48 protein-coding genes and 1 pseudogene are annotated in these 57,671 nt (G+C 69.7%); 26 read left to right on the forward strand and 23 right to left on the reverse strand.

The window, feature by feature from the left end; translation table 11 throughout:
* Positions 1-327 precede the first annotated feature (327 nt).
* Positions 328-654 (forward strand): hypothetical protein, encoded by a 327-nt coding sequence (locus tag QSK17_RS30550; protein WP_285708990.1) that lies wholly within the window; start codon positions 328-330, stop codon positions 652-654.
* A 157-nt stretch (positions 655-811) separates the two neighbouring features.
* Here the strand turns inward: QSK17_RS30550 and QSK17_RS30555 are convergent, their stop codons facing one another.
* Positions 812-1,738, reverse strand: coding sequence for a hypothetical protein (locus QSK17_RS30555; protein WP_285708992.1), 927 nt, complete (start codon positions 1,736-1,738; stop codon positions 812-814).
* Between the two features lie 299 nt (positions 1,739-2,037).
* Positions 2,038-2,808, reverse strand: a complete 771-nt coding sequence (locus QSK17_RS30560) for an aldo/keto reductase (protein WP_352231866.1) — start codon at positions 2,806-2,808, stop codon at positions 2,038-2,040.
* A 45-nt stretch (positions 2,809-2,853) separates the two neighbouring features.
* On the opposite strand from QSK17_RS30560, the gene QSK17_RS30565 reads away from it, so the two are divergent.
* Positions 2,854-4,233: a molybdopterin-dependent oxidoreductase gene (locus QSK17_RS30565; protein ID WP_285708994.1), complete on the forward strand. Its 1,380-nt coding sequence runs from the start codon at positions 2,854-2,856 to the stop codon at positions 4,231-4,233.
* Between the two features lie 61 nt (positions 4,234-4,294).
* Here the strand turns inward: QSK17_RS30565 and QSK17_RS30570 are convergent, their stop codons facing one another.
* From QSK17_RS30570 to QSK17_RS30580, 4 genes are all read right to left on the reverse strand, one after another.
* Positions 4,295-4,510 (reverse strand): hypothetical protein, encoded by a 216-nt coding sequence (locus QSK17_RS30570; protein ID WP_285708995.1) that lies wholly within the window; start codon positions 4,508-4,510, stop codon positions 4,295-4,297.
* Positions 4,511-4,525: 15 nt separating this feature from the next.
* The gene (locus QSK17_RS36300) at positions 4,526-4,810 is read right to left on the reverse strand and encodes a response regulator transcription factor (RefSeq protein WP_352231867.1); all 285 of its coding nucleotides are present in this window, start codon (positions 4,808-4,810) and stop codon (positions 4,526-4,528) included.
* Between the two features lie 83 nt (positions 4,811-4,893).
* The gene (locus tag QSK17_RS36305; RefSeq protein ID WP_352231868.1) at positions 4,894-5,130 is read right to left on the reverse strand and encodes a response regulator; all 237 of its coding nucleotides are present in this window, start codon (positions 5,128-5,130) and stop codon (positions 4,894-4,896) included.
* A 71-nt stretch (positions 5,131-5,201) separates the two neighbouring features.
* On the reverse strand, positions 5,202-6,353 hold the full coding sequence (locus QSK17_RS30580) for an RNA-guided endonuclease InsQ/TnpB family protein (RefSeq protein WP_285708996.1): 1,152 nt from the start codon (positions 6,351-6,353) through the stop codon (positions 5,202-5,204).
* Positions 6,354-6,446: 93 nt separating this feature from the next.
* Here QSK17_RS30580 and QSK17_RS30585 point away from each other — a divergent pair.
* Positions 6,447-6,545 (forward strand): annotated as a pseudogene (locus QSK17_RS30585) (transposase); the annotation flags it as partial.
* A gap of 586 nt (positions 6,546-7,131) precedes the next feature.
* Here the strand turns inward: QSK17_RS30585 and QSK17_RS30590 are convergent.
* Entirely contained in the window at positions 7,132-8,688 is a 1,557-nt protein-coding gene (locus QSK17_RS30590; protein ID WP_285708997.1) for a hypothetical protein, read from the reverse strand.
* Between the two features lie 480 nt (positions 8,689-9,168).
* Between QSK17_RS30590 and QSK17_RS30595 the strand changes: the two genes are divergently transcribed.
* The gene (locus QSK17_RS30595; protein WP_285708998.1) at positions 9,169-10,014 is read left to right on the forward strand and encodes a class I SAM-dependent methyltransferase; all 846 of its coding nucleotides are present in this window, start codon (positions 9,169-9,171) and stop codon (positions 10,012-10,014) included.
* 257 nt (positions 10,015-10,271) lie between these two features.
* Here QSK17_RS30595 and QSK17_RS30600 read toward each other — a convergent pair whose 3' ends face one another.
* Both QSK17_RS30600 and QSK17_RS30605 read right to left on the reverse strand, forming a co-directional pair.
* Positions 10,272-12,203 carry an N-acetylmuramoyl-L-alanine amidase gene (locus QSK17_RS30600; protein WP_285708999.1) on the reverse strand — a complete coding sequence of 644 codons (1,932 nt, stop codon included), beginning with the start codon at positions 12,201-12,203 and terminating at the stop codon, positions 10,272-10,274.
* 589 nt (positions 12,204-12,792) lie between these two features.
* Positions 12,793-13,746 (reverse strand): rubrerythrin family protein, encoded by a 954-nt coding sequence (locus QSK17_RS30605; protein ID WP_285709000.1) that lies wholly within the window; start codon positions 13,744-13,746, stop codon positions 12,793-12,795.
* 231 nt (positions 13,747-13,977) lie between these two features.
* Here QSK17_RS30605 and QSK17_RS30610 point away from each other — a divergent pair, with 231 nt between their 5' ends.
* The 3 genes from QSK17_RS30610 (at position 13,978) to QSK17_RS30620 (ending at position 17,131) form a co-directional block, all read left to right on the forward strand.
* Entirely contained in the window at positions 13,978-15,096 is a 1,119-nt protein-coding gene (locus tag QSK17_RS30610) for a PP2C family protein-serine/threonine phosphatase (protein WP_285709001.1), read from the forward strand.
* Positions 15,097-15,321: 225 nt separating this feature from the next.
* Positions 15,322-16,029, forward strand: a complete 708-nt coding sequence (locus tag QSK17_RS30615) for a type 1 glutamine amidotransferase (protein ID WP_285709082.1) — start codon at positions 15,322-15,324, stop codon at positions 16,027-16,029.
* A gap of 385 nt (positions 16,030-16,414) precedes the next feature.
* On the forward strand, positions 16,415-17,131 hold the full coding sequence (locus tag QSK17_RS30620; protein ID WP_285709002.1) for a hypothetical protein: 717 nt from the start codon (positions 16,415-16,417) through the stop codon (positions 17,129-17,131).
* A gap of 18 nt (positions 17,132-17,149) precedes the next feature.
* Here the strand turns inward: QSK17_RS30620 and dnaE are convergent, their stop codons facing one another.
* Entirely contained in the window at positions 17,150-20,737 is a 3,588-nt protein-coding gene (dnaE, locus tag QSK17_RS30625; protein ID WP_285709004.1) for a DNA polymerase III subunit alpha, read from the reverse strand.
* A gap of 287 nt (positions 20,738-21,024) precedes the next feature.
* Between dnaE and QSK17_RS30630 the strand changes: the two genes are divergently transcribed.
* The gene (locus QSK17_RS30630; RefSeq protein WP_285709005.1) at positions 21,025-21,825 is read left to right on the forward strand and encodes an SDR family NAD(P)-dependent oxidoreductase; all 801 of its coding nucleotides are present in this window, start codon (positions 21,025-21,027) and stop codon (positions 21,823-21,825) included.
* A 57-nt stretch (positions 21,826-21,882) separates the two neighbouring features.
* Here the strand turns inward: QSK17_RS30630 and QSK17_RS30635 are convergent, their stop codons facing one another.
* The gene (locus QSK17_RS30635) at positions 21,883-22,872 is read right to left on the reverse strand and encodes a helix-turn-helix transcriptional regulator (RefSeq protein WP_285709006.1); all 990 of its coding nucleotides are present in this window, start codon (positions 22,870-22,872) and stop codon (positions 21,883-21,885) included.
* A 119-nt stretch (positions 22,873-22,991) separates the two neighbouring features.
* On the opposite strand from QSK17_RS30635, the gene QSK17_RS30640 reads away from it, so the two are divergent.
* The gene (locus tag QSK17_RS30640) at positions 22,992-24,122 is read left to right on the forward strand and encodes a WD40/YVTN/BNR-like repeat-containing protein (protein ID WP_285709007.1); all 1,131 of its coding nucleotides are present in this window, start codon (positions 22,992-22,994) and stop codon (positions 24,120-24,122) included.
* A 254-nt stretch (positions 24,123-24,376) separates the two neighbouring features.
* Here QSK17_RS30640 and QSK17_RS30645 read toward each other — a convergent pair whose 3' ends face one another.
* The 5 genes from QSK17_RS30645 to QSK17_RS30665 are packed head-to-tail and all read right to left on the reverse strand — an operon-like array spanning position 24,377 to position 30,930.
* Complete coding sequence (locus QSK17_RS30645; protein WP_285709008.1) at positions 24,377-26,995, reverse strand: family 78 glycoside hydrolase catalytic domain; 2,619 nt, start codon at positions 26,993-26,995, stop codon at positions 24,377-24,379.
* Complete coding sequence (locus QSK17_RS30650; protein WP_285709009.1) at positions 26,992-27,981, reverse strand: serine hydrolase domain-containing protein; 990 nt, start codon at positions 27,979-27,981, stop codon at positions 26,992-26,994. The genes QSK17_RS30645 and QSK17_RS30650 overlap by 4 nt, the downstream gene beginning before the upstream one ends.
* Positions 27,978-28,796, reverse strand: a complete 819-nt coding sequence (locus QSK17_RS30655) for a carbohydrate ABC transporter permease (RefSeq protein WP_285709010.1) — start codon at positions 28,794-28,796, stop codon at positions 27,978-27,980. Before QSK17_RS30655 ends, QSK17_RS30650 begins: the two co-directional genes overlap by 4 nt.
* Positions 28,793-29,647 carry a carbohydrate ABC transporter permease gene (locus tag QSK17_RS30660; RefSeq protein WP_285709011.1) on the reverse strand — a complete coding sequence of 285 codons (855 nt, stop codon included), beginning with the start codon at positions 29,645-29,647 and terminating at the stop codon, positions 28,793-28,795. Before QSK17_RS30660 ends, QSK17_RS30655 begins: the two co-directional genes overlap by 4 nt.
* Complete coding sequence (locus QSK17_RS30665) at positions 29,641-30,930, reverse strand: ABC transporter substrate-binding protein (RefSeq protein WP_285709012.1); 1,290 nt, start codon at positions 30,928-30,930, stop codon at positions 29,641-29,643. Before QSK17_RS30665 ends, QSK17_RS30660 begins: the two co-directional genes overlap by 7 nt.
* A gap of 168 nt (positions 30,931-31,098) precedes the next feature.
* Between QSK17_RS30665 and QSK17_RS30670 the strand changes: the two genes are divergently transcribed.
* The 3 genes from QSK17_RS30670 (at position 31,099) to QSK17_RS30680 (ending at position 35,665) form a co-directional block, all read left to right on the forward strand.
* A complete protein-coding gene (locus QSK17_RS30670; protein WP_285709013.1) occupies positions 31,099-32,109 on the forward strand; it encodes a LacI family DNA-binding transcriptional regulator in 1,011 nt (336 codons plus the stop codon).
* A gap of 68 nt (positions 32,110-32,177) precedes the next feature.
* Complete coding sequence (locus QSK17_RS30675; RefSeq protein WP_285709015.1) at positions 32,178-33,758, forward strand: zinc-binding metallopeptidase family protein; 1,581 nt, start codon at positions 32,178-32,180, stop codon at positions 33,756-33,758.
* A gap of 20 nt (positions 33,759-33,778) precedes the next feature.
* Positions 33,779-35,665, forward strand: coding sequence for a hypothetical protein (locus QSK17_RS30680; RefSeq protein WP_285709016.1), 1,887 nt, complete (start codon positions 33,779-33,781; stop codon positions 35,663-35,665).
* Here QSK17_RS30680 and QSK17_RS30685 read toward each other — a convergent pair.
* On the reverse strand, positions 35,635-36,321 hold the full coding sequence (locus tag QSK17_RS30685) for a TetR/AcrR family transcriptional regulator (protein WP_285709017.1): 687 nt from the start codon (positions 36,319-36,321) through the stop codon (positions 35,635-35,637). The two genes, QSK17_RS30680 and QSK17_RS30685, sit on opposite strands and share 31 nt — an antisense overlap.
* A 66-nt stretch (positions 36,322-36,387) precedes the next feature.
* On the opposite strand from QSK17_RS30685, the gene QSK17_RS30690 reads away from it, so the two are divergent.
* Genes QSK17_RS30690 through QSK17_RS30715 form a run of 6 tightly spaced genes read left to right on the forward strand, consistent with a single transcriptional unit; the run spans position 36,388 to position 42,867 of the window.
* On the forward strand, positions 36,388-37,245 hold the full coding sequence (locus tag QSK17_RS30690; protein ID WP_285709019.1) for a poly(ethylene terephthalate) hydrolase family protein: 858 nt from the start codon (positions 36,388-36,390) through the stop codon (positions 37,243-37,245).
* A 10-nt stretch (positions 37,246-37,255) separates the two neighbouring features.
* On the forward strand, positions 37,256-38,509 hold the full coding sequence (locus QSK17_RS30695; RefSeq protein ID WP_285709021.1) for an ABC transporter substrate-binding protein: 1,254 nt from the start codon (positions 37,256-37,258) through the stop codon (positions 38,507-38,509).
* Entirely contained in the window at positions 38,506-39,387 is an 882-nt protein-coding gene (locus QSK17_RS30700) for a carbohydrate ABC transporter permease (RefSeq protein WP_285709023.1), read from the forward strand. Before QSK17_RS30695 ends, QSK17_RS30700 begins: the two co-directional genes overlap by 4 nt.
* Complete coding sequence (locus tag QSK17_RS30705) at positions 39,384-40,193, forward strand: carbohydrate ABC transporter permease (protein WP_285709025.1); 810 nt, start codon at positions 39,384-39,386, stop codon at positions 40,191-40,193. Before QSK17_RS30700 ends, QSK17_RS30705 begins: the two co-directional genes overlap by 4 nt.
* 8 nt (positions 40,194-40,201) lie before the next feature.
* Complete coding sequence (locus QSK17_RS30710; RefSeq protein ID WP_285709027.1) at positions 40,202-41,512, forward strand: M28 family metallopeptidase; 1,311 nt, start codon at positions 40,202-40,204, stop codon at positions 41,510-41,512.
* On the forward strand, positions 41,509-42,867 hold the full coding sequence (locus QSK17_RS30715; protein ID WP_285709028.1) for a carboxylesterase/lipase family protein: 1,359 nt from the start codon (positions 41,509-41,511) through the stop codon (positions 42,865-42,867). The genes QSK17_RS30710 and QSK17_RS30715 overlap by 4 nt, the downstream gene beginning before the upstream one ends.
* A gap of 30 nt (positions 42,868-42,897) precedes the next feature.
* Here QSK17_RS30715 and QSK17_RS30720 read toward each other — a convergent pair whose 3' ends face one another.
* Positions 42,898-44,325, reverse strand: a complete 1,428-nt coding sequence (locus QSK17_RS30720) for a rhamnulokinase (protein ID WP_285709029.1) — start codon at positions 44,323-44,325, stop codon at positions 42,898-42,900.
* 14 nt (positions 44,326-44,339) lie between these two features.
* Entirely contained in the window at positions 44,340-45,347 is a 1,008-nt protein-coding gene (locus tag QSK17_RS30725; protein ID WP_502889326.1) for a LacI family DNA-binding transcriptional regulator, read from the reverse strand.
* 227 nt (positions 45,348-45,574) lie between these two features.
* Here QSK17_RS30725 and QSK17_RS30730 point away from each other — a divergent pair, with 227 nt between their 5' ends.
* The 3 genes from QSK17_RS30730 to QSK17_RS30740 are packed head-to-tail and all read left to right on the forward strand — an operon-like array spanning position 45,575 to position 49,016.
* Positions 45,575-45,727, forward strand: a complete 153-nt coding sequence (locus tag QSK17_RS30730) for a hypothetical protein (RefSeq protein ID WP_285709032.1) — start codon at positions 45,575-45,577, stop codon at positions 45,725-45,727.
* Positions 45,728-45,739: 12 nt separating this feature from the next.
* Positions 45,740-46,897 carry an L-rhamnose isomerase gene (gene rhaI / locus QSK17_RS30735; RefSeq protein WP_285709034.1) on the forward strand — a complete coding sequence of 386 codons (1,158 nt, stop codon included), beginning with the start codon at positions 45,740-45,742 and terminating at the stop codon, positions 46,895-46,897.
* Positions 46,898-46,937: 40 nt separating this feature from the next.
* Complete coding sequence (locus QSK17_RS30740) at positions 46,938-49,016, forward strand: bifunctional aldolase/short-chain dehydrogenase (RefSeq protein WP_285709035.1); 2,079 nt, start codon at positions 46,938-46,940, stop codon at positions 49,014-49,016.
* Between the two features lie 232 nt (positions 49,017-49,248).
* Here QSK17_RS30740 and QSK17_RS30745 read toward each other — a convergent pair whose 3' ends face one another.
* The gene (locus QSK17_RS30745) at positions 49,249-51,570 is read right to left on the reverse strand and encodes a thiamine pyrophosphate-binding protein (protein WP_285709037.1); all 2,322 of its coding nucleotides are present in this window, start codon (positions 51,568-51,570) and stop codon (positions 49,249-49,251) included.
* A gap of 135 nt (positions 51,571-51,705) precedes the next feature.
* Between QSK17_RS30745 and QSK17_RS30750 the strand changes: the two genes are divergently transcribed.
* Entirely contained in the window at positions 51,706-52,206 is a 501-nt protein-coding gene (locus QSK17_RS30750; RefSeq protein ID WP_285709038.1) for an Lrp/AsnC family transcriptional regulator, read from the forward strand.
* A gap of 72 nt (positions 52,207-52,278) precedes the next feature.
* Here QSK17_RS30750 and QSK17_RS30755 read toward each other — a convergent pair whose 3' ends face one another.
* Positions 52,279-52,437, reverse strand: a complete 159-nt coding sequence (locus tag QSK17_RS30755; RefSeq protein ID WP_285709039.1) for a hypothetical protein — start codon at positions 52,435-52,437, stop codon at positions 52,279-52,281.
* A 269-nt stretch (positions 52,438-52,706) separates the two neighbouring features.
* Between QSK17_RS30755 and QSK17_RS30760 the strand changes: the two genes are divergently transcribed.
* Positions 52,707-52,937, forward strand: a complete 231-nt coding sequence (locus QSK17_RS30760) for a type II toxin-antitoxin system RelE/ParE family toxin (RefSeq protein WP_285709040.1) — start codon at positions 52,707-52,709, stop codon at positions 52,935-52,937.
* A 5-nt stretch (positions 52,938-52,942) separates the two neighbouring features.
* Positions 52,943-53,242 (forward strand): helix-turn-helix domain-containing protein, encoded by a 300-nt coding sequence (locus QSK17_RS30765; protein WP_285709041.1) that lies wholly within the window; start codon positions 52,943-52,945, stop codon positions 53,240-53,242.
* Between the two features lie 94 nt (positions 53,243-53,336).
* On the opposite strand, the gene QSK17_RS30770 is transcribed toward QSK17_RS30765, so the two are convergent.
* Positions 53,337-55,160, reverse strand: a complete 1,824-nt coding sequence (locus QSK17_RS30770) for a glycoside hydrolase family 15 protein (protein ID WP_285709042.1) — start codon at positions 55,158-55,160, stop codon at positions 53,337-53,339.
* Between the two features lie 144 nt (positions 55,161-55,304).
* On the opposite strand from QSK17_RS30770, the gene QSK17_RS30775 reads away from it, so the two are divergent.
* On the forward strand, positions 55,305-56,105 hold the full coding sequence (locus tag QSK17_RS30775; protein WP_285709043.1) for an AAA family ATPase: 801 nt from the start codon (positions 55,305-55,307) through the stop codon (positions 56,103-56,105).
* 36 nt (positions 56,106-56,141) lie between these two features.
* Here QSK17_RS30775 and QSK17_RS30780 read toward each other — a convergent pair whose 3' ends face one another.
* Positions 56,142-57,068, reverse strand: coding sequence for an SDR family oxidoreductase (locus QSK17_RS30780; RefSeq protein ID WP_352231870.1), 927 nt, complete (start codon positions 57,066-57,068; stop codon positions 56,142-56,144).
* On the opposite strand from QSK17_RS30780, the gene QSK17_RS30785 reads away from it, so the two are divergent.
* Entirely contained in the window at positions 57,067-57,660 is a 594-nt protein-coding gene (locus QSK17_RS30785) for a TetR/AcrR family transcriptional regulator (RefSeq protein WP_285709054.1), read from the forward strand. The genes QSK17_RS30780 and QSK17_RS30785 overlap by 2 nt on opposite strands.
* Positions 57,661-57,671: the final 11 nt, after the last annotated feature.

Below are 57,671 nucleotides of genomic sequence, written 5' to 3' on the forward strand. Positions count from 1 at the left end.
GCGAGTCCTTCCGCATGCGACAAGCCCGCACCCGAGGCCCAGGACGCCTCACCAAGAAGTAGTCAACTAAGACGACACGGGGACATCGACTTGGCCACCAGCGGCGACACGCACTTGGCCGTTGACAATTGTGGTGCCTGACGCAGCCCACTACATGCACGACAGCCATCCTGAAGCCGTCACGATGGCCATCCTCAACGTTGTCGATCTGGCGCGCCACGGGTAAGCCCCGGGAGATGTCCGTCAGCGGCAGCTGTTGAACGCCCCGGCGGCGCGGGCTTCTGGGATCCACCGGGACAGGATGTGCAGACGTCATAGTCCGGATACATGAGTGAGCTGGCCGACCCCAGCTGTGACGAGCATGGCCAGGCCACCGCCGAGGAGCACCCGCAGCGCGGGCTGCTCGCCCAGGTGCCCGGCATCCGCAGCCTCGGCAGTGTGACCGATCCGCTCGGCCGACGGGGAGAAGCAGTCGCCCTGCCCGACGGAGCACCGGGCGGCTCCGTAACGGAACGGCACCTCGTCGTGGACACCGCCACAGGCCATTTGCTCGCGACGGAAACGGTCCTGGTCCGACCCGGGCCCGTGGGACCAGTGTCCGATTCGCGCGCACCCGTGACCGCACCCGCGGGCACGATCCTGACCGGGCGTTGAAGCAGGCGGTATGGACGCCTAAGGCGCCCTGAGTCGCCTCTTCACCTCTCGCATCGAGCCAGCAGAACCGCACCGTCCGCGGTCCGGACGCATTCCAAGAGCCGGTATGTGGCGGCCGTACCGACTGAGCGGACGGCCGCCACATACGGACCGAGGGTCAGAGGCAGAGGGTGACGCAGACGTTCGTTCCGAGACCCAGTCCAAGACTGGTGCTGACATCTGCCGTGAGAAGCGTCCCGAGGTTGGCACTGACGTCTGCCGCGGCAGCGACGGCCGCAGGGCCTTCATCAACGAGAGGTGCGTACACCCAGGCGGTGTTCACGTTCGCGTCGAGGGAAGCGCCGCCGGAAAGCCCCGCGGTCGCTGCGACGGAAAGCCCCGAGTTCGCCGCGATGGAAAACCCGGCGAGGCCGAGCCAGCAAGCGCATGTCGCGGTAGCCGCCTGGACATCCGTGGTGACGGTTTCCGCAGTGGTTTCCGTAGTGGTTTCGGTGGTGACGGTTTCCGTGGTGACGGTATCCGTATTGTCCGTGGTGCCCGTATCGGTGGTGACTACCGGGGTGACCGTGGGATCAGGGGTGACCGTGGTGGCCGGTGGGATTTGAGACGTCGGCGTCGGCGTCGGTGCCGCCGGTGTCGGTGTCGGTGTCGGTGCCGCCGGTGTCGGTGTCGCCGTTGTCGCTGGCGGCGTGGACGGCGTGGACGGCGTGGGCCGCGTGGGCCGCGTGGGCGGCACGGAGGGCAGGGGCAGTGTCGGCCGGACCGGCTGCGTCTGGACCCGCGGCCTGTGCACCGTCACGACGATGTTCCGCACCTTCTGGTTCTGCCCCTGGTGCTCGTGCTGATGCCCTCGCTGGTGCTCGTGGTTCCGGTTCCTGTTCCGGTTCCTGTTCCGGTTATGGTTCCGGTTCCTGTTCCTGCTGTTGCCCGAAGGGCCGGTGAATCCACCATGGTGGCCGCTGACCGCAGGGATGGGGACGCCGTCCGCGGACGCGGGGGTGGCGATGCCACTCACGGCCACGGCACCTCCCGCCACCACAGTGCTGATCACGAGTACTCTGGCCAGCTTGCTGGACTTGAGCAACTTGGTTCTCCTTGGAAAGGTCTCGAGTCCCGGCGTAACGATTCTCGAATCGGTAGAAAATACTCAACCTTGAAAACCGCTTGAGAATAGCTCCGGATGTCGCTTTGCCTCTCCCTTTCGACGGGAAGCCAAACGGAGATTAGCAGATCTTGCTGTTTTGTTTTTCGTTTGTTGACCGGCGTAGGGCACTTCGCGGGCCAGTTCTCCAAAGGTCGCCGATAAGTCGAAATATCACTGATATCGCTCTTATTTTGGAGTCAAACATCCCTGATCACGCAGGAGGCATTGGCTGGTGGCCATCACATGCCTTCTGGGGCGGGCCCTGTCACGGGGGCCGCGCCGGCCATCAGGCTCTCGTCGAGGTGCCTGGGGCTGCGGGCGCCGACGATGGCGACGTGGACGGCCGGGTGGGCCAGCACCCATGCCACGGCGAGCTGCCCGATCGTCGCGCCGCGCCGTTCGGCGAAGTCACGCAGTTCGTTGACCACCGCGAGGTTGCGGCCAAAGCCCAGGCCGGTGAAGTCGGGGCTGTGCGAGCGCCAGTCGTCGGAGGGAAACGTGGTGTGCTCGTCGAAGCCGCCGCCGAGCAGGCCGTGCGCCAGCGGTCCGTACGCCAGCACGCCCAGGTCGTGCTCCGCCGCGTACGGTAGGACGTCTGTCTCGGCGTCGCGGCGGAACAGGTGGTAGGGCGGCTGGATCGCCTCCACGCCGGGGAACTCGCGCAACTGGTCCACGTCGAAGTTGGACACCCCGACGTGTCCGATCAGCCCTTCGTCGACCATCTCCCGCAGCGCGGTGGCGCTCTCGGCGAACGGCGTATTCGGATCGGGCCAGTGCACCTGGTACAGGTCGACGTGGTCGGCGCCGAGCGCCTCCAGACTGGCCTCCACACCCTGTCGCAACCAGCCTGGGCTGGCATCCCGGACCATCGCGAGCGCGGGATGTCCTGGGGGCCCTCCACTCGGGTCCGTGCGAGGCGAGTCTCGCGTGCGGGCCGTGCTGTCGGATGGACCCTGACGATCCAGAAGGCGGGGCCTTGCTACCAAATCGAAGTTAGGGTGCCCAGGCATTCGGGCATCCAGGACAATAGCGGACAAAGCGTTGCCATCCCCCCGATGCTGCACTCGACAGTGGGGGCTCTCACGATGACGCACCGGCCAGATCCCAGCGAGTTCGACGATCGCCGCCAGGAGATCCCGCCGGAGGCGGAGTACTCGCGGCGGCGGTTCCTTGCGTACTCGGCGGCGGGCGCCGTGGTGCCGCTCCTGCCCGAGCAAGCGCCCGCAATTGCGGGCACGACAGCGGAGGCGGCGGCCGACGTGACGAACTTCGTCGTTCAGGCGACGCCGTCCTGGTACTTCGTCCACCGTGAGAACGGCTCGGAGGAGATGAAGTGGGGCCCGGTCGGGCGGGCGGTCCTCGACGGTCAGCCCGCTGGCTACGGCGAGTTAATCCCCAATGATCGGATGTACATCCACAACAGAGCCCGCCCACCACGAATCGATCGCCGGACATGGCGGCTGAAGCTCACCGGCGACGCGCTCACTCGCCCCCGGTCGTTCACCTACGACGAATTGCTGGCGATGCCGTCCGTGTCGCTGAAGCGCACGATCGACTGCGGCGCCAACTGCGCAGCTTTCTTCCCCAAGCTGCCGCCCGGCGGAGCCGACAATCGCTGGCTTCCGGTCGGCTTCACCCAGTGGCACTTCGGCGCGGTGGGAGCCGCCGAGTGGACGGGTGTGCGGGCCAAGGACGTGCTGGCGGCGGCCGGGGCCGAATCGCCGATGGACGTGAAGTTCACCGGCCTGGACGTCATCGTCAACCGAAGCTTCCCCGGCGGGAGGATCCACTACTCGCAGGTCGCCCCCGCCGACAAGGTGCTCAAAGACGACACCCTGCTGGTGTACGGCATGAATGGGCGGGACCTGCCGGTCGACCACGGGTACCCGTTCCGCCTGCTGCTGTCGGGGTGGGCCGCCGTCACCTACGTGAAGTGGCTCGGTGAGATCGAGGTGTCGAAGCACCGCATTCCGCCGACAGGACTCCAGACAAGGCATGTGCTTGTCGGTCCTGCCTATGCCAAGCCGGCCATCCTGAGCGTCGGCCCCGTCCGCAGCGCCATCGAGCACAACCCGGAGGTCACACTCGCTCCTGGTGACATCACGCTGCGCGGGCGGGCCTGGTCCGGGGCCGGGGCGATCGAGCGCGTCGATGTGTCCGTGGAGAAACTCGCCGCGCCCGGGCGATGGGTCACGGAGATGCCCTGGCGTACGGCGAGGCTGCTGAGCACGCCTGAACCCTTCATGTGGGTGCGTTTCGAGGTGCCCTGGCCAGGGGTCAAGCCCGGCCAGTACCGCGTGATGTCACGCGCGAAGGACAAGGCCGGCAACGTCCAGCCCCGCCCGGAGGATGTCGTGTGGAACCAACACGGGCTGGGCTACAACGGGCACTACCCGCTGGACCTGATCGTCGTTCCGCCCACAGACATGCCCTGACCTCGGGGGACTGACCCCGCCGAGGCGCCGGGAGCGGGCTCCCGACGCCCCTTCGTCAGTCTCAGCCGCAGTTGCCGAAGGTAGTGCGGCCGCCCTGGGCGATCTCACCCTGGACCCGGGTGTCGTAGATGAGGCCGCTGTACCTGACGCACTTGCCCGAGGCGGACGCCTTCACCGGGCCCGCGTAGTACTTGTAGGACTTGTCGTCGGTCACCGGCTTGCTGCCCTTCACCTCCAGGGTCGCGATGGTGCGGGTGGCGGTTCCGACGTACGACAACCTGCACATCCCTCTTCACAGCCAGCCGGCATCGGTGGCTATGCGGACGGCATCCACCCTGTTGCGCGCGTCCAGCTTGGTGACGGCCGAGGCCAGATAGTTGCGCACGGTGCCATACGACAGGCACAGCCCGGCGGCGATCTCCGCGGCGTCGCTGCCTGTGCCGAACTGCTTGAGGACCTCGGCCTCGCGACGGGACAGCGGGTTCTCCGCCACGTCCAGAGCCGCCAGTGCCAGGTGCGGATCGACCGCCCGGCCACCGGCGGCCACCGTGCGCACGGCGTCGATCAGTTCTTTCACCGGGGCATCTTTGGCAATGAACCCCGAAACTCGCGCGGACAGAGCGCGGCGCAGGTCTCCCGGTCTGCCCGATCCCGCCAGTATCAGCGTGCGACACTCCGGCAGACGCTCGTGCAGTTCGGCCGCCACGACGAGCCCGCCGCACTGGGAAGATCAACAGAGATCACTGCCACGTCCGGCCGGTACGCGAGCGCGGTTGACACGATGTCGACCCCCGACTCGGTGGCCGCCACCACGTCAAGGTCGTCCTCCAGCTTCAACACGGCGACCAGCGTGTCACGCAGGATGCGCATGTCTTCCGCCACCAGAATCCGGATCACAGACCCCTCGTCAGCTTCTCGGCCCTGAAGGGCCAAGCTTGCAGCTCCTCGCCGTACCTGGCGGGTACGGGTCAGGCCGCGTCGTCGGCAGCGTGACTCACTGCCCAACCCGCGACACCGCGCGAGGCGATGTTGCGGGCTGCGTTGACGTCGGCGTGCTCAGCGAAGCCGCACGACGTACAGGAGAAGGTTGCCTGGTCGGGCCGGTTGGCCTTGTCCACATGCCCGCAGGCCGAGCAGGTCTGGGAGGTGTAGGCCGGATCCACATGGATCACGCCGACCCCGTGCCGGGCCGCCTTGTAGACGATGAAGCTCCCCAACTGGTGGAAACTCCACGAGTGCAACATGACCCGCTGGGGCTTGCGGAGCCGTACCCGGTCACGGATCCCACCCAGATCTTCCAGAGCGATCCCGCGTCCGGTGCGTTCTGCCTCGGTCACGATGCGTTTGGCAATGCGGTGATTGGTATCGGCGGCGAACCGCGCCTCCTTGCGGCGACGCTTCTTCAGCAGCCGTTTGGCGGAGGCGGTGGCCTTGGCCTGCAACCGGCGGCGCAGCTCCCGATTGCGGTGGCGCACCGCGTTCAGGCCCTTACCGCAGTGGCGGGCGCCGTCACTGGTGGTGGCAATGTTGGCAATGCCCAGATCCACCCCTATGAACCCGTCCGGTTCGGTGACCGGAACATCAGGGATCTCACAGGTCGCGTACAGAAACCACCTGCCATCCCGGCAGACCAGGTCGGACTCGCCCTTCCGGTACAAGGCGAGCATCTTGAGCTGGTCGGCCGACCCGACGAACGCGACATTCTTCAACCGGCCGGCCGTGGTCCAGATCGACACCATGCGCGCGTCGATCTGCCAGGACAGGCAGCGGTCATCGAACGGCTGCGCGGCATCGGCGCGGAAGACGATCGGTTTACTCTCGGCCCGCGCGCGGCGCCGGGAGCCTTCCGGTCCCAGGTTCCCGGCCCGGATGTTGGCCTTCAGTGTGGTGTAGGCGTCGGCGACCTTCTTGATCACATGCTGGGCGGCCTGCGCCCCCAACCCGCGCGCTTTCACCTCGCGATAGGTGTGCTTGCGCAACGCGTACTCACGCCGGTCCCCGGTCGTGAACGCCGTCGCCGAGGCGAAGTTCGCGGCATCGTTGCAGGCACGCAAGGTCGCCTCCAGCGCCTCCGCCTGCTCGGGCGTCGGCCAGAGCCTCACCTGCACCACCAGCTTCACATCGAACACATTATCGGCTGGTTCATGTCGCCGTGATGAAAACCAAAACTGCGCAAGGGGTTTCCCGCTCATGTCCACAGGTACCTGTGAGGCGGCCATTTCTGGTCACCGTCGTACTTCGCGGCGTCCTGCGGCGGCGCCCCGATGTCGATCATCAAGGAGCACATCGAGAACCAGAAGCGCCCGGACTAGCGTCCGGGCGAGGCGAGGGATGCGATTCCTCCCGGGCGTGAACGCCCGGGGTTCCTCGCTAAATACCGCTGAACCAATCCACGCGATCGGTGTCAGACGTCATATGTCTTAATACGGTCCGAAAATATCTCAGGAGAAGATCGCTGATATTGGTAAGTGGCCCGTGGTTCGGGCCTTCTTGGCGCACAAGCGATGCGGACCCACCACGAGGTCCTTGCCCACCCCGGTGCCGCACGACAGCGATGAACAGGGCCCGAGCACGAAGAACTACGCGCGCCGCGCTCGTGGACGATCGCGTGGAACGGAGTCCACCCGGACGAGCCTTCGGAGTCCAGCGCGCTGCGGGAGATGTCACCGAGGGCTGAGTGACGGACGGCAGCCAGTCGGTGATGCGTGATAAGGCGAAGCCGAAACCAGCCGCGCGGCTGTTGTCCATGGCGTAGGAACGCTGGAACGAGAACGGTGAGACGTCGTCGCCGACCACATAGACGGCCCCGCCGAGCGGCAGGTATCGCGAAAACCGTGCCGTCCTCGTCGGTGTAGATCGTCACCTGACCAATTTCGGCAGGTTTCCCAGGTGCCCTGCTCACTTCCGGAGGAAGACGGTCCTGCTCGACCTGCCGGGATAGACGAGGACCAGATGTTCCTCGACCGGCAGCTTGGACGCGTACGTCGCGGCTTCCTCCTGGTTGCGCACATAGATACGGATGCGGTAACGGCCGGGGCCGGAGGCGGCGAGGTTGGGCAGAGGCTCACCTGTCTCCCACGACGTGAGCCCGAGCCTGCCGGACGGGGTGTCGACTCCGGTCTCGACGACCGTGTCCCAGCCCTTCAGCCGTACGCGGGGAGCATGGCGCAGCACCTTGACCGTCAGGCAGACGTGATAGTTCTCCACCGCCGTGGCGACCGAGGCCCTGTGGGCGGACAGGTCCCAGAGGATCGCGTCGAACGCCTTGTTCAGGGGGCGGGACGCCTCGTCCTCACCCTCGCTGTCACCGTCCTCGATGAAGTAGCCGCCGCCCTCGCCGACGAACAGGGCGGTGGTCGCCTGCCGCACGGCCCGCAGCCGCCGCGCCGGGTCCGCGCAGTGCGAGGTCATCTTCGCCTGATACAGCTCTTCCTTCCGCTGCGACTCGGCTTCTGAGAGCACCAGGTCCGGCCACGTACGCGCGACCGCGTCGGGGCAGAGGAAGACCAGCGCCCTCATGAGCGCGTAACTCCAGCCGTAGTCGGCGCCGACCTGGTCAAGCAGCGTGCGGACGCGGGGCTCGGTGGAGGGCCGTCCGGCCACGCCGCAGAGGGCCCGGCCGAACATGAGCAGTTCCCGGTCGGGGAGCGTCACGAGCCGCGAGGCGTAGCCGCCGACGTCCCTGGCGAGGCAGAGGAAGGCGAGCTCGCGGTTCCCAGGCGCGGTGTCGCCGTAGGAGCGGTGGATAACGGTCCAGGGACCGCAGTTCGCCTCTTCTGTGTACCCGTCTCCGTCCCCTGGCAAGGCGGAGTCCCAGGACAGGTCCGCATCGAGTTCCCCCATGTAATAGCCGCTGTCGAAGCCAATGGATCGCGCCGCGACATCAGCCCCGGTGAAGCGGTGGTCCGGTCCCTGGTCCACCCCGATCAGGCCGAGCAGGAGGCAGCACACCACGACGGCCCCTGCCGTACGGCGCAGCCGGATCCGGCGCGGAGAGGCGGGGCCGGCGGGCCGTACGGCGAGCAGGATGAAGATCGCGCAGGTCATCTGATAGGCGCCCATGCCGAGGTCCCAGCCTGCCGTCGGCTGCCAGGTCTCCCAGCATGCGGAGCCGACCGTGAAGAGGTCGTACGCGATGAGCGCCGGTTCGAGAAGGGCCGGGAGCAGTACGTACGCCGCGATGGCGCGGGCCGCGACACGGCTCGGCCGTCCTCCGCGAGTGACCAGCCAGAACGCGAAGGCGAGCGGGACGGCGACGAAGTCCCACCCCAGGAGCGTAGTCACGATCGACGACGAGTAGATCTCGGTCTGGAACTCGAAGGCCGGACAGGTGGGCGGGTTGACCAGCCCGAAACTGAAGGCCAGCACCGAGTCGGGGAGTACCCACAGCGCCAGGGGCAGCAGCGTCATCACGGTCGCGACCGCCCAGAGCCGGAACCCGCGTGACCGCCACATGTGAAGCCGACTCCTCACTGCCCAACAGACCAGAGGCACCCTATCCGCAAAAGATCAAAATGTACCGGCGAGCGACGACTGGCCTCCGGCGATCTCGTTCCCCTTGGCGTACGGCACGTACGACGGGCAAGCGGGCGCGACGAGCTGGCAGTCCGGGACCCGATGCGCGCCGCCTGCGGCACATGGTGTACCGCCCCAGGAGTGGCTGATTCGGCGAGCAACCGTTCAGGTGTTGCGGAATGGGGTGGCGGTGTTGCGGCGTCAGGTCGCCCGTCCGGAGCCGGATTGGGCCGATCGGGCGTTGCTGGCCGCGCCGGCCCGGTTGCCGCGACGGTGCTGCGCGCGCTGTGCCCTGCAGGCTTCGCGGGGGGAGGCGAAATCTGCGCGTTTCAGCCGACTCGAGAGCCTTAGGATGACCCGCCGAACGTCGGCGGACCCGGCTCTGCCGGAGACCTCGCCAACTCATGGAATGAGACTGATATGCCTGACGGATGGCAGTGGGACAGCTCGCTATTCCGGGGAAGCGCAGCCTACTACGAGCGCGGCCGGCTGCCGTACGCTTCGGGCTTCGCCGAAACACTGGCCAAGACCCTCAACCTGGACGGCCGGGGCCGATTCCTCGACGTCGGCTGCGGTCCGGGCACCGTGACGCTCGCCCTGGCTCGGTTCTTCACTGAGGTGGTCGGCATTGACCCGGACGAAGACATGCTGGCCGAGGCCGAGCGACAGGCCGAGCGTCGCGGAGTGACCAATGCGCATTGGGGGGCTGCCCGCGCTGAGGACCTGCCGGCCGGTCTGGGTGAGTTCCGGGTCGTACTGTTCGCCCAGTCGTTCCACTGGACGGACCGGGATCGTGTCGCCGCGACCGTGCTGGAGATGCTGGAACCGGGAGGCGCGTTCGTCCATATGAGCGACCTCAAGAACCCGCCCGCCGAACCGACACCGCTGCCGCATCCCGCTCCACCGGACGCGCAGATCCGCGAGCTGGTGCAACGGTACCTGGGCCCGGTACGCCGTGCTGGGCAGGGAACGCTCGTGAATGGCACGCCGAACCGGGAGGACCTCGTTCTGGCACGCGCCGGGTTCGAGAACTTCGAACGACATGTGGTGCCGGCCGGGCAGGTAGTCAACCGCACCGCGGACGACATCGTGGCGTGGGTGTTCTCCCACTCGTACTCCGCCCCTCATCTGTTCGGCGACCGGCTGGAAGACTTCGAACGGGACCTGCGGGCGGTGCTGCGGCAAGCCTCACCGGACAGTCTCTTCGCCGAGCATCTTCCACCGAGCGAGATCATGACCTGGCGCAAACCGCATGGTGGGCGGTGACGGCAACGTGGCGGCGGCCCACCAGGATCGCGGTGGGTTCCGCGCCGTCAGGGGGATGGCGTCCGGTTCGGGATTCAGCACTGCCAAAGGAAGCGGCCCTCCAGCTCGTCTGTGCTGAGGAACCCGTAACCCACGCCGCCGCCGAAGTTACGAGACGGCACACGAGACAAGAGGGAGCCGGGGCGGATGCCCCGGCTCCCCGGCTGGTTCTCCGGCGCTCCGTCAGGTGGCGGAGACCGCGGATCCGACGGTGGCCGTCAGGTGGCGGACACCACGACGTCGTCGGCCTTGACGAACATCACGCGGTGGCCGAACTGGATCTGGTAGTACTTCAGGTTCCCGCGGACCACCGTGTGCCGGGACGGGTCCAACGTCACCGCCTGGTAGTACTCACCCACCGCGGTCAGGCCGACGGTGTAGCGCTGACCCGCGGGGAAGGTGTACTGCAGCGGGGAGATCGCCTGGTACGGCACGTCCGCCGGGTAGGCCTCCGCCTCCGGATACGCCCTGCCGTACACCGGGACGCTCGCCAGGCCCGGCTTGGGCGTCACCACCAGGCCCTTGGAGGGCACCGCGGTGGGCTGGGAGGCGGGGTTGTGGAACCACGCCTTCTGGCCGAGGTACCAGATCGCCGTCCAGTCGCCCTGACGGTCGGCCACGGCGTAGCGCTGGCCGGTGACGGCGCGGGCGCTGTGGTCGTAGACGCTGTAGAGCGAGTCGCCGGTCGGGTGCTTGCCGATGTCCTTGACCAGCGGGGCGTCCTCACGCGGCTCGGTGCGCAGCCAGATCGATGCGGAGCCGTGCGGCAGGCAGGCGGCCTCGGGGTCATCCTTGTCGCAGCCGTAGTAGTACGGCTGGTTCTTGTCGTAGTCGGGAAGGATCATCACCGACTCGGTGGTCGGGCCGCCGGTGCCGTGCAGCGGGTGGCCGAGAAGCTGGAAGTAGTGCGCCCAGTCCCAGAAGGGGCCCGGGTCCTCGTGCATGCCCCGCACGGTGGACGCGATCGTGCCGGGCACGTTGTCGTGACCGATGATGTGCGCCCGGTCGAGCGGGACGCCGTAGCGCTTGGCCAGGTAGCGCACCAGCTTGGCCGAGGTACGGTACATCGCCTCGGTGTACCAGGCGCCGCCCGTGCGCAGGAAGCCCTCGTGCTCCAGGCCGATCGACTTGGCGTTGACGTACCAGTTGCCCGCCTGCCAGGCGACGTCCTTGGTCTTGACGTGCTGGGCGATGTGCCCGTCGACGGAACGCAGTGAGTAGTGCCAGCTCGCGGCGCGCTCGGGGTTCTGCACCAGGTTCACGGAGGGGCCGAAGTAGCCCTCCATGTCGTGGATGACGATGTACTCGATCTGCTGGTTGACCGGCCGGTTCGACAGGTCGTGGTTGCCGTAGCTCCCGTTCGGCAGGGCCTGGTAGGGCGCGGGGATCCACTCGCACGAGATCGTGGGCGGGCACTCGACGCCGTCGCGGACGGGCCGGCGCAGGCCGAGCTTGTCCAGCCAGCTGTCCATCTTCCGCAGACCGGGCGCCGCCTTCAGCGCGACCTTCTGGCCGTCGTCGGTGACCCGCTCGGCGCCGGTCTCGATTGTGGCGTAGACCTCGTCGGCGAAGAACTTCGCGGCGTCGGCCTCGGTGGCGCCCGAGTAGCGGGCCACCGCGCCGTACCACTGGCCCGGGTCGTCGCTGAGCGGCGCGCCGAGCTGCTTCTGGTAGTCGGCCAGCAGGGCCGCGCCGCCGCGGATGTTCGCGGCCGGGTCGGCGCGCAGCTCATCGCGGCTCGCGCCGGTGAGCTCGGCCGCCTTCTCCAGCGTCCTGAGCGACACGGGGATCTCGGCGGGCGCCGGGATCTCCTCGGGGGCCGGAAGGGGGCGGCTGTCGTCGCCGCGGGGGTCCTCGACACCGTCGACGTGGTGGTTCTCGGTCGTCAGCACGGCGGCGTCGGTGAGGTGCATCGGGCCGTAGCCCGCGGAGTTGCTCGGCAGGCCCGCGTTGGCGTCCCAGCGTGACTCCAGGTAGGACACGCCGAGCAGGACGCTCGCGGGCACGTTGTAGGCCTTGGCGGCCTCGGCGAAGGCGGCCTGCCGTTCGCCGGGAGCGGCCTGGGCCGCCGAGGCGGGTTGGGGGAGGGAGAGGCCGCCGACGGCCACGATGGCCGCGGCCGCCAGGCGGAGGGGGGACGATCGTCGCACGAACGCTCCTCGGCTGGGGGATCCGGTGCAGACAGACTCTGAAGTTAAGATCGCGATGTCAATAAGTTTCTTCATATTGGCGACAGTTAGCGAAAGATTTCTTCATGGTGTCAGGTCGGTGCCGCCGGGCCCGGGTGGTGCCGGTCGGTGCCGCCAACCTGGAACGACACGCGGACGGAGGCCCTCATCACCGGCATGTGGCCGGGACCGCAGAACTGGAGATGCGCTTATTGAAAGCAGCTAGACGCCACAACCACACGGGAGATCTCCGCCGACTGTCTACGGGCGTTGACCCTCGTCGCCAACCGAGGCGCCCGATCGGCGGAGCAACTCAGGGGGAGGTCGCTGAGGTGAACCAGGTGAGCAGTGTGAGGCACCGCGTGAGCACGCACCTACCGCACCGCGCCGGGGCATCGACGTCACCATGCCCACGACTCCTGCCGAGGCCGCGGCCAACCGCCTTCTGCGGTAGCTCCTCACGAGCTCGCGAATCCGGCCCGCGTCGGGTTTTCGGCGCGCGTCCACGTCGCACGGCGCGCCAACCGGTCCGGTGCCCCTTGTGTCACGGTCAGGTGGGCCCTACGACCACTTAGGGCAGCCGGTCCAGAGCCTGTTGGAAGGCGCGGGCGTGTCCGGCCTCGTCCTTGGCGTTGTGCGCGAAGAGCTTGGCCGCCTCGGTGTCGCCTGCCTCCTTGGCGCGTTTGGCGAAGGTCGGGTACATGGTCTGGGATTCGTAGCGCTCGCCGGCGATGGCTTTGGCCAGGTTGGCGCTTGTGGTTCCGACGAGCCCGGCGAGCTTCGCCTCGTCGGCGAAGTGTTCGCGCCTTTCCACTGCGGCGTCGCCCCGGAACAGGCTGGCCACAGCGGGGTTCTTGGCGTGCTCGGCGTACAGCCGGTACTTGGCGTATGCGAGTGCTTCTCCGTGCATGGCCGTGTCCAAATTCTTCACGGTGCGCTGTGCCCGGACCTTGGCCGGGTCAGCCGGGACCTGCACGACTTCGACCTTTGGCGGTGCGGGGACGTTGCCCTGGCCGGACTCGACGGCCTGCAGTGCGGCGCCGAACGCTCGCGCGTGTGCCCCTTCGTCACGGGCGATCTCCGAGAAGCGGTCGGCCGCCTCGCTCTCGCCGTCGGCCTTGGCCTGTTGGGCGAACTGGGGATACATCTCTGTGGACTCGTGCACCTCGCCTTTCATCGCGTCGCGGAGATTGGCGGCGTCGTCGCCTACCAGGCCGCTCAGCGCGGCCTCCTCCTCGAAATGCTCTCCTAGCTCGACGTTGGCTGTGCGTTCGAACAGGCGGGCGACCGAGGGCAGGCCCTCCCGCTGGGCCTGCTCGGCGTAGAGGCGGTAGGAGGCGTCGGCGAACGCCTCACCCCGCATCGACTGCGTCAGGTCGGCACGGGTTTGCGGGCTCGGCACATTGGGCGTGTCGGAGGACGGTCCCGCCGATGCGGCTGACGCGGCGAACGCGCAGCCCATGGGCGCGCTCAATGCGAGCGTGAACGCTCCGGTCACCAGTGCGCGTGCTGAGAAGCGGATCATGCCTCGACCTCCTCCGTCGTGTGTGGACCCGACGGCCGTCTTTAGGTCGCTTACCTGGAGAAGCGACCGATAACAGGTCTTCCCGGCAAGCTGCCTGATGCTGAGAGGACCTTTGCGCGGCTATGCCACGCGCAGGCTGGGCCGCCGGGGTGCTCGCCGCTGGACGGCGGGGCCTGTCGAGCCCAGCCACCTGCCGGGACCACGCCGCAGGGCCGGGTGTAAGTAGGAAGTATGCGCCCGCAGCGGCTGTTACCGCACCGGCATCGCTCGTGGCAGGCCAGTGACGCCCTGCTGGCGTTCCCGCTCGGCCTGATCGCGGTCATCGTGGGGGTCGATCTGCTGACCCCCATCGGGATTCCGCTGGGCCCGCTGCTGGTCGTGGCGCCCGCGATCACCGCGTCGTTCGCCGGCGCCTTCGCCACCGCGATGGTCGCCGCGATCGCCGTCGTGGGCCTGGTGGCCGTCGGCGTGATCCTGGACCAGGGCCTGTTGAGCACGATGTACTTCCAGTCGCAGATCATCTCGTTGGTGGTGGTCTCGGTGGTCGTGACGGCGTTCCGGTACCTGCGGGAGCGGCACACCGAAGAACTGGCGCAGGTGCGCGCTGTGTCGGAGGCCGCGCAGCGGGTGGTGCTCAGGCCGTTGCCGCAGCGGCTCGGGCCGCTGCGGGTGGCGTCGGTGTATCTGGCGGCGCAGGAACAGGCGCAGATCGGCGGCGACCTGTACGCGGCCACACGAACGGCCGACGCCACCAGGCTGATCGTCGGCGACGTGATGGGCAAGGGCCTGACCGCCATCAGCGACGCCGCCCTGCTGCTCTGCGCCTTCCGCGAGGCCGCCCACCGCCAGGCCGATCTGCCCGATCTCGTCACCTATCTGGACCACAGCGTCTGCTGGAACCTGGCCGAATCCTCGGAACCGGAGAAGGCCGGGGAGTGCTTCATCACCGCCGTGGTCATCGACATCCCGGACGCGTCGCGGCGGATGCGCATGGTGACCTGCGGGCACCCGCCTCCCCTGCTGCTGCGCGGCAGACAGGTCATCACGCTTCATCCCACGCGTCCCGCACCGCCGCTGGGCCTGGGCGAGCTGGCCGACCCGGACTACCGTGCGGACACGTTCACGTTCGAACCCGGCGACCTGCTCCTGCTGTACACCGACGGCGTCGTGGAAGCCCGGAGTCCCGAGGGCGTCTTCTACCCGCTCGCCGAGCGTGCCGCCTCCTGGGTCGAGGATGAGACCCCCCTGGCGCTCGTCCACCACCTGCGCGCCGACCTGCTCGCCCACGTCGGCGGGCGCTTGGCCGACGACGCCGCCGTGATCGCCGTCCAGCGCGCCCCCGACTACTGACCGGCCCTGCACGCTCCCCGTGAGCTACCGTTGTCGACGACGCTGATCGCTGAACCGCGCCGGGTTTCGTGGAGACTCTGATGTGCCTCGGGTTCCGTGGAGTCGGCTTGGTCGGCTGCCATGCCGGATGAGTGGTACGGCGGCGCATCTGAAGCTCGCCGCCGGCCGGAGGACTCGCAGGTGCGCATGTCGGCGGGAGCGGTAAAGTCGGGCCTCATGCCGGAAATGCCGCGTGTGCTTGCTGTACAGAACGACACGAACGGGGGTCCTGGGCGGTTCGGGGAATGGCTGAACGCCGCCGGGGTCGCCGTCGACGTGGTCACCGCCTTCGACGGGTCCGCCCTCCCGGTACGGCTGGAGCACGACGGCCTGATCGTGCTCGGCGGCGGTTACCTGCCGGACGACGACGACAAGGCGCCCTGGCTGCCGACCACCCGTGCCCTCGTCGAGCAGGCCCTCGCCCGGTCGGTGCCGTTCTTCGGCATCTGCCTCGGCGGGCAGATGCTGGCCTCGGTCGGCGGCGGGAAGGTCCAGGGCGACGCCGGGGCGCCCGAGCACGGCAGCACGTCCATCACCATGAGGGCCGAGGCGGCGGACGATGTGGTCTTCGGCGGGCTGCCCGTCGCCGTCCCGGCGATCGAGAACCACATCGACGCCATCACGGCTCTGCCGCCGGGCGCGGTCTGGCTGGCCGAGACCGAACGTTGCCCTTACCAGGCCTTCCGGCTGGGCGACCGCGCCTGGGGCGTGCAGTTTCACCCTGAGGCAAAGCCCGAACGCATCCAGCAGTGGGACGTCGAGTACATTCGCCGGCGAGGTCTCGATCTCGACGAGGTGTACGCCGCCGCCGTGACCGATGACCCGCTCTCGCGGGCCGCCTGGGGTGAGGTGGTCTCCCGTTTCGCCACCTTGGTCAAGGAGGGGCGCCCCTAAGCTAGTGCCCCGCCCGTCAATCTTTGCCCCGTCGCGTCGCCCAGGGCGGCACCTCGCCGCGTTGTCGCCCCACCCACGAAAACTCCTCGCAAGCTCGGACTTTCCGCGGGGCCCGGGAATGTCGGCCGTAGGCTCCGCTACGACCTCCTCCTCCGCCTTGCGATGCACCACCCTGGACACCGCTCCTTCCGGGCAAACCTTGCCGGTTGGGGCACTAGGCGCTTGCCGCGGGGCACCTCCCTCGACATCCGCGGAAATGATCGACTTCTTTACCGAGGAATGACTGAGACGTGATGGAAGTTGACATGGCGTGGGAAAACTATGTCAAACCGATCCGATCGCGAGTCCTCTCACCTACCCTGGACGGATCCCGGACACCTCTGGTGTGCTGCTTGACAATCAGTTCATCCCGCTTCGTCCGGTGCCGCACCTGCCTGTCGGGCAGTGGATCGTCTGCCGTGACGGCGCGACCGTCACGCTGGCCGGGCTTTTGCAAAGCTTGGGTGTCAGCGGGCTCAGCGCACGCCACCCGGTGGTCGCGGTAGGGTCGAACGCCTCGCCCGGTCAGGTGCGGCGGAAGCTTCTGCGCCACTCGGTGCGGCCGGTGGTTCCCATGACCCTCGCGGAGGTGCCTGGCATCATCCCCGGGGTGTCGGCGCACGTGAGCAGGCCGGGGTACGTTCCCGCGGTCCCAGTCGAGGCGGCCGAGGTCTCCCGGCTGTTCGTGTTGTGGCTCGATGACGACGAACTTGCCGCTCTCGACCGGACGGAGCCGAACTATCGGCGGTGCCGGCTGCCAGCGGAACGGCATCCCGTCGTGTCGGCGTCCGGGGCGCCGTTGCCGCGGTGCTTCGTCTACGTGGGCAAGCACGGTCATCTCGTCGACGCGCACGGGCGGACGCGGCGGCTGACCACGCAGCATGATCTCATCCGGAGCCTGCTCGACGAGTCTCCCCGGCTCCGCCGCCTCTGCGGCACCACCCCGAAGTCCTTCATCGCCCGCGTACAGCACGCGGGCGTGCGCGAGGCGATCTACCGGCTCTTCCCAGCCGAACGCCTGGTACGGCCGCAGCCTGGGCTGATCGGACTGCCGGGGTCGTAGGAAGCGTTGAGTCCTCGGTCATGGTGCGACCAGCGCGTTTGCGCCAAGGAGGACCTTGATGTCCCCTGCGAATGCTCCATTGTTGAGGTTCACCGTATAGTCGGGCAGTTCGACGAGGCTGATCCTGCGGTTGAGGCGTTCCAAGCGGAGACGGACTGGTGTGTCGCCGGGGTGCACCGTGAGGATCCGTTTGAGTTCGCTGACAAGATCCTTACTCACGCGTTCCTCGCGAAGAAAGATCACTACGGGTTCGCGTCCGTCTGTCTGGATCCCGGAGATGTCAAGGAACGTGATGTCGGTGGCGTTGAACGAGACGGTGGCATCTTCACCGTCGCCGCGTGAGCGGATCCGGCCGGTGACCGAGACGACCAGGTCGGGTGCGAGGTTGGTCCCGTACAACTGGTAGGTCTGGGGAAAGCACGGAACCTCGATGGACGCGTCGTGGTCTTCGATCTTGAGGATGGCCCACACGTCGCCCTTCTTGGTGACCTTCTTGTCGACGCCGGAGATGATTCCGGCAATGCGGACATTGCCGAACCCTGCCTGGCCGTCGAGCACTTGGGCGATGGTCAGGTCACGATTGCGTTCCAGTACGCGTTCCGCTCCGTTGAGTGGGTGATCGGAGACGTAGAGGCCGAGCATCTCTCGCTCGAAGGACAGCTTTGTCTTCTTGTCCCACTCGCCATCGGGCACCGCGACATGGAAGACACTGCTCATTCCGCTGTCGTCATCGTCGTCGAATGCGCCGAACAGCGAGTCCTGGCCCAAGGCTTCTTTGCGCTTGACGTCGATGACGGCGTCGATAGCTTGCTCGTGGATGTGGACCAGTCCCCGGCGGGGGTGGCCGAGTCCGTCGAACGCACCGGCTTTGATGAGCGATTCGATGGTGCGCTTGTTGCAGACGACCTGCGGCACCTTCGTCAGGAAATCATTGAATTCGGTGTATGCGCTCTTCGCGTCGCGGGTGTTGATGATGCCGTTGATCGCGTTCTCGCCGACATTCTGAATCGCGCCGAGTCCGAACCTGACGTCATCGCCGACGGCGCTGAAACGCAGCCCGGATTCGTTGACGTCGGGTGGGAGGACCTTCAGCTTCATGCGGCGGCATTCAGCGAGGTAAAGCGCCATCCGGTCCTTGTTGGTGCCCACAGAGGTGAGCAGGGCGGCCATGTACTCGGCCGGGTAGTTGGCCTTGAGGTAGGCGGTCCAGTAGGAGACGAGTCCGTAGCCGGCGGTGTGGGACTTGTTGAACCCGTAGGAGCTGAACGGCTCGAGAACGTCCCAGACGGCCTTCGCGGCTTCCTCGGTGTACCCCTTGTCGACCATTCCGGAGGAGAAGGTGGCCCATTGCTTGTCCATCTCCTCCTTCTTCTTCTTGCCCATCGCCCGGCGCAGGATGTCGGCGCCGCCGAGGGTGTATCCGGCGAGTTGCTGGGCGATGGCCATGACCTGCTCTTGATAGACCACCAGGTGGTAGGTGGTGCCCAGGATCGGCTCCAGCGCCTCCTTGAGGGAGGGGTGGATCGGTGTGATCTCCTGCTGGCCGGCCTTGCGCAGCGCGTAGTTGACGTGGGCGTTGGCTCCCATGGGGCCGGGGCGGCCCAGCGCCAGGACCGACGAGATGTCCTCGAATCGGGCCGGGGCGATCAGCTTGGTGAGGTCGCGCATCATCGAGCTGTCGAGCTGGAACACCCCAAGCGTGTCGCCGCGCGCCAGCAGTTCGTAGGTCTTCTTGTCGTCCAGAGACAGGGACAGCATGTCCAGGTCGATGCCGCGGTTGTCCTTGACATTCTGGACGGCGTCGCCGATGACGGTCAGGTTGCGCAGGCCGAGGAAGTCCATCTTCAGCGCGCCCATGTTCTCGCTGCTGGGCCCGTCGAAGCCGGTGATGCGGGCGCCGTCGTCGGGCCGCATGAAGATCGGCATCACATCGAGCAGCGGCTGGGAGGACAAGATGACGCCCGCGGCGTGCACGCCGGTGCCCCGGGTCAGTCCTTCCAGGCCGACCGCGGTGTCGATGACCTGCTTGACGTCCTGGTCTTCCTCGTACAGCTTGCGGAGTTCGGTCGCCTCGGGGTACCGGGGGTGCTTCTCATCGAAGATTCCGGTGAGCGGGATCTCCTTGCCCATGACAGCGGGCGGGAACGCTTTGGTGATCTTCTCGCCGACCATGAAGGGATAGCCGAGGACACGGGCCGCATCCTTGACCGCCGCCTTCGACTTGATCGTCATGTAGGTGATGATCAGCGAGACGTTGTCCTCACCGTATTTCTCGGTGACGTAGCGGATCATGTCCCCGCGCCTACGCTCGTCGAAGTCGAGGTCGACGTCAGGCATGGAGATACGTTCGGGATTCAGGAACCGCTCGAACAGCAGAGAATGCTCGATGGGGTCGAGCTCGGTGATGCCGGTGACATAGGCCACCATGGATCCGGTGGCCGATCCTCGGCCGGGGCCGATCCAGATGCTGTTGTCGCGGGCGTACTTACAGATGTCGGCGACGACGAGGAAGTAGCCGGGGAACCCCATGCCCTCGATGACACCGAGCTCGTAGTCGATCCGTTCCACGACATGAGCCGGTACGGGGTCGCCATACCTACGGACCGCGCCACGGTAGGCCTCCTTGCGGAGCCAGCTCATCTCGGTCTCCCCCTCGGGGACCGGGAACTTGGCGGCAAGGTCACGGTGGGCGAACACCTCGTCATAGGGCTCGACACGCTCGGCGATCAGCAGGGTGTTCTTACAGCCCTGCGCCCATGTCTCCGAGCTGTCGAGCGCCCACATCTCCTCAGCGGAGCGCACGTAGTAGCCGTTTCCGGAGAACCGGAACCGGTTCGGGTCACTGATCTGGGAGTTGGTGCCGACGCACAGCAGTGCGTCGTGCGCGGTGGACTGGTCTTCGGTGACGTAGTGGGAGTCGTTGGTGACCAGCGGCGGGATGCCAAGAGTCTCGCCGATACGCAGCAGATCCTTGCGGACTCCCGTCTCGATCGGGATCCCACCGTGATCCATGATCTCCAGGAAGTAGTTGTCCCGCCCGAAGATGTCCTGGTACTTGGCCGCGGTCTCCAGCGCCTTGTCGTACTGCCCGAGCCGGAGCCGGGTCTGGATCGCGCCGGACGGGCAGCCTGTGGTGGCGACGATCCCTTCGTGGTACTCCGCGAACAGCTCATCGTCCATCCGGGGGTACTTCTTCATGTGGCCCTGAAGGGAGGCCAGTGAAGAGATCTTGAACAGGTTGCGCAGGCCTTGGGCGTTGATCGCCCACATCGTCTTGTGCAGGTAAGTGCCGCTGGCGGACACGTCGCCGCCCAGTCCGGTCCGCTCATCCGACTTGCGCTGGTGGGGCTCCCCCCAGAACACGGACTGTTTGTAGAAGCGGGACTCGGGGCTGACATAGCCCTCGATCCCGATGATCGGCGTCACCCCGGCGGCCTTCATCTTCGCCTGGAACTCGTAGGCGCCGAACATGTTGCCGTGATCGCTCATCGCGATCGCGGGCATCCCCAGCTCGGCCGCTCGCGAGGCCAGTTTGCCGATCTTCGCCGCGCCGTCCAGCATCGAGTACTCGGTGTGAACATGCAGGTGAACGAACGAATCAGCCACGGGTGATCTTGGCCTTTCCGGTGTGGTGCGAGTGGGGCGCTGGAGGAGACCTAACTCTATCGAGCAGGCTGCGGTGGCCGACCACCCTCGTGGAGAAAGCAGCGAGATCCAAGAGGTGGCTCCCCAGGCCGAGAGACGCGTTTTGGGGATTGCCGCCCCGAGCCGGGCCGTACAGGCTCATGATGGACGCGTAGCTCTCCCAGCGAGTGATGAGGTCGGAGTCCTTGATGGATGACCTGATCGCGTTCGTGCAGGCTCGTATCGACGAGTCCTGATGGATCGCCGCCATGTGTGAGCCGGGCCGCTGGTTCCCCTCGCGTACGAGCGATGATCCGAGGTCCTTCTCCCGTCAGGGCGTGTACGGCCACCAGTACGTGGAGGTGCCCGACTGCGTCCAGCCGCGGATCGCAGTCACCCTGGACGCCAGGTATGAGCGGCACATCGTTCACAATGACCCGGCCCGGGTTCTGAGGGATCTGGCCGTGTTCGTCCGTGCCGACGTGCGCAGCGACGAGGACGTGACCAATCTCATAGATCGGACCGTTGACCGCTTCAGCCGCTTGGACATCGCCTTCAACAACGCCGGCACAGAGGGCACACCGGGACCCGTCACGGAGGTCACCGACGAAAGCTACGCGGCCACCTTCGACACCAACGTCCTGGGCACGTTGCTGAGTATGAAACACGAGTTCCGCGTCATGCGACCTCAAGGCGGTGGGAGCATCATCAACGTCAGCTCCACCTTCGGGCTGATGGGCTACCCCAACTCCGCCCTCTACGTTGGCAGCAAGCACGCCGTCATCGGCATCACCAAGGCGGCGGCACTCGAAGGCGCCGCCCACGGCATCCGCGTCAACGCCATCGCCCCCGGCTTCACCCAGACCGCCATGTACGAGAGGTTCACCGCCAGCGACGACGTCCGCGAGGCCGTCAACTCCGCCCTGCCCATGCACCGCCCGGGCACGCCGGAGGAGATAGCCGCGGCCGTGCTCTACATCGGCTCCGACAAAGCCTCCTACCTCACCGGGCAGACCATCATCCTGGACGGCGGCCTCACGGCCGGATGGCCCCTACTTTCCACCGGCTAATCCTTCGCAAAGTGATGCGGCGATGACACGCCGGGCGGCCCGGCCGCGCCACGGCGGTCAGGAATCCGCGTCCCACCAGCCGCGGCGCGCCGCGAGCAGGCCGGCCTGGAAGCGGGTGCGGGCGCCGAGCCGGTCCATCAGCTCGCTGACCCTCCGGTGCACGGTGCGCAGGCTCACCCCCAGCTGGCGCGCGACCGCCTCGTCCTTGAGCCCGGCCGCGAGCAGCGCGAACAGCTTGGGATCCGGCATGTCCGCCGGGCGGGAGCGCGTGTCGAAGATCGGCAGCGGCAGCGCCGACCGCCACAGGACCTCGAACAGGGTGACCAGCGCGTCGAGCAGCGACGAAGAGTGCACGATGACCGCGCTGTCCGAGTGGGCGGACGCGTCGGCGCTCAGCGGCAGGATGGCGGTCCTCCGGTCGGCGATGGCCAGCTTCATGGGTACCTCGGGGCTGACCCTGGCCTGCTCTCCGGCCGCTGCCGACTCCTGGGCGAGGCGCAGCTTGCCGGGGATCTCCAGGGCCGAGGCATCGTAGATGCCGCGCACCAGGAGGCCGTGCGCGAGACGCTCCATCTCGGGGACGTTCTGCTGGGAGGGGTCCTGCGCGTACGGTGGCCGGTCGAGCACGAGGAGCTCCTCGGTCGCGGTCTGCTGCAACTGCGTGAACCGCTGCACCACGGCCGCCTGCCCCTGCACGACCTCGACCAGTTCCTCGGGAGCCAGGTTCTCCGTTCGCGGCGTCTCGGCCAGCAGCGCGAGCGCAGCCAGCCTGGCCTGGGCCAGCCCTTCCTCGCGGCGGGAGATGAGGGCGGCCACCGCCACGTCGGGCCTGGTCGGCACGTACCGGACCGGGCGCCCCGCCATGCGGCTGACCAGGCCGAGAGACTCGAGCCGCGAGCACGCCCGGCGCAGGGCCACCGCGGTGCGGCCGGTGTGCGCGGCGAGCTCGGGCAGCGTGGCGCGCGGCCGGCGCAGCAGGTCGCGGTAGATCTGCTCGTCTTCGGCATTCACCCCGACCGCCGTGAGCGCGTTGTCGTCCGGGTTCATGATCGATCAGTGTGTCAGATGCCTGCAATGGCGTAAATCTGCCGCCATCAGACCTGGCCTGAGCATCGAACTCACCGATAGGAACGGACTCGTAAGACGTACCTGTCGGGGAGGCAGTGTTGAAGAAGGCATTCACCATCGGACTCGCGACCGCGCTGACGGTCCTGTCGGCCGCCACGCCCGCCATAGCGAGGGACAAGCCCTCCGGCGACGGCTTCGACGGCTTCGGTTGGAGCCAGCCGACCTGCCAGACGGTCGGCAGCGATGGTTCTGTGACGTACGCGTGGAACGACGGCAAGCAGATCGCGCCCACCAGCAAGCCGGCGCGGCCGATCGTCTACACCACGGGTCTCGTTGCGCTCGACAATCCGAACCAGTTGCTGGCCATGTCCAACAAGCAGTTGCTGGCCTCGGACGACGCGGGCTGCACCTGGAGGGTGATCGGCGAGGTGAGCGGCTGGTACTTAGAGCTGGTCGCGGCCCGGGGCGGCCGGGCCTACGCCTGGGACCGCGACGGCAACCTCGCGCTCGCCACGCCCGAGGGCGCCACGCCGCTCACCGCGCCGGCCGGCGGCCTGATCGGGCTCGGTGTGGACCGGAGCAACGGCGACCGCCTGCGGGTGTCCGACCTCGAAGGCCAGCTGTACGAGTCGCAGGACGGCGGGCGCACGTGGCAGCCCGTCGGGGTGCCGGCCTGGTCACCGAGCGACACCCGCATGTCCTACACCGCGGTGTTCGACCCGCACGACCTGGACCACGTGGTGCTGGGCGCCTCGGACACCGGTGCCCGCGTCACCTCCGACGGCGGCCGCACCTGGACCTCGGCCGAGGGGCTGGCCGAGACCGGCGACAGGGTCAACGTGTTCAGCGCCGCGATCTCCCCGGCCGCCGGGAACGTCGTGTGGGCGATGGGGCTCAACCTGGCGGAGCTGGATGCCGGCGTGCCGTCCGGCGGCCGGCACATCTACCGCTCGGACGACGGAGGCAGGAACTTCACCCCCGTCGTGGACCAGGACCGGACGGTCACGATTCCCAACGGGCCGCTGCTCGCCCCGCACCCGAAGGACGCGGACGTCCTCTACTTCGACTTCGGGACCGGATGGTCGGCGATTGGCACGGACATTTACAAGTACGAATCCCGTAAGAACCGCGTCACCGTCAACCACAACTCCTACGACCGGGTCACCTCCATTGCCTTCAATCCCGCGCACCCGAATGTGATGTACCTCGGGGTGGCCGAAGAGGTATAGCTCCCGCCACCGTCCGGTCGTCTACGGGCGCGAGCTTTCGTGAAGCGCGGAGCTGAGCCCGCGGACGGCCGTGACAAGGTTGTCGCCCGGCCGCCGCCACGACTGCTCAGTGTCGCCCAGGACCGTCCCGGCCAGGGTGATCGTCGCCAGCAGCGGGAGATCGAGGCTGCCCGCGGCGGCGAGCGCGCCCGCGCGTCACCACTCAGTGACGAAAAGCAACACGAGTGGTGACCGCAAGCCTCACAACCAGCTCACTAGCGCAGGTCGTCCCACTCCTGGAGTAGGTGGGCCGTGGCCGCCGCAGGGGCCGTGAACGACCAGCGGCCCGGCGGCAGGTTCAGGGCGCAGCCCCCGTCGGCCAGCCTGGTGGTCGGCAGCTGCTCGTTGAGGCCCATGAGGAAGGTGCCGTTGACGGTCATCCCGTCCCACGCGCCGCGCACGGGCAGCACCGCGCGGGCGGTCACGCCCTCCGGGACGGCGAACGTGAACTGGACCCCGTCGGGCCCGGCCCGCCAGCCCGACTCGACGGTCCCCGACGCGCTCTCGTAGCGGGCGTGCGCCTGGCGCAGCAGCGGGACGGGGCCGGGACGCAGCAGCAGCTCGCCGAAGCCGCCACCCGTCCCGCGCGGGTCGTCGCCCAGGCCCGCCACGTGCCGGAACAGCCAGTCGCCCACGCAGCCGTAGGCGTAGTGGTTGAAGGAGTTCATGGACGGTGTCTGCAGGCCGTGCCGGTGGTGCCAGGCGTCCCAGCGCTCCCACATGGTCGTCGCCCCGGCGCGGAGCTGGTAGCGCCAGGACGGATAGCCCTCTTGGTTGAAGATCCGGCACGCCAGGTCGTGGTGGCCGGTCTCCGACAGCACGGGCAGCAGCAGGGGGGTGCCGACGAAGCCCGTCATGAGCCGGTGCCCGTCGGCGCGGACCAGCTCGGCCAGCGCCTGCGCCGACGCGGCCCGGTCCTCGGGCGGGACCAGGTCCCAGGCGAGGGCGACGGCGTAGCCGGTCTGCGTCTCGGTGTGCAGCCTCGGCCCGCTGAGGAAGGCCCGCTGGAAGGCGCCCGACACGCGGGTGAACGCCTCGCCGTACTCCGGCGCGTGCGGCTCGCCGAGCACGTCGGCCACGTGTGCGACCAGGCGGAGGCTGCGGGCGAGGGCAGCGGTGGCGATGAGGCTCTTGGGCGTCTCGACCGTGCCGGGGGCCAGCCAGTCGCCCAGGGCCCGGCCCGGTCTGATGCCGCCCTCGGCCTGGGCCAGGCAGTAGTCGGCCCACCGCCGCATCGGGTCGTACGCGCGGCGCAGCGTGCGGTCGTCGCCGTAGCGCCGCCACAGCAGCCACGGCACCTCGACCAGCGCGTCGGACCACACGGGGGAGTCGTATCCGTACTCGGGCAGGACCGGCGCGACATGCGGGACCGCGCCGTCGGCCCGCTGCCCGTCGATCAGCGTCGTCACCCAGCCGGACAGGAACGCCTGCGTGTGCCGCAGGAAGCTGAGCGTCGAGCCGAACACCGAGATGTCGGCCGTCCAGCCGGTCCGCTCGTCGCGCTGCGGGCAGTCGGTCGGCACGCTCACCAGGTTGCCGTCCGCCGACGCGCCGATGTTGGCGACGAGTTGCCGTACGGCGGGATCGCTCACGGTCAGCGAGCCGGTGACGGCGAGCGCGGAGGACAGCAGCACCGCCTCCAGGTCGTCTGGCGTCAGCGCGCCCGGCCAGCCGGTGACCTCCGCGTAGCGGAACCCGTGCAGGGTGAACGCGGGCTCCACGACGTGCGATCCGGGGCCGAGGACGAACTCGTCACGCTGGTCCGCGGTGCGCAGGTTGTCGGTGTAGAGCCGCCCGGTCGCGGTCAGCTCCTCCCCGTGCCGCACCACGATCCGTACGGGGCCCGGCGCGCCGACGCGCAGCCGTACGCGCCCGACGACGTTCCGCCCGAAGTCGGCCACCTGGACGCCCGGCGCGGGTTCGGTCACGGACACGGCGGGCACCGTGCCGATCACCCGCACCGGGGGAGCGGGGTCGGCCTCCACCAGGAGCTCCGAGGCGGCCGTCGTCTCGGCGGGTCCGGCCTGCCGGGAAGGGGCCTGGACGGTCTCGCCCATCACCAGGTCGGCGCGCGGGCGGCCGAGATCCCGCCGGGTCCAGGCCGCGTCCGTGGCGAACACGCGGCGGACCCCGTCGTCGTCCCGCACGAGCACCTGGGCGCTGGCGGCGGGCCGGTCGCCGTAGCGGCGCGGGCCTCCGCCGGCGATGTGACCCGCGTACCAGCCGGGAGCGAGCCACAGCTCCAGCTCGTTCTCGCCGGGTACGAGCAGCTCCGTGAGCTCCAGCAGCCGATAGCGCGTCCGGTGGCCGTAGTCGGTCCAGCCGGGGGCCAGCTCCTCCTCGCCCAGCCGTACCCCGTTGAGCAGCGCCCGGTAGACGCCCAGCGCGGTGGCGGCCAGCCAGGCGCGTCCGGGAGCGGGATGCCACGTGAACGACCCGCGCAGGCTCACCGCCGCCTGAGGGTCGCCCGCCAGCCAGGGGGCGTCCCACCCACCGCGCGCCCGCAGGCCCGTGGTGAACGCGCCGGTCGCGTACCCTTCCACACTCCACGTGTACGGCGTCAGCGGCGCCAGCCACTCACCCGGCACGTCCACGCCGTGCGATCCGGCGGGCACGGACGACCGCCACACCTCGCGCCCGTCCGAGGACACCACCACGGTGGCCTCCTTGGACAGCCGGGCGTCCCATGACAGCCGGGGCGACGGCTCGTCCACGCCCACCGGATCCGCCAGGCCGCACGTCAGGCCCGCCCGTGAACCGGGCGGGGCCGAACGGATGAACGGCGCCTGCGCGCCTGAGACCTGCACTCCGAGCGCCCCCGAATCCCGATTCACGCGTCGAGCCCGGTGGTGAAGGCGTTGTGCAGGCCGTCGACGTCGACGCCGTACAGGCTCGGCGCCATCACGTTGATCAGCAGCACGAAGCACGCGTCCTGCTCCGGATACATCCACCACTGGCACCCCGAGGCGCCGCCGTGCCCGTACAGCCGCCGGTCGAGCAGCCCGGGAGCCGAGTGGCGCAGGTTCCAGGTGAGGCCCCAGTCCTGCCCGGCGTTGACCGGGTCGGGCTGCAGCTTGACCAGGCCCGTCGTCTGCGGGGTCGTCATGGCGGCCAGGGTGGTCGGGTGGATCAGCTTGCGGTCGCCGCGCAGCAGCGCCCCGCCCAGCGCCAGGAGGTCCTCGGCGCGGGAGAACAGCGCCCCCGCCGGGTGGCGGAGCCGTACGAACTTGTCGAAGTCGAAGCCGGGCCCGAGCAGTTCGATGCCGTGGACCTCGGCCGCGTCGCACGCCGGGTCGAACGTGATCCGCCCGCCGCCCGGCACCAGCGTGTTCAGGTCGGAGTCGATCACGTCGGCCATGTCGCGGCCCGTGACGTCGCGGACCATCTCCGCGATCCCGGCGAAGGCCAGGTTGGAGTACTGGCTGAGCGTGCCCGCCTCGAACATCGACGGCGCGGTGACGAGGTGCTCCAGCAGGTCGTCGGGCGTGAGCGTCTGCTCGGCGATGCCGCTGGTGTGGGTGAGCAGGTGCCAGAGCGTCACGTCGGGCCGCGCGAAGTTCGGCAGTACGTCCCGCAGCGGGCGGCGCAGCGACAGCAGCCCGCGCTCGACCTGGCGCAGGGCGGCCAGCCCCGTCAGCGGCTTGGTCACCGAGAACAGCGCGAAGTGGTCCTCGGTCCTGGTCTTTCGGCCGTCGTGCTCGCCGAATGCCTCCAGCACCTGGATCCCGTCGGAGGTGGCGGCGCCGAACACCGCGCACGGCAGCCGCCCCTCCTTGATCTCGCGCCTGACCCAGTCGAGCGCGATGTCGTGAGTTGTCATCCTTTGAGTGCACCTTCCGTAAGGCCGGCCAGGACGCGCTTCTGCGCGACGACGTACACCGCCACGAGGGGGAGCGTGGTGAGCAGGACGTGGGCGAAGACGAGGTTCCAGTTCAGGCTCTGCAAGGTGCCGGAGGCGAACTGGAACAGGCTCAGCGGCAGCGTGGCGTTCGCGCTGCCCTGGAGCAGGAAGAGGGCGAAGAAGAAGTCGTTCCAGACGTTGATGATCAGGATCACGCCGCCGACGAACAGCACCGGCCGCAGCAGGGGCAGCAGGATGCGGACGAAGACCTGCGCGCGAGAGGCGCCGTCGATGGCGGCGGCGTCCTCCAGGTCGCGGGGGAACGCCCGGACGAATCCGGTCGCCAGGAAGATCACGACTCCCAGGCGGCAGCCGGTCATCGTCAGCACGTAGCCGAGCGAGCCGCCGTCCAGCGACAGGGCGCGCAGCAGGTAGACGGTCGGGATGATCGACGGCGGCAGCAGGATCGACAGGCCCATCACGAAGTAGGCCGCCTGCAGCCACCGCGACCGGCTGCGCCCGAACGCCCACGCCGCCGCCGCGCCGAGGAACACCACGGCCACCACGATCGGCACGGTCACCTTGAGGCTGTTGACCAGCCCCGTCAGGTAGCCGCCCCGGTCGAGCACGATGCCGTAGTTCTCGGCGATCGCCCACGTCCTGGGCAGGCCGAGGCCCAGCTCGGCGGCCTCGCCCGCGGGTTTGAACGAGTTGACGACCACGAGCCAGATGGGCACGAGCACCCACGGGATCGCGAAGAGCGTCAGCGCCGTGTACTTGAGGACCGCTCTCATCCCGTCACCTCTCTGCGCCGCAGCCACCACACGAGGGGCACGGCGGTGGCGATCACCAGCAGCGTCACGGTGAACCCCAGCGCGCTGGCGGAGCCGAAGAAGCCCTGCCCCCACTGCTGGCGCATCACCACGTTCAGGGCCCGTGTGTGGTCGCCGGGCCCGCCGCCGGTGGTGGCGGCGATCACGTCGTACGCGCTGAGCGCGCCCACCAGCGTGACCGCCACGTTGAAGGTCAGCGCCGGGGCGAGCAGCGGGAACACCACCCGCCGGAACCGGGTCCACGGCCCGGCCCCGTCGACGGTCGCCGACTCCAGCAGCGACTTCGGGATGGAGTTGAGGCCCGCGATGTAGACGAGGGTGATCAGCCCGCTCCACTTCCACGCGTCGATGAACGCGACCACCACCAGCGCGGTGGACGGTTCGCCCAGCCACGCCCACTCGATGCCGAGGAAGGAGTTGACCGCCCCTTCGGGGGCGAGCAGGCCGCGCCAGATGTATCCGGCGGCCAGCGGCGAGATGAGTGTCGGCAGGAAGAACGCCGAGCGGAAGACGGTGTTGATCCCGCTGGTCCGCTGGAGGGCCAGGGCCAGCGAGAGGCTGACCGTGTTCTGGATCGCCATGCACAGGATCGCGTACAGCACGGTCACGGTGACCGCGTTGGCCAGCAGGTCCTGGTCGATCAGCGTGCGGACGTTCTCCAGCCCGTTCCAGGTGATCTCGGCCCGGAAGCTCGTCCAGGAGGAGAACGCGAACCGGACGTTGAGCAGGAACGGGGCGACGAAGAAGACCATGACCAGCACGATCGCGGGCAGTGCCCATGGCAGCCAGGCCGCCCTGTTCCGCATCACCATCCGGGCAGCCCTGCCGCCTTGGCCGCCTGCTCGACCTGGCCCTGTAGCTGGGTCGCCGCCTTCTGCGGATCCTTCTGCCCGGCGATCAGCTCGGACATGAGCTGGGCCAGCCCGCCCATGCCGGGGATGTCGGAGTTGAAGGCGATGACCGCGCCGGTGTCGTACGCCTTCTTGACGTCCTGCAGCACGGACGAGACGCCCTGCGGGTCGGGCACGTCCTTGAACACGGGGAAGGTCTTGGACGCGGTGATGTACTCGGCGTAGGCCGGGCCGGTCATGAAGCGCACGAAGTCGAGCGCCGCCTTCTCCCGCGCCGCGTCACCGGTCTTGGGCAGGTAGAACGTGCCGATCGGGCCGGGCGCGTAGGTCACGAGCGGCTTGTCGCTCGACAGGCCGACGAAGCCGACGGACTCGTCGACGGTCTTCTGGTCGTCGCCCGCGGCCGCGAGGAGGGCGGGGAGCATGTCGGAGTGCTGGGCGACCATGGCGGCCTTGCCGGTCACGAGGGCCTTCATGGAGTCCTCGAACTTGGCGGTGACGATGTCCTTGTTGAAGCAGCCGTCGGCCTGCAGCTTGGCGTAGGCGGTCAGGCCGGCGACGAAGGGCGAGCCCGCGTCGGCCAGCGTGCTGCTGTGGCCCGCGATGGCCTTGCCGTACGCGTTGGACTGGTTGGCGCCGGCCAGGTAGAGGATGGGCAGGATCTGCACCGGCCAGATCGACCCGCCCGACTCGAAGACCGGCGTGACCCCGGCGGCCTTGAGCTTGGGGCAGGTGGCGGCGAGCTCGGCGAAGTTCGTGGGCGGGGTCAGCCCGGCCGCGGTGAAGACCTTCTTGTTGTAGTAGAGGCCGAAGACCTGGGGGAAGCCGGTGATGGCGGCGTAGACCTTGCCGTTGACGGACCCGGCGCTCTGGTAGAGGTCGCCGGACCTGGCGATGTACGCCTCGCCGGTCAGGTCGCGCAGGTTCTCGGCCGGGTTGAGGGCGAGCAGGCCGCTCGCCGTCGCGTGGTACTCCAGGATGTCCGGGCGGTCGCCGGTGGCCCACTTGGTCTGGGTGGTGTCCTCGAAGCCGTCGGACGGGATCGACACGAGCTCGATCTTGTGGCCGGACTGCTTCTCGAACTTCTTGTACATCTCCAGCAGGGGCGCCGGGTCCGCGCTGTTGTGCCAGAGGGTCAGCTTCACCTGACCGGTCCCCTCCGGGGCGGAGGACCCGCAGCCGGAGAGGGACAGGGCGAGGACGGCGCCGATCGCCGCGCCGAGCAGACGAGATGGTGCTCTCACGCCCGTGCTCCTGTTCATGTTAGGGGGTGTTGTGTAGAACGTTCTCCATTGTTTAGGGCACGAGAGAATCGCCCGTCAAGACGTAGACCTGAATAGCGGTGACGGGCTAACCTCACCTTTCAGAAAAGTGTGTAGTTCGTTCTACGAAGACTCTATGAAGGACGGCGTGTGACGAGCGGACGGGTGACGATCGCCGATGTGGCCAGGCGAGCCGGGGTTTCCACGGCCGCCGTGTCCAAGGTGGTGCGCGGTGCCTACGGCGTGAGCGCGGAGATGCAGGCCAAGGTGACGCAGGCCATCGACGAGCTGGGCTACCGCCCGCACGCCGCGGCCCGCGCCCTGCGCGGACGCACCTACACCCTCGGCGTCATGCTCTCGGACACCCGCAACCCGTTCTTCCCCGACATCATCGAGGGCGTCACCGGCCGGCTGGGCGACACCGAGTACCAGGTGCTGCTCGGACCCGGCGGGATCGAGCCCAAGACGCAGGCCAGGATGACCGACGCCATGATCGACCGGAGCATGGACGGGCTCATCCTGATCTCGCCGGTCATGACGGACGCCGAACTCGCCGCCATCGCGACGGCCATCCCGGTCGTCGTGGTGGGCCGGCACGGCGGCGCCGCGGCCTACGACTCGGTCGTCGACGACGACGTGATGGGGGCGGGGCTCGTGGTCGACCACCTGGTCGGGCTCGGGCACACCCGGATCGCGCACATCACCCACCTGGAGCGGGCCCGCGCCCAGGGACTGCCGCACACGGTGCGCGCCGAAGGCTACCGCCAGGCGATGCGCGCCCACGGACTCGCTGATGACGTGCTGGCCACCTCCTTCACCGAGGAGGGCGGCTTCGAGGGCGCGCGGGAACTGCTCGCGCGCGACGACCGGCCCACCGCGATCTTCGCCGGGGCCGACATCGCGGCGCTCGGCGTGCTGCGCGCCGCCGACGAGGCGGGCCTGTCGGTGCCGGAGGACCTCTCCGTCGCCGGATACGACAACATCGGCATCGCCTCGCTCAAGCGCATCTCGCTCACCAGCGTCGACCAGGACGGGCACGTGATCGGGGCGACCGCCGCGCGCCTGCTCGTCGAACGCATCGAGGGACGCTCACGATCGGTGACGTCGTCGGTGTCGCCCACGCTGATCGTCCGCGGAACCACCGGACCGCCTCGCGTCTGAGAACCAACCGCACGTCGGGGGACTGTCGCGGACCACACATTAAAACGATTCGATGGAAGGACCCCCGCGTGAGACGACTCGCTCTCCTCGCCCTTCTCCTCCCGCTGGTCGCGCCCGCGCAACCGGCCTTCGCCCAGGCGGCCGCGCCGGCCTGCCCGGTCAGGGTCGACCCCGCCGCGTTCGCCTCCGAGGCCCGCCTGAGCACCCTGGCCCAGCAGCAGAAGGCGTTCGGCCCCAGGCCGACCGGCTCCACCGCGCACGCCGACTACGTCGACTGGCTGGAGGACGAGATGGCGGCCATCCCCGGCCTCCAGTTCTCCTCCCTGCCTTACGCCATCGACCGCTGGGACAGCCTCGGCACCGGCCTGACCGTCGGCGGTACGGCCGTGCAGGTCGCGGCCCCCGTGCCGTTCTCCTCCTCCACCGGCGCGGGCGGCGTCTCGGCGCCGCTCGTCCACCTGGCCGCAGGGACGAACATCACCGCGGCCAACGCCGCCGGGAAGATCGTCGTCAGGGACCTGCCGTGGACCAGCGTGCCCAACCTGCTGTTCTATCCGCTCGGCCTCGGCTACTCCATGTACGACCCGGCCAACACGATCAATCTGCTCGGCTCGGAGTCGATGGAGGCCCCGGCCGCGGCCGACGCCGACCTCAAGGCGGCCGCCGCCGCGGGTGCGGTGGGCGTGATCGAGGTCAGCCAGCTCCCGCATGCCCAGATCCAGGGCATGTACGCGCCCTACGAGGGCCTGCCGTACGGCGTGCCAGGCGCGTACGTCGGCGCCGACCAGGGCAAGCAGATCAAGGACGCGCTGGCCGCCGGGAAGCCGGTCCAGGCCGCGCTGACCGTGAACGCCGCCTGGACGCCGACGACGACCCGCACCCTGCTCGCGACGCTTCCCGGCGGGAGCGCCCAGAAGATCGTCGTGGAGAGCCACACCGACGGCATGAGCCCGGTGTGGGACAACGGCCCACTCACCATGATCGAGATGGCCCGCTACCTGTCGTCGCTACCGGTGGAGTGCCGTCCGCGCACCGTCCAGTTCGCGTTCGTGACCGGCCACCTCTACCAGCACCTGACCGGCCCCAACGTCCGCGAGGGCGGCGCGGGTCAGCTCGCCGCCCAGCTCGACGCCGAGTACGACCAGGGCGGGGTCTCCTCCGTCGTCGTGCTTGAGCACCTCGGCGCCAAGCGCTACAACGCGGTCGCCAGGCCGAACGGCCTGCCCGGCAAGCAGCTCGTCGCCGACCCCACCCTCACCGAACTGCTGATGGTCCCCGTCAGCGAGAGCACGCCGCTGCGCGAACTGGTCAAGGGCCACATCCAGTACCGGGACGTGAAGCGCACCGCGATCCTCAAGGGCCTGTCGGCCGCCGACCTCGCCACGGTTCCGCACCACTGCGGCTTCGGTGGCGAGGGCACGCCGTACAACCAGCACCTGCTGCCCGTCATCTCGCCCATCGCCGCGCCCAAGACGCTGTTCTCGCCGCAGTTCGGCACCGAGGCGATCGACCTGCCGATGATGCGCAAGGCATCGCTCGCCTTCACCGACGTCGTGCTCGGCCTCGGCCCGATGGCCCAGTCGGACGTCGCCGGCGACGTGACCTTCATGCGCCAGCAGCGCGCCTCCGGCACGCCGGGGTGCGCGTGAGCATCGACAGGAGGACGCTCGTGCGTCGGCACACCATCGCCGACGCCGGGTGTCCGCTCACCGTCGGCAACGGGGAGTTCGCCTTCACCGCCGACGCCACCGGGCTGCAGACCTTCGCGCCGCTGGGCACGCAGGCGCAGTGGGGTTGGCACACGATGCCCAACCCCAAGGGCCACGTGCTGGAGGACGCGCTCACCGACTACGACGGCGTCGGCTATCCGGACCTGTATCCGGCCACCGAGGCGGGCGGCTGGCTGCACGTGAACCCGCACCGCCTGCATCTCGGCCGGATCGGCCTCGACGTCGACGAGGCCACCCCGCTCGGCCGGTCGGCGCAGACCCTCGACCTGTGGACCGGCACGCTGTCCAGCTCCTTCGAGCTGGGCGGCCTGCCGCATGAGGTGGAGACGGTCTGTCACCCCGAGCGCGACCTGCTGGCCATCCGCGTCGTGGGCGGCGCGGGGATCAGGATCGCCTTCCCCTACGCCAGCGACGGCTGGCACACCACCGCCGACTGGGACAAACCCGACAGGCACACCACCACGCACGCGCTCACGCGCACGCCGTACGGCTCGCGCTGCGACTTCACCCGCGTCCTGGACGCGGACCGCTACCACGTGGCCGCCGAGTGGGCGGGGTCGGCGCGGCTCACGTCGCCCGGCGGTCACGTGTACCTGATCCAGGGCGACGAGCTGGAGCTCGTCGTCGAGTTCGCCCGCCACCCCGTCGGCGCCGCCCTCCCGTCCTTCTCCCAGGTCCGTACGGCCGCCGCCGCCCACTGGGAGAGGTTCTGGACGAGCGGGGGAGCGGTGAGCTTCGACGGCAGCACCGACCCGCGAGCGCCTGAGCTCGAACGCCGGGTCGTGCTCTCGCAGTACCTCACCGCGGTCAACTGCGCGGGCTCCACCCCGCCGCAGGAGACCGGGCTGGCGGTCAACTCCTGGAGCGGCAAGTTCCACCTGGAGATGCACTGGTGGCACGCCGCCCACTTCGCTCTGTGGGGCAGGCCCGAGCTGCTGGAGCGGAGCCTGCCGTGGTACCGCTCGATCCTGCCGCGGGCCAGGGCCACGGCCGCACGGCAGGGTTTCCGCGGCGCCCGCTGGCCCAAGCAGGTGGGGCCGGAGGGCAGGGAGAGCCCGAGCGAGATCGGCGCCTTCATCGTCTGGCAGCAGCCGCACCTGATCTACTTCGCCGAGCTGCTCCGCCGGGTCCGCCCGGGGGCGCTGGAGGACTACCGGGACCTGGTGTTCGAGACGGCCGAGTTCATGGCCTCCTTCGCGGGCGGCGGGCATCTGGGGCCGCCGCTGGTCCCGGCGCAGGAGTCCTACTACGAGTCCAGGCGGCTGGTGCGCGATCCCACGTTCGAGCTGGCCTACTGGTGGTGGGGGCTGGAGACGGCCCAGCGGTGGCGGGGCCTGCTCGGCCGGGGCCCCGACCCGGAGTGGGCGCGGGTCCTGCACGGCCTGGCCCGGCCGCTGGTGCGCGACGGCGTCTACGCGGCCATCGGCGTGGAGCCGTACACGATCAGAACCGACCACCCCTCGATGACCGGCGCGCTCGGGTTCGTGCCGCCCACCCCGCTGATCGACCCCGAGATCATGCGGGCCACCCTGCACGACGTGCTCGCCGACTGGGACCTGGAGAGCACCTGGGGCTGGGACTATCCGATGCTCGCCATGTGCGCGGCCAGGCTCGGCGAGCCGGACACCGCCGTGGACGCGCTGCTGATGGACGCCCCGAAGAACACCTACCTGGCCAGCGGCCACAACCACCAGTGGCCTGGCCTGCTGCCCCTCTACCTGCCGGGCAACGGCGGCCTGCTTGCCGCCGTCGCCCACATGGCGGCGGAGGGGTGCTTCCCCGAAGGCTGGCTGGTTCAGGCGGAAGGGGTGGTCGCGATGCCGTGATCGGGGCCGGCGAGCAGGGCGACCGTGTAGTGGTACAGGTCGCCGGCCGACGACGTCAGAGTGGCGACGCGGCCCGCACGCACCTCCGAGGCGATGAACTCGGTGGCCCCGTAGACGATCAGGCGGGGCACCGCGGCACGCAGCGGCGGCAGCGAGGGATCCTCCAGCCTGGCCCGCGCGGCCAGCGACCCGAGCATGTCGAGGAAGGGCCGGTAGGCGGCGTCACGCTGCTCGACGGCCCGCTCACCCGCCCTCGGCAACTCCACGAAGTACGCCTGCGCGTACTCCGGGCGCTCCTGCCACCACCGCAGGTAGGTGGTCATCCCCAGCCAGAGCGCCTCGCTCCAGCGGTCGCCCGCCCCCGACGCGGCCGCGTGGATCGAGTCGATCATCTCGGGCAGGTCGCGCTCGCATCCGGCGAGGAAGCACGCCTCCTTGTCGGCGAACTGGGCGTAGAAGGCGTTGCGCGAGACGCGCGCGGCGGCGATCACGTCCGGCACGCTCGTGGCGGCGTATCCACGCCTCGCGACGAGCCTCAGCATGGCCTCCACGAGGCGGTCTCGCTGGGAGCTGCGCACCGTGTCGGGGGAGAGTCCGTGCCGCCCCCTGGGGAGCGGCCGGGCCGCCGGAACTTCCTTCTGTTCATGTCTTGACATCGCTCACCGATCGTACTTCCCTCTCTTAGGAGACGTTCACGTCTCCAAATAACCCACGAGGTGACCATGGAGAACTTCACCCGTCGGCAGGCGTTGCGGGCAGGGGCGCTCGGCCTCATGTCGGCCGGATTCCTGTCGTGGACCACCGAGGCCAACGCCGCCTCCACCATCGAGACGATCTACAAGGCGGCGGGTCCGTGGCCGGTCGCCACCGGCACGTCGGGCGGCCACCGGCTCTACTACCCGCAGGCCCTGGGCTCGGGCGGCGTCACCCACCCGATCGTCACATGGGGCAACGGCTCGTGGGCCACTCCCGACAACTATCCGGGACTGCTCAACCACCTCGCCTCGTGGGGCTTCGCGGTGGTCGCCTCCACCTCCACGACCACGGGCACCGGCGCCGAGATCCTCGCCGCCGCCCAGCACCTCATCGGCCTCAACACCGACCCCGCCAGCGTCTTCCACGGCAAGCTGGACACCGCCCGGGTCGCCGCCGTCGGCCACTCCCAGGGCGCGGGCGGATCCATCAACGCGGCCAACCGCTCCGCCGGGCTGATCAAGACCGTCGTGCCGATCGCCGTGCCCGCGCAGTGGATGGCCAGCCCAGGAGACGAGTTCTCCGTCGCCGACCTGACCTGCCCGGTGCTCCTCCTCAGCGGCGCGAACGACTGGCTGATCTCCTCGGCCGCGACCGTGCAGGGCTACTACGACCAGGCCACCGCCGGAGCGGGCCGGGCGCTGCTCAAGGGCGCAGGGCACAACGACATCCAGAACACCGGCGGCGGCTTCCTCGGCTACGTGACCGCCTGGCTGAGGTACCGCCTCCAGGCCGACACCCAGGCCCGCGGGGCGTTCGCCGGCAGCACCCCCGAGCTCCCCACCAACACCGCCTGGCAGAACCAGGCCCTCAAGAACCTCACCTAGGAGAACCACCATGGCGGATCTGACGCGGCGTGGGCTACTCGCCGTCGGCGCGCTCGCCCTGCTCGCCGGATGCGGCAAGGACCAGCCTCGGCAGCAGGCCGCGGACGGCAGGCCGCACGGCGAAGTCACCGTCTGGCTGCACGGTTCGCAGGACACCGGCCAGCAGTTCCAGGAGCTCGTGCACCGCTACATCGCCGAGTTCAAGGTCGACGTGAAGCTGCTCTACCTGCCCGTGGGCCAGCTCGACGCCAAGCTGCTGACCGCCTTCAGCGGCGGCGCCCCGCCCGACGTCTTCAAGATCGGCCACTGGAGCTTCCCCGCGCACGCCAAGAAGAAGCGGCTCGCGCCCGTCGACACCAAGGCGCTCTCGCTACAGGACTACGAGCCGGGCACGACCACCCCGCTCACCTACCAGGACGTGCCCTACGGCGTGCCCATCGACTTCAACCCCTGCATGCTCTACTACCGCAAGGACCGGTTCGAAGAGGCCGGACTCGACCCCGACAAGCCCCCGGCGACCTGGGAGGAGGTCGCCGAGTACAGCGCCAAGCTCACCTCCAAGGACCGCAGGCGGGTCGGCCTGCAGTGGCTCTACGGCGACCCGCAGTGGGCCCTCATGATGCTGACCGCCCTCATCCAGGGCAAGGGCGGCGAGCTCGTCGCGGCGGACGGCGCGAAGGCGTCGCTGGCCACCGAGCAGGGACGGGGCGCCCTGGCGTACATGTCGGGGATCGGCAACCCCAAGCTCTCCAACCCGCTGGGCGCGCTCGGCCTGTTCTACTCCGGCGAGGCCGCCATGGTCGTCAGCGGCGCCTTCCTCGGCCCCGCGCTGGAGAAGCTGGGCAAGGACACGCTCACCTTCGGCAAGCAGTACGGTGTCGCGCCCATGCCCACCTGGGCCGGCGGCCCGCCCGTCGTTCCCGCCTACACCTGGGGCTGGGGCGTGGCCAAGGACTCGCCCAACCAGTTCACCGCCTGGCACCTCGTCAACTACCTGCAGGGCGCCCCGTCGGTGGCCGCCAACCTCGACAACGGCATCATCATCCCGACCAGGGGCTGGCGCGACGCCGGGCCGCGCGGCACGTCCGAGATCATGAAGATCGTCGCCGACAGCCTCCCGCATGTCGACTTCGGCCCGATCATCCCCGGCACCCTCGAACTGGCGAAGGCCGCGGCCAGCGCCGTCGACTCCGTCGCCTACGGCAAGTCGACCCCCGCCCAGGCCGCGGCGACCTTCGACTCCGCCGTGCGACTGGTCCTGTGAGCGTGCTCGGCAGGGTCAGAGCCCGGCCCCAGGCCACGGCGGGCGTGGCGCTGACCCTCCCGGTGGCCGTCTTCTTCGTCGTGTTCTGGCTCGTCCCGTTCCTGGCCGCCATCTATCTCAGCTTCACCGACTACGAGATGGCAGGGACGCCCAACTGGATCGGCTTCGCCAACTACGAGCGCATGTTCGCCGACCCCGGCTTCCTCAACTCGGCGTGGATCACCGTCGTCTACACGGTCTGCACGGTCGTCCCGACGATCGTGCTGGCCCTGCTGGTGGCCGTGCCGCTGAGCAGGCCGGGACGGCTCAACCGCCGGCTCAGAGCGCTCGTCATGATTCCGGCCGTGATGCCGCTCGCCGCCACGTCCATGGTCTGGGTGATCATCTACTCCGACCGCGGCCTGGCCAACACCCTCCTCGGCCTGGTCGGGATCGATCCGCAGTCCTGGCTGACCAGCTCCGACCTGGCCATCTGGGCCCTGGTCGTGATGGTCGTCTGGAAGAGCATGGGGCTGTTCGTGATCATCCTGACCGCCGGGCTGCAGGCGCTGCCCGGCGAGGTGTACGAGGCCGCCGCCATCGACGGCTCAGGCGCGGTGACCACGTTCACCCGGATCACGCTCCCGCTGCTGCGCCGGACCCTGCTGTTCGTCCTGGTCATCTCGGTGGCCGGATCGATGCAGGCGTTCGTGCCCGCCTTCCTGCTCACCGGCGGCGGGCCCGCCGACGCCACCCAGGTGCTGCCGTACTACATCTGGGCCAACGCCTTCCCTTACGAGCACATGGGCTACGCCGCCGCGATGGGCATGGTGCTGCTCGCCGCCATGGTGATCGTCTCGGCGCTGCAGTTCGGGTTCCTGAAGGGAGGCGACGAATGAGAGCGGGAACGATCCTGCGCACCGTCTGGCTGATCGCCGCGGTCGGGTTCATGCTGCTGCCGGTCTACGCCATGCTCGTCGTCGCCTCGGCGCCCGACGACACCGACCTGCGCGGGCTGGTCTTCAACGGCTTCCACCTGCCCGAGAACATCGGGCTGCTGTTCGGCGAGGGCAACCTGCCCACCTACCTGCGCAACAGCCTCATCCTGTGCGTCGGCACCGGCGTCCTGGACGTGATCTTCTCGGCCGCCGCCGGATACGCGATGGCCCAGCTGTCCTTCCCCGGCCGCCGCGTCCTGTTCGCGCTGGTGATCGGCACGCTCGCGCTCACCCCGATGGTCCTGGTCATCCCCGTCTTCCTCATCGTGAAGGAGCTCGGCTGGGTCAACACCTTCCAGGGCATGATGGTGCCCGGCATGATCAGCGCGTTCGGCGTCTTCCTGGTGCGGCAGTTCGCCCTCGGCATCCCGAAGGAGCTGCTGCTGGCCGCGCGGGTCGACGGCGCGGGGGAGTTCCGCATCTTCGCGCGCATCGCCGTACCGCTGCTCAAGCCCGCGCTCATCACCCTGTTCCTCGTACATTTCCTGGCACAGTGGGACAACCTGCTGTGGCCGCTGATCGTGGCCAACGAGCAGGAGCTGTGGCCGTTGCCGGTGGGGCTGGCCAACTTCCAGAGCGAGGTCGGCTTCAACTATCACCTGACCACCACCGCGGCACTGGTCACCGCCGTGCCACCGTTCATCCTGATGGTGGCGCTGCAGCGCTACTACGTGGCGGGGCTCACCTTCGGAGGGCTGAAACGATGATCCCGGACATGATCCCCGACGCCGCGCGGATGATGGAGTGGATCGAGACGGTCACCTCGCGGGGCATCAGGCGTCCCGGCTACCCGGCCGACGACTGGACCGCCGCGTGGGCCGCCGAGCGCTTCACCGAGTTCGGGCTCCACGACGTACGGTTGGCGCCGGTCGAGTTGCCCGTCTGGCGGCCGGTGACGGCGGCCCTGGTGGTGCGCCTGGACGCCGACCCGTCGAGAGTCGTGCGGGTGGCGGCGTCCGCCCTGCCGTACACCACGCCGAAGGCGACCGTGAGCGCGCCGGTCAGCCGCGAGGTCGTGCCGGGCGCGATCGTCGTGCCCGAGTACACCTTCACCGAGCTGCCGCAGTCCTACGTCAGGGACGTGGCGACGGCCGTGCACGACCCCGAGGGCGTCTTCGACGAGCTGGTCCAGACGCTGCCGTTCCAGCTCGACTACCTCGACGTCATCCAGGGCGTCATGGACGGCGGCGCCGCCGCCTTCGCGGGGGCGCTGACCGGGGTGCCGTGGGAGACACGCGACTACTACGTGCCCTACGACGCCGTGCACCGCGACCTCCCGGCCGTCTGGCTGTCGGGCGGCGACTCGCGGCGGGTGCTCGACCTGGTCGACGAGGGCCCCTGCACGGGCACGCTCACCGTCGAGTCGGAGACGGGCCCGGCCGTCTCGCACAACGTGATCGGCACGCTCCCCGGCCGCTCCGACCAGTGGGTGATCATCGGCTCGCACCACGACGCGCCCTGGGCCTCGGCCGTCGAGGACGCCTCAGGGATCGCGCTGGTGCTGGCCGCCGCCCAGTACTGGGCCGGCGTGCCCGAGCGGGACCGGCCGCACAACCTGATCTTCCTGCTGACCGCGGGTCACATGGCGCACGCCGCGGGCACCCGGGCCTTCATCGAGGAGAACCGCGGCCTGCTGGGCGACGTCGTACTCCAGCTCCACCTGGAGCACGCCGCCCGGCGGTGCGTGGTCGTGGACGACGCGCTGGTGCCCACCGGCGACCCCGAACCCGGCTGGTGGTTCACCACCAGGAGGCCGGAGCTGGAGAGCCTGGTGGCGGCGGCCCTCGTCGCGGAGGACCTGAGACGCTCGTTCGTGCTGCCGCCGGACGTGTTCTCCCCGATGCCGCCCACCGACGGGGCCTTCTTCCACCCCGAAGGGGTGCCGCTCGTGCACTTCCTGTCGGCTCCCATGTACCTGTTCGACTCGGCCGACACCCTCGACAAGGTGCACGAGGCCAGCCTTGAGCCGCTCACCCGGGCGGCGATCAGAATCGTCGAAGGGACGGCCGGATGGCGCCGCGCATGATCGTACGAACGACTGCCGGGCTGGTCGAGGGCAGGGCCGAGGAGGGCGTGCTCGCCTTCCTCGGCGTGCCGTACGCCGCCCCGCCCTTCGGCGAGCACCGCTTCGGCGCGCCCGTCCCGCCGCCCGCGTGGGACGGCGTGCGGCCCGCCGTCACGCGGGGCCCGGCCGCCCCGCAGGCGGCCGGTGAGGACATCGGCCTGTACGCGCCCGACGTCTTCGAGGTCGGCGAGGACTGCCTCAACCTCGACGTGCGCACCCCTGAGACCGGCCCGGCCGGGCTGCCCGTCCTGGTCTGGATCCACGGCGGCGCGTTCTCCATCGGCGGCAACGGGGCGGCCTGGCACCAGGGCCCCCGCTTCGCCCGCGACGGCGTGGTCTGCGTGGCCATCAACTACCGGCTCGGCTTCGAGGGCTTCCTGGCCCTGGAGGACGCCCCGCTCAACCGGGGCGTCCTCGACTGGCTGGCCGCGCTGGAATGGGTACGCGACAACATCGCGGCCTTCGGCGGAGACCCCGGCAACGTGACCATCGCCGGGCAGTCGGCGGGCGCTGCCGCCGTCGCCACCCTGCTGACGATGCCCCGCGCCGAAGGGCTGTTCCGGCGCGCGATCGTGATGAGCGGCTCGGCCACCCTGGTCGCCACCGAGCAGGAGGCGCGCGACTACGCCAAGACGCTCGCCACCCGGCTGGGGATCGACCCGACCAGGTCCACCTTCGCCGGGCTGTCCCCCGAGGCACTCGTCGCCGAACAGCCGCCGCCGCTGACCGGCGACTCCGGCGGGCTGAACGAGTCGGTGCCGGTCAAGCCGGTCGTCGACGGCGACCTGATCCCGGCCGTCCCGCTGGCCGCCCTGCGCGCGGGCGCGAGCGGGCACCTTCCACTGCTGGTCGGCTGCACCTCCCAGGAGGCCGACGTGTTCGTCCGCCGCCTGGTCGCCGACCTCGACGAGGCCGCCGCGCAGGCTGTGCTCGACCACCTCGGCGTCCAGGCCGACGAACCCGGCCGCACGCCCGCCGAGCGCGTCGGACGCGCCTTCACCCAGCACCTGTTCACCCGCGAGACGCGCTGGATCCGCGAGGCCAGGCCCGCCTACGCCTACGAGTTCCGGTGGGAGTCGCCCGTCGAGAGCCCGGTCGGCGGCGGACGCGTGGGCGCGGTGCACAACCTCGACCTGCCCTTCGTCTTCGACGTGCTCGACGCGCCCGGCGTCGAACGCACCGCGGGGCCGGACGCGCCGCAGGCCGTGGCCGACGCGATGCACGCCGCCTGGGTGCGCTTCGCCCGCACCGGCGATCCCGGCTGGCCACTCGGGCACACCATGGTCTTCGGTGAACCCACCGACCGGAGGCTGTGACATGCAGTCCTCCTTGATCGTGTTGAAGCGTCAGATCAGGAGCCGCTCGGCCAGGCGGGATTCGGCGGCGTCCCAGGACGCGCCGTCCCCCCGCGGCTCGTAGGTGACGAGCCGCTCGCTGTGCCGTATGAGCGCGCGGATGTCGGAGATCACGCCCTGGGCCCTGGCCTGCACCAGCGCGTTGCCGAGCGCGGCGGCCTCCACCGGGCCGGCGACCACGGGAAGGCCGGTGGCGTCGGCGGTCATCTGGCACAGGAGCGCGTTGCGCGCCCCGCCGCCGACGACGTGGACGACATCCGCCGCCTGGCCGCTGAGCCGTACGGCGTCGCGGAGCGTGCGGCGGTAGGCGAGGGCCAGCCCCTCCAGCACGACGCGTACGGCCTCGGCCCGGTCGGCGGGCGGGCGCTGCCCGGTACGCGCGCAGAAGGCGTCGATCCGGCCCGGCATGTCGCCCGGGGGGAGGAACGCCGGGTCGTCCGGGTCGATGACGGCCGCGAACGGCCGGGCCTGGGCGGCGGCCTCCAGCAGGCCGGGGAGGTCGCTCTCGCCCCACGCGCGCAGGCACTCCTGGAGGATCCACAGGCCCATCACGTTGCGCAGGTAGCGGACGGTGCCGTCCAGGCCGCCCTCGTTGGTGAAGTTGGCGAGCCGGCTCGCCTCGGTGAGCACGGGCCGGGGCAGTTCGAGGCCGACCAGCGACCAGGTGCCCGACGAGATGTAGGCGAACCGGCTGCCGCTCGCCGGGACCGCGGCCACGGCCGAGGCGGTGTCGTGTGAGGCGACCGCGGTGACCGGGGTCGCGGTGGGCAGGCCGATCTCGGCGGCTGTCTCCGGGCGGAGCGTGCCGGCCGGGGCGCCCGGCGGCCGCAGCGCGGGCAGCACCCGTGACGGGATGCCCAGCCGAGCGGCCAGGTCGTGCGCCCAGGAGCCCGCGCACACGTCGTACAGGCCGGTCGTGGAGGCGTTGGTGACCTCGACGCCGACGGAGCCGGTCAGCCAGTACGCGAGCAGGTCGGGGATCAGCAGCAGCGTCTCGGCCCGGTCGAGGGCGGGTTCGGCGAGGAGCTGGTAGATCGTGTTGAACGGCAGGAACTGGAGGCCGCCGACCTGGTACAGCATCGCCGCGCCAAGCTCGGCCGAGACGCGTTCCATGATCCCGGCGGTCCGCTCGTCGCGGTAGTGGACGGGGTTGCCGATCAGCCGTCCGGACGCGTCGAGCAGGCCGTAGTCGACCGCCCAGGAGTCGATGCCGATCGAGTCGACCCTCCCGGCCTTGGCCAGCCCGTCGAGCACGCCTCGGTAGAGCGCGAGGACGTCCCAGTGGAGGGTGCCGCCGACGCGGACCGGCCGGTTGGGGAAGCGGTGCGTCTCGGTGAGGTCGAGCCGGTCGCCGTCGATCCGCACGGTCATCACCCGCCCGCTGGACGCGCCGAGGTCGACTGCCGCGTAAACGCTCATCAGGTACGTACCTCTCAGCGGGCGGAGCCGGTCGACTCGCGCACGACGAGCTCGGGCTGGAAGATGATCTGCTGGTGGGCGTGCGTGTCCGGGTTGTCGCACTCGTCGAGCAGCAGCTCGGTGGCGATCTGGCCGAGCCGGTGCGTCGGCTGCCGGATCGAGCTGAGCGACACGGCGGAGGCCGCGGCGAACTCGATGTCGTCGTAGCCGATCAGGGCGACGTCGCCGGGGACGCGTACTCCGGCGAGGAGCAGGCCGCGGAGCAGGCCCATGGCGAGCAGGTCGTTGGCGCAGAAGACCGCCTCGGGAAGGCGCCCGGCGGCGAGCATCCGCTCGGCGGCCCGCTGCCCGGCGCGGGCGGTCATGGCCGGCATCTCGACCACCTCCAGCGTGGCGGCGGGGTCGAGCCCGGCCGCGAGCACGGCCTGCCGCGCGCCTGTCGCGCGCTCGCGGCACTGCCGGATGCTCAGCGGGCCGGTGAGGTGGCAGATGCGCCGGGCGCCGCGTTCGAGCAGGTGGGCCATCGCCATCTGGCCGCCGCCCTCGTCGTTGACGGTGACCGAGCACTGGTCGGGGCGGTGCGCCGGATGGTCCACGAGGACGACGCTGATGCCGCGCTCGCGCAGCCGGTCGAACCGGGCCGGATCGTCGTCCGACGGGGTGATGAGGACGCCGCGCACCCGTTGCTCGGCGAGGACGAGAAGGTTGCGCTCCTCCTTGTCGAGCGAGCCGGCCGAGTTGCCGAGGATCACCGCGTAGCCGAGCGCGCTCGCGGTCTCCTCGACGCCCGCCGCGACGTCGGTGAAGAACGGGTTGCCGATGTCCATGACCGACAGGCCGATGGTCCGGCTGTGCCCCGCGCGCAGCGTCGACGCCGAGCCGTGCCGGACGAAGCCCAGCTCGCGGATCGCCTCCTCGACGCGCTCGCGGGTGGCCGGGGCGACGAGTTCCGGCCGGTTGAGCGCGTTGGAGACCGTGCCCGGAGACACCCCCGCGCGCTGGGCGACCTCCTTGATGGTCACGGAGCCCAACTGTCCCCTCCTCGATCGAGAGTCTATTAAAACGTGTTAGAGAGATTTGGCAAGACCCTAGCGGAAATCGCAGCTCATCGCGGGTGTGTCAGTACCTTTGCGCAGGCCGGATAACGCGTTGGAAACGACCGGCTCGCCCCCCATTGACAAGCTTCTAGCAGCCCGATTACCGTCCCGGGGCAGCTCGTTAAAACGTTTTTAGAAATGGGGTGGCCGCGGTGACCGAGCCGCCCGGAGGCGACGCGCCGCCCGTCCTCGCGCTGCGCGATGTGAGCAAGGCGTTCGGCGCCGTCCAGGCGCTGCGCGGAGTCTCGCTGGAGCTTTACGCCGGAGAGGCGCACGCCCTCCGCGGAGTTTTCCCTCTCGACTGAACCGGGGGTTCGATGAACGACATCAAGGCGGCGCTGCGGCGGCAGTCCATCGAGACGCCGTCATGGGCGTACGGGAACAGCGGCACCCGGTTCAAGGTGTTCGCGCAGGAGGGCGTGCCGCGCGACCCGTACGAGAAGCTGGCGGACGCGGCCCAGGTCCACGCGTTCACGGGGACGGCGCCGCGGGTCTCGCTGCACATCCCGTGGGACAAGGTGGACGACTACGGCGACCTCGCCCGGCACGCGACCGACCTCGGCGTGCGGATCGGCGCGATCAACGCCAACGTGTTCCAGGACGACGACTACCGGCTCGGCAGCGTCACCAACCCGGACCCGGCGGTGCGCCGCAAGGCGCTGGACCACCTGCTGGAGTGCGTGGACATCATGGACCACACCGGGTCGGACACGCTCAAGCTGTGGTTCTCCGACGGGACGAACTACCCCGGCCAGGACGACATCCGCGCCCGGCAGGACCGGCTCGCCGAGGCGCTCTCCGCGGTGTACGACCGTTTGGGAGGGGACCAGAGCTTCCTGCTTGAGTACAAGTTCTTCGAGCCCGCGTTCTACACGACGGACGTCCCGGACTGGGGCACGGCGTACGCGCACTGCCTGCGGCTCGGGCCCAAGGCCCAGGTCGTGGTCGACACCGGCCACCACGCGCCGGGGACGAACATCGAGTTCATCGTGGCGTTCCTGCTGCGCGAGGGGAAGCTCGGCGCGTTCGACTTCAACTCCCGCTTCTACGCCGACGACGACCTGATGGTGGGCGCGGCCGACCCGTTCCAGCTCTTCCGCATCATGTACGAGGTCGTCCGGGGCGGCGGGTACGACCCGGACTCGGGCGTGGCGTTCATGCTCGACCAGTGCCACAACATCGAGCCGAAGATCCCCGGCCAGATCCGCTCTGTGATGAACGTGCAGGAGGCCACCGCCAAGGCGTTGCTGGTGGACGGCGACGCCCTCGCCGCGGCCCAGGCGGCCGGTGACGTGCTGGGCGCGAACGCCGTGCTGATGGACGCCTACAACACCGACGTCCGGCCGATGCTCGCCGAGTTGCGCGAGGAGCAGGGGCTGGCCCGCGACCCGATGGCGGCCTACGCCCGCTCGGGCTACGCCGAGAAGATCCGTGCTGAGCGGGTGGGCGGTCGCCAGGCTGGCTGGGGCGCCTGACACCATCGTGGGCGTATTGACACACTTTGGGGGATATTTCATGAGTTTGCCGGTTGAAGAGCTGCTGAACCGGTCGCACCGGCTCGGGGCCGACCCGCGCAACACCAACTTCGCCGGAGGCAACACCTCGGCCAAGGGCACGGCCGTCGACCCGGTGACCGGGGCCGATGTCGAGCTGATGTGGGTCAAGGGGTCGGGCGGCGACCTCGGCACGCTCACCGAGGCCGGCCTCGCCGTACTCCGCCTGGACCGGCTGCGCGCGCTGACCGGCGTCTACCCGGGCGTCGAACGCGAGGACGAGATGGTCGCCGCGTTCGAGTTCTGCGCTTTCGGCCTGGGCGGGGTGGCGGGGCCAGGACAGACAAAGCGCGGCGCCGCGCCGTCCATCGACACCGCGATGCACGGCCTGGTCGAGGCCGCGCACGTGGACCACCTGCACCCCGACGCCGGCATCGCCATCGCGGCCGCCGCCGACGGCGAGGAGCTGACCCGGCGCATCTTCGGCGACCGCGTCGTCTGGGTGCCCTGGCGGCGGCCCGGCTTCCAGCTCGGCCTGGACATCGCCGCGATCAAGGCGGAGAACCCGCAGGCCATCGGGTGCATCCTGGGCGGCCACGGCATCACCGCCTGGGCCGACACCTCCGCCCAGTGCGAGGCCAACTCGCTGGAGATCATCCGCACCGCCGAGGCGTACATCGCCGAGCACGGCAAGCCCGAGCCGTTCGGGCCGGTGCTGCCCGGCTACGAGCCGCTGCCGGAGGAGGAGCGGCGCGCCCGGGCCGCCGCGCTGTTCCCCATCATCCGAGGCCTGGCGAGCACCGACGTGCGGCAGGTCGGCCACTTCACCGACACCCCCGAGGTGCTGGACTTCCTGTCCCGAGCCGAGCACCCGCGCCTGGCCGCGCTCGGCACCTCCTGCCCGGACCACTTCCTGCGCACCAAGGTCGTCCCGATGGTGCTCGACCTGCCGGCGGGCGCGTCGATCGAGGAGGCCGTGGCGCGGCTGCGCGAGCGGCACGCCGCGTACCGCGAGGAGTACCGCGCCTACTACGAGCGGCACGCCGTCCCCGGCTCGCCCGCCATGCGCGGCGCCGACCCGGCGATCGTGCTGATTCCCGGCGTCGGCATGTTCTCCTTCGGCAAGGACAAGCAGACCGCCCGGGTGGCCGGCGAGTTCTACCTCAACGCGATCAACGTGATGCGCGGTGCCGAGGCGGTCTCCGCGTACGCGCCGATCCCCGAGGTGGAGAAGTTCCGCATCGAGTACTGGGAGCTGGAGGAGGCCAAGCTGCGCCGCCTGCCCGCGCCCAAGCCGCTGGCCGGGCGGATCGCCCTGGTCACCGGCGGCGGCTCCGGCATCGGCGCCGCCACCGCGCGGCGGCTCGCCGCCGAGGGCGCCTGCGTGGTCGTCGCCGACCGCGACCTCGCCGCCGCCGAGAAGGTCGCCGCCGAGCTGGGCGCCCGCGCGTACCGGCCCTCTGACGTGGCGGTCGCCGCGGGCGTGGACGTGACCGACGAGGAGCAGATCGCCGCCGCCTTCCGGGAGGCCGTGCTGGCCTTCGGCGGCGTCGACCTGATCGTCAACAACGCGGGCCTGTCGCTGTCGCGCTCGCTGCTGGAGACCACGGTCGAGGACTGGGACCTCCAGCACGACGTCATGGCGCGCGGGTCGTTCCTGGTCTCCCGGGAGTCCGCCCGAATCATGATCGACCAGGGCATGGGCGGCGACATCGTCTCCATCTCGTCCAAGAACTCGGTCTTCGCCGGCCCCAACAACGTCGCGTACGGCGCGGCGAAGGCCGACCAGGCGCACCAGGTGCGGCTGCTCGCCGCCGAGCTGGGCGAGCACGGCATCCGGGTCAACGGCGTCAACCCCGACGGTGTGGTCCGCGGCTCCGGCATCTTCGCCTCCGGCTGGGGCGCCAACCGCGCCGCCGTGTACGGCGTGCCGGAGGAGAAGCTCGGCGAGTTCTACGCCCAGCGGACCCTGCTCAAGCGCGAGGTGCTGCCCGAGCACATCGCCGCGGCGGTCTTCGCGCTCACCGGCGGAGACCTGTCGCTGACCACCGGACTGCACATCCCGGTGGACGCCGGCGTGGCGGCGGCCTTCCTCCGCTGACACGGCGCGGACGCCCGTGACACAGCGCGGACGCCCGTGACACAACAACGCGGACGCCACCCCTCGCGAGGGGTGGCGTCCGCGCTGTTCGCTCAGCTCGGGCGGCGGCCGGGAACGAGCGGCACGGCCAGTAGCGGCGCCACCGCGCGAAGGTCAGGCCGACGCCGACGCCGGAGAATCAGACCTTGGTATCCCGCTGATCCGCCGACGCCGTCTCAGTCCGTCGAGTTCGTCAGCCGGCCAGGTCCAGCGCGGCGGCGATGATGCTGTCGGCGTTCAGCCCGTGGTACCGGTAGACGTCGTCGAGCGACCCCGACTGGCCGAAGCGGGTGACGCCCAGCGCCGTGGTCGGCACCCGGTTGACGGTCGCGAGGAAGGACAGGGTGTGGGGATGCCCGTCGAGCACCGTGACGAGGGGAGCGGCTCGATCGGCGGGGAACGCCTGGTCCAGCACCCACGACTCGGCCTGCTCATGGCCTTGACGGGCCCGCACCGCCCGGTACAGCAGGTCGGGGCTCGTCACGCAGACCACGTCCGCCGGAATGCCGAGCCGGTCCAGCCGGTCCGCCGCGGCCAGCGCCTCCGGCACCACCGCCCCCATCGCGGCGAGCGTGACCTTGGGGTTCTCCGCGCGCCGCAGCGGATACGCGCCCGCGACCACCTGCCGCCTGCGCCGTTCCCGCGCCGCGGGGTCGGCGGGTACGGCCGCCAGGGTCTGATCGATGGGACGCGTGGACAGCCGCAGATAGGCCGAGGTGCCGTCCGGCTTGCCCAGCCGGGCCAGGCCGGCGAGCAGCGTCCACTCGGTGTCGATGGCGAACGCCGGTTCGTAGTAGACGCAGCCCGGTTGTTCCAGGCCGATCGACGGTGTCTTGATCGACTGGTGCGCGCCGCCTTCCGACGCCAGCGAGACGCCGGACGGCGTGCCGACCAGGATCGACTGCCCGCCGGCGTAGATGCCGTAGGACCACGGCTCCAGCGCGCGTTCCACGAACGGGTCGTAGAGCACGCCGATCGGGAGCAGCGGCTGTCCCCACCGGCTCCAGGTCGTGCCCAGTTCCCCGATCAGGCTGACGAGGTTGGTCTCCGCGATCCCCAGTTCGATGTGCTGGCCGGTCGGTTTCTCCTCCCAGTGCAGGATGGTCTCGGCGTCGTCGGCGAACCAGTTGAGGCGCTCGTTGACCGACCAGACGCCGACTTTGTTCACCCAGCCTCCGAGGTTGGTCGACGAGCTGACATCCGGGCTCACGGTGACCACTCGCTTGGCCGCCTCCGGCGCCGCCCGCGTCAGGTCGAGCAGCGTACGCCCCAGGGCGGCCTGGGTGGTCGCGGTGCCCGACGGCGTGCGCCCGATGTCGGCGGGCAGCTCGGGAGGCTGGATCGACGGCGTCTCCGGCCTCCGCAGCCGCTCCGCCGCCCGCGCGCAGAGGGCGTGCGCCGCGCTGTCCGGCGAGAAGGCCCGCCACGGGTCGTCCAGGTCGCCGCCCACCCGGTCCGCCAGCTCCTGCATCTGCCGCTCGGTCAGCAGCGCGGAGTGGTTCTGCGGGTGACCCCTGGTCGCCAGGCCGTACCCCTTGACGGTGTAGGCGAAGATCACCGTGGGACGCGTGTCGTCGATGGAGGAGAACGCCCGGTCCAGGGCCTCCAGATCGTGGCCGCCCAAGTTCGCGATCGCGTCCACCAACGTGTCGTCGTCGACCTGGTCGACCAGCGCCTGGATCTCCGCCGCGCCCCGTCCCACCCCGGCGAGCCGCCGCCGGAGCTCCTGCGCGCCGCACCGCAGCAGCCGCTGATATTCGGGATTGGACATCTCGTCGATCCGCCTGCGCAGCTCCGCCCCGCCCGGCCGGGCGAACAGCTCCTCGAGCAGCTGCCCGTACTTGACGGTGATCACCTGCCAGCCCGCCGCCGCGAACATGCCCTGCAGCTTGTCGGCCGCGATGTTGGGCACCACCCGGTCCAGCGACTGCCGGTTCAGGTCGACGACCCACACCACCTCCCCGAGTTCGCCGACCGTGGGGTCGAGCACGGCCTCCCAGACCGCGCCCTCGTCGAGTTCGGCGTCGCCGACCAGTGAGTACTGGCGGCCGGTGCCGGTGCCGCCCAGCACGGTGTCGACGTAGCGACGCGACAGGGCGCCCCAGATCGGCGCGGTCGCCCCGATCCCGACCGAGCCGGTCGAGTAGTCCACCGGGTCGGGGTCCTTGATCCGGCTCGGATAGCTCTGCAGCCCGCCGAACTCCCGCAACCGGGGCAGGTACGACGCGTCCAGCCAGCCGAGGAGGTAGTTGATCGAGTGGAGCACCGGTGACGCGTGCGGCTTCACCGACACCCGGTCCTCGGGCCGCAGATGCCGGAACCACAAGGTCGTCATGATCGACACCATCGACGCCGAGGACGCCTGGTGACCGCCGACCTTCAAACCCGAGGGGTTCTCCCGCACCCGGTTCGCGTGGTGGATGAGGGCTGAGGAAAGCCAGAGCACGCGGCTCTCCACCTCACCCAGCACCGCGAACTCACTGGTCGTCCGCGGGCTGGTCACCGGGCTGGTCATCGTGTGTGCACCCTTCACTGGCGTTTCGGATGCCCAAAATTCAAGCAATGACATGGGTGTTTGCTCAATACTGTGGCAGTCTTTTGAGCGTTCTGCGCAACTCCAGCCCGTCTGTCCTGTGAGAGGGTATGCACTTTGCCCAGTCGACCGCACCCCCTCGACGCCATCGACGCCCGCATCCTGCTCGAGCTGGCCGCGCATCCCAGGGCCACCACAGTGGCCATTGCCGACCAGGCCGGCGTCGCACGCAACACCGCCCACGCGAGGCTGGCCCGGCTGGAGGACGGCGGCGCCCTCGCCTCCTTCGAGCGCCGCGTCGACCCACAGGCGCTGGGCTACCCTTTGACCGCGTTCGTCACCGCCCAGGTCACCCAGCGGAAACTGGACGAAGTGGCCGCGACGTTGGAGGCCGTTCCCGAAGTCCTCCAGGTCTACGGCATCTCGGGGCCGATCGACCTGCTCATCCACGTCGTCGCCGAGAGCGCGGAGGACCTCTACCGCATCGCGGGTCAGATCCTCGCGATCCCAGGGGTTGAGCGCACCAACACCGCCCTCGTCATGCGCCGGCTCGTCGACTACCGCATCGCGCCGCTGCTCCGCCGGGCCGCCGGTACGGCGGAACGGCCCGCGCGCTAGCCGTATCGGCGCGCGTAAACCCGAGGATTTTGCGATCTACGTTGTAAAGGTGCTCGGGGTGCGAACGCCCACTCAGAGCCTGCCGTTGCGGTGCAGGATGTCGACGGCCCGGACGGTGGTGTGGCCGCGCCAGTCCAGGGAGCCCGCCGGAGAGATCGTGGCGTAGTCGACGATCCAGCCGCCGTCGTCCTGCTGGAGGGTGGCCAGGCGGTCGAGGTCCGCCGAGATCACCGCCGGGTCGTACGTCGAGGTCGACGCGGACTCCGGCCAGGGCGGCGCGGTCTTGGCGTCCTACAAGAAACCGCGCAAGGCCGTCTTCCGCGACGCCATCCCTGATGCTCCGTTCGCAGGACGGCGCACTTGCCCGCCGTATAACGTCCATGTTATGACTTGGGGAGAGGTGGAACTGGAGCCCGAGGTCGACGAGTGGCTCGACTCGCTCAGCCAGGACGATCAGGAGACGGGCGTCTTCTATGTTGATCTCTTGGCGGAGAGGGGGTGTGCTGCTCGGCGAGCCGTACACCAGGCAGTTGCACGGGAAGCTCCGGGAACTCCGTTTCCATCTCTCTCGCGAGGCTGTGCGCATCACCTACTGGATCGCTTCGGGTAGGAGGATCACCCTGCTTACGGTGTTCAAGAAGCAGCGGATGCGTGAGGCCGGTGAGATCGAGCGGGCGGTACGGGCAATGGAGCGGTGTATCGCCGAGGCGCACACGGCAGATGAGGAGTGAGGGCCATGGTTGAGCGCAAGGCGTGGGCCGACAAGCGTGCCGAGATCATGGACCGTCCCGGTGCCGGAGCCGCCTATGAGGCCGCTCGTCTCCGGTTCGAGCTCGGAGAGGCGGTGCGGCAGCGCCGCGAAGAACTCGGGCTCACGCAGGCCGAACTGGCTGAGCGGGCCGGCCTCAAGCAGCCCGCGGTCGCTCGCTTCGAGGCCGGAGGCACCATGCCCACCATTCCCATGCTGGAACGCCTCGCCGAAGCGCTCGAAGTGCGGCTCAACGTCCAATTCCAACCGCTCCGCGAGGCAAGCTGACTCTGCCGACCGGACCAGCCCGACGCGAACAATTACCCGAATGCCTCTGCGCTCGGGACGGCGAACCGCGCAGTTGGAGGCACGCGCCGGGCGGTCAGCCGAGGGCGCGGTCGAGGTTGAACGCGGCGCTGATCAGTGCGAAGTGGGTGAAGGCCTGCGGGAAGTTGCCCTGCTGCTCGCCGGTGCGGCTGATCTGCTCGGCGTAGAGGCCGAGATGGTTGGCGTAGGTGAGCATCTTCTCGAAGGCCAGCCGTGCCTCGTCGAGTCGCCCGGCACGGGCGAGCGCCTCCACGTACCAGAACGAGCAGATCGAGAAGGTGCCCTCGGTGCCGCGCAGGCCGTCGGGGCTGGCGGCGGGGTCATAGCGGTAGACCAGCGAGTCGGACACCAGGTCGGCGGTGAGCGCGTCCAGCGTGGCGAGCCACTTCGGGTCGGTGGGGGAGATGAACTTGGTCAACGGCATCATCAGGACCGCGGCGTCGAGGACGTCGTCGTCGAAGTGCTGGACGAACGCCCGCCGCGTGGGAGACCAGCCGCGCCGCATGATCTGCCGGTAGATCGCGTCCCTGGACCGCGCCCAGCGGGAGAGGTCGGCGGGCAGGCCACGGCGGTGGGCCAGCCGCATGGCCCGTTCGATCGCCACCCAGCACATCAGCCGCGAGTACAGGAAGTTCTTGCGACCGCCGCGGGTCTCCCAGATGCCCTCGTCGGGCTGGTCCCAGTGATCGCAGACCCACTCCACCGCTTCGCAGGACTTGTCCCATAGGTCGCTGGGGATCGGCTGGCCCCACTTGTCGCAGAGATAGACCGAGTCGATCAGCGCGCCGTAGATGTCGAGCTGGAGTTGGTCGGCGGCGGCGTTTCCGACGCGTACCGGGGCGGAGCCGCAGTAGCCCTCCAGCTCGGCCAGTTCGTGTTCGGGGAGGTCGGTGCGGCCGTCGATGCCGTACATGATCTGCAGTGGCCCCTGGCCGCCGGCGTGGAGGCTGACGCGCTCGCCCAGGAACTTCATGAAGGCCTCGGCCTCGCTGGAGAAGCCCAGGCGCAGCAGGGCGTAGGCGCAGAAGGCCGCGTCGCGGATCCAGACGTACCGGTAGTCCCAGTTGCGTCCGCCGCCGATCTGTTCGGGAAGGCTGGTCGTCGGCGCGGCCACGATCGCGCCGGTGGGCGCGTAGGTGAGCAGCTTGAGAGTCAGCGCGGAGCGGTGCACGATCTCCCGCCATCGGCCGCGGTAGCGGGAGGAGGACAGCCATCGGCGCCAGAACGCCACGGTGGCGGTGAACTGCTGTTCGGCCTCGGCGTGCGGGCAGCCCCGCGGCGCGATATCGGCGCCGACGCAGTCGAGCGCGAAAACAGCGGACTCACCCTCGTGGAGCTTGAACGACGCGGTCGCGTTCTGGGCGTCGTGGTCGACCGCCACGGTCGCGGTCAGCGCGAGCGCGAGGTCCGCGGACTCGAAGAGGATCTGACCGGCGTGCCGTCGGACGGTGTGCGGCTTTCTGGCGTAGTCGAACCGCGGAGCCACCCGCGCGCGGAACGGCACTGAGCCGCGTACGCACAGCACGCGCCGGATCAGCCGGTGCCGGCCGGGCTCACCCGCGTCGTCGATGATCGGCATGAAGTCCTGGACCTCTCCCACACCGTCCTCGGTGAAGAACCGGGTGATCAGCACGTTGGTGTCCGGGAAGTAGAACTGCTTGGTCCTCGTCGGCGCGTCGGCGGCCAGCTCGAACGACCCGCCCCGGTCGGCGTCCAGGATCGAGCCGAACACGCTGGGCGCGTCGAAGCGCGGACAGCAGTACCAGTCGATGGTGCCGTCGGTGCCCACCAGGGCCGCGGTACGCAGATCGCCGATCAGTCCGTGGTCGGCGATCGGCAGGTAGTCGGCTCTAGAGCCCGGTTGTCGCCTGCCGGTCATAAGGGTGTGCTGCCCCGGTTCGGGAGTCATTCACGCCGCAGTCAGGGGCTCGGCCTCGCCGTGTCTGCCTCTCCTTCCTGGATGGTCCAGTGCACGTTGTGGGGCAGGAGGGAGTGCAGGAATGGACGGCGCGGGGCGTGCGGTGTGAGCATCGTCGTCGTGGCATTGCACGCCCTCGTGGGACGAGACGCCGAACTGCGGAATCTGCTGACCCTCGTGGACGGCCTGAAGGAGGGCGGCGGGGCCCTCGTGCTGAGCGGCGCGGCCGGGGTCGGCAAGTCGGCGCTGCTCGGGGCCGCCACGGGCGAGGCCGCCGCCAGGGGCGCGCGCGTCCTGACCGCGACCGGCGTGCCCGCCGAAGGCCAGGTCCCGTACGAGGGGCTGCGCAGGCTGCTGGCGGGGACCGGGCTCGCGCCCGGCGACCTTGACGGCGGGCCGCTGCGCGGCGCTATGTCCGTGCTGCACCGGCTGTCCGCGCTGGCGAGCGACACGCCCGTGGTGCTCGCCGTCGAGGACGCGCACTGGCTGGACGAGCCGAGCTGGGAGGCGCTCGCGTTCGTCGGCCGACGGCTGCGTTCGGACGCCGTGGTGCTGCTGGCGACCCTGCGCGACGACGCCGACTCTCAGACCAGGCTCGCCGCGTCGGGGCTGCCCGCGCTGACCGTGCCGCCGCTGATCGACCAGGCGGCGGCGGAGCTGCTGGCGAGGGTCGCGCCCGACCTGGGCGTCGCGTTGCGCGCCCGCGTGCTGGCCGAGGCGGCGGGCAACCCGCTCGCGCTGATGGAGTTCGCCGCGCTCGCGTCCCGGCAGGACCAGGAGATGCTCGCGTCGAGCAGGCTGCCGCTGACGGAGCGGCTGGAGCGCGCGTTCGCCCAGGCGCTCGCCGTGCTGCCCGCCGCCCGCACGCTCGGCGCCACCCTCGAAGAGACGGCGTGTAGAAGCTAAACGCGCGGTCAGCCGCCGCTTGCTCGAACGTGGGTTTCATGCAGTGGTGGTCTTCGGGTAGTACGGACGGAGGCCGGCCGCGAGGATGCGGTCGAGCATCCGGTCTGGCAGTACCCGCGACAGGCGGGTGAGCAGGGCCGCGTCGCGACCAATGGTGTAGCGCGTGCGAGGCTTCCCGGCGGTCACGGCCTTGGCGATCACCCGGGCGGCATCGTCGGCGGACCTACCGCTTGTGGTGAACGCGGCGGTCTGCGCGGTGACTGCCTGGACCAGCGGCCCGTAGCGATCCCGTTGTTGCGGTGACATGGCCTCGGCCAGTCGGCTCGTGGTGGCGATGCCCCGGTCGGCCATCTCCGTGCGGATCCCGCCGGGTTCGATGACCACCACCTGCACGCCCAGCGGCGTCAGTTCCCGGCGCAGAGCGTCGCTGACCGCCTCCAGGGCGAACTTCGTGCCCGCGTAGGGGCCGTAGGTGGCCATGGCGATCTTCCCGCCGACCGAGCTGATGTTGACCACCCGGCCGCAGTGGCGCAGCAGGGCGGGCAGCAGTGCCTGGGTGACGGCGACGTGGCCGAACAGGTTGACCTCGAAGAGTCGGCGCCACTCCTCCAGTGGCAGGGCCTCGACCGGGGCGTTGACGGAGATGGCGGCGTTGTTCACCAATGCTCGCAACGCACCTGCCTGCGAGCCGACGCGGGTGGCCAACTCGGCGATGTGGTCGGGCTGGGTGATGTCGAGGATGACCGGCTCGATGCCAGGGGCACGGAGCGCGTCGGCGTCGCAGTCGCGGCGGACGCCGGCCAGGACGTGGAATCCCCGGCGGGCCAGCTCGCGGGCGGAGGCCGCGCCGATCCCGGTCGAGGCTCCGGTCACGACGACACATTCCCGTTGTTCAGATGACGTTGTCACCTGAACAACGGTAGGCATTTCAGATGACAGTGTCAACGGTATAGTGATCGGCATGATCAGTCGTGCGGAATCCGCTGCCGCGACGCGCCGTGCCCTGCTGGATGCGGCCGCCGGCCTGCTGGACAGCGGCGGTCCGGACGCGGTGACGTTGCGCGAGGTCGGGGCGCGTGCGGGGGTCACCCGCGGCGCGCCGTACCGGCACTTCCCCGACAAGGACAGCCTGCTGACCGTCGTCGCGGCCGAGGCCCTGGACCGGCTCGCGGACCAGGTGCAGGCCGTGTGCGCCGAGCCGCAGGCGTCCCCGGCCGACAAGCTGCACCGCGCTCTGTCCGCGCTGATGACGGTCGGCCGCCGTCAGCCGCACCTGTACCGGCTGATGTTCGCCTCCCCGGCCGGCGACCCGGCCGCGGTCCACGCGGCGATCCAGGCGGCCGACCGCGCCATGGACGCGTTCCTCGCCGTCGTCGGCGATCTGGTCGGCGCACAGCACACCCGTCAATTCGCGGCGCTGCTGTTGACCAGCGCGCACGGGATTACGGATATGGAGGTCAGCGGGCACCTGTCCGCTGACAAGTGGCACATCACGGCCGAGGAACTCGTCTCGACCCTGGTGTCCATGATCGACCGGCAGGCCCGCAGCGGGTGACATCACGCTCT

Origin of the sequence: Microtetraspora sp. NBRC 16547 (assembly GCF_030268965.1) — a bacterium.
Classification (GTDB): Bacteria; Actinomycetota; Actinomycetes; order Streptosporangiales; family Streptosporangiaceae; genus Microtetraspora.

Coding starts and splice junctions, on each gene's coding strand:
- QSK17_RS30690 (WP_285709019.1), top strand. CDS start 36,388: ATGGAGAACTTCACCCGTCGGCAGGCGTTGCGGGCAGGGGCGCTCGGC.
- QSK17_RS30650 (WP_285709009.1), bottom strand. CDS start 27,981: ATGACAACTCACGACATCGCGCTCGACTGGGTCAGGCGCGAGATCAAG.
- QSK17_RS30610 (WP_285709001.1), top strand. CDS start 13,978: ATGCGCCCGCAGCGGCTGTTACCGCACCGGCATCGCTCGTGGCAGGCC.
- QSK17_RS30745 (WP_285709037.1), bottom strand. CDS start 51,570: ATGACCAGCCCGGTGACCAGCCCGCGGACGACCAGTGAGTTCGCGGTG.
- QSK17_RS30550 (WP_285708990.1), top strand. CDS start 328: ATGAGTGAGCTGGCCGACCCCAGCTGTGACGAGCATGGCCAGGCCACC.
- QSK17_RS30635 (WP_285709006.1), bottom strand. CDS start 22,872: ATGAACCCGGACGACAACGCGCTCACGGCGGTCGGGGTGAATGCCGAA.
- QSK17_RS30605 (WP_285709000.1), bottom strand. CDS start 13,746: ATGATCCGCTTCTCAGCACGCGCACTGGTGACCGGAGCGTTCACGCTC.
- QSK17_RS30615 (WP_285709082.1), top strand. CDS start 15,322: ATGCCGCGTGTGCTTGCTGTACAGAACGACACGAACGGGGGTCCTGGG.
- QSK17_RS30780 (WP_352231870.1), bottom strand. CDS start 57,068: ATGCCGATCACTATACCGTTGACACTGTCATCTGAAATGCCTACCGTT.
- QSK17_RS30740 (WP_285709035.1), top strand. CDS start 46,938: ATGAGTTTGCCGGTTGAAGAGCTGCTGAACCGGTCGCACCGGCTCGGG.
- QSK17_RS30705 (WP_285709025.1), top strand. CDS start 39,384: ATGAGAGCGGGAACGATCCTGCGCACCGTCTGGCTGATCGCCGCGGTC.
- QSK17_RS30660 (WP_285709011.1), bottom strand. CDS start 29,647: ATGGTGATGCGGAACAGGGCGGCCTGGCTGCCATGGGCACTGCCCGCG.
- QSK17_RS30560 (WP_352231866.1), bottom strand. CDS start 2,808: ATGCCTGGGCACCCTAACTTCGATTTGGTAGCAAGGCCCCGCCTTCTG.
- QSK17_RS30720 (WP_285709029.1), bottom strand. CDS start 44,325: ATGAGCGTTTACGCGGCAGTCGACCTCGGCGCGTCCAGCGGGCGGGTG.
- rhaI (WP_285709034.1), top strand. CDS start 45,740: ATGAACGACATCAAGGCGGCGCTGCGGCGGCAGTCCATCGAGACGCCG.
- QSK17_RS30630 (WP_285709005.1), top strand. CDS start 21,025: ATGTGTGAGCCGGGCCGCTGGTTCCCCTCGCGTACGAGCGATGATCCG.
- QSK17_RS30565 (WP_285708994.1), top strand. CDS start 2,854: ATGCTGCACTCGACAGTGGGGGCTCTCACGATGACGCACCGGCCAGAT.
- QSK17_RS30590 (WP_285708997.1), bottom strand. CDS start 8,688: ATGTGGCGGTCACGCGGGTTCCGGCTCTGGGCGGTCGCGACCGTGATG.
- QSK17_RS30655 (WP_285709010.1), bottom strand. CDS start 28,796: ATGAGAGCGGTCCTCAAGTACACGGCGCTGACGCTCTTCGCGATCCCG.
- QSK17_RS30595 (WP_285708998.1), top strand. CDS start 9,169: ATGCCTGACGGATGGCAGTGGGACAGCTCGCTATTCCGGGGAAGCGCA.
- QSK17_RS30685 (WP_285709017.1), bottom strand. CDS start 36,321: ATGTCAAGACATGAACAGAAGGAAGTTCCGGCGGCCCGGCCGCTCCCC.
- QSK17_RS30765 (WP_285709041.1), top strand. CDS start 52,943: ATGGTTGAGCGCAAGGCGTGGGCCGACAAGCGTGCCGAGATCATGGAC.
- QSK17_RS30695 (WP_285709021.1), top strand. CDS start 37,256: ATGGCGGATCTGACGCGGCGTGGGCTACTCGCCGTCGGCGCGCTCGCC.
- QSK17_RS30710 (WP_285709027.1), top strand. CDS start 40,202: ATGATCCCCGACGCCGCGCGGATGATGGAGTGGATCGAGACGGTCACC.
- QSK17_RS30770 (WP_285709042.1), bottom strand. CDS start 55,160: ATGACCGGCAGGCGACAACCGGGCTCTAGAGCCGACTACCTGCCGATC.
- QSK17_RS30785 (WP_285709054.1), top strand. CDS start 57,067: ATGATCAGTCGTGCGGAATCCGCTGCCGCGACGCGCCGTGCCCTGCTG.
- QSK17_RS30715 (WP_285709028.1), top strand. CDS start 41,509: ATGATCGTACGAACGACTGCCGGGCTGGTCGAGGGCAGGGCCGAGGAG.